This window comes from Pseudomonas sp. JUb52, assembly GCF_004341115.1.
In the GTDB taxonomy this organism is placed as follows: Bacteria; Pseudomonadota; Gammaproteobacteria; order Pseudomonadales; family Pseudomonadaceae; genus Chryseomonas; species Chryseomonas oryzihabitans.
Genome location: NZ_SLYS01000013.1, coordinates 1 through 55,193, shown reverse-complemented (window position 1 = coordinate 55,193; position 55,193 = coordinate 1). Strand labels below are relative to the sequence as shown.

The window sequence follows — 55,193 nt, the reverse complement described above, 5'->3', positions numbered from 1 at the left end:
CTGCAGGCGCGCCTGGCGGAAGGCGACCAGCCGACCTGCCAGCCGCTCTCCCTGCATTGCGGCTGGGGCCGGCTGCTCATCGGCCATACCTATCCCGACCCCGCCAGCCTGGCCAAGGAACTGCTCACCGAAACGCCTGGCGAGCGCGACATCGCCCTCTATGTGGCCGCGCCCCACCAGGTGCTGGCCCAGGCGCCGCAACAGCTGTTTCTCGACCCCAGCGACACCCTGCGGATCTGGTTCAGCGACTATCGTCCCGCCCGACGGATCTATCGCGGCTTTCGCATCCGCCGGGCCTGCTCCGCCCAGGACTGGAGCGAGATAAACCGTCTTTACCAGCAGCGCCACATGCTGCCCGTCGACACCGAGCGACTGACCCCGCGGCACAAGGGTGGCCCGGTGTACTGGCTGGCGCAGGACGACGACAGCGGCGCCATCATCGGCTCGGTGATGGGGCTCAATCACGTCAAGGCCTTCCAGGACCCGGATGGCGGCTCTTCGCTCTGGTGCCTGGCGGTCTCCCCGGACTGCAGCAGACCCGGCGTCGGCGAGGCGCTGGTGCGCCATCTGATCGAACACTACGCCAGTCGTGGCCTGGCCTTTCTCGACCTGTCGGTGCTGCATGACAACCTGCAGGCCAAGCGACTCTACGACAAGCTGGGTTTTCGGCCGCTGCAGACCTTCGCGATCAAGTGCAAGAACGGCATCAACCAGACGCTGTTCCTCGGTCCGGGGCCGGCAGCCGAGCTCAATCCCTATGCACGCATCATCGTCGACGAAGCCCTGCGGCGCGGCATCGAGGTACAGGTGGATGACGCCGAGGGCGGTCTCTTCACCCTGATCCAGGGCAACCGGCGTATCCGCTGCCGCGAGTCCCTGACCGACCTCACCTCAGCGGTGACCATGACCCTCTGCGCCGACAAGGTGCTGACCAGCCGTACCCTGGCCCGGGCCGGGCTGCGGGTGCCGGAACAGCAACTGGCGGGCAGCGACGACGACAACGCCGCCTTTCTGGAGAAACACGGCGCCCTGGTGGTGAAGCCGGTCAACGGCGAACAGGGCAAGGGCGTGGCGGTGGACATCCGCGACGCCGAGCACCTCGCTGCGGCCATCCAGGCCGCGCGCCGGTATGACGACCGGGTGCTGCTGGAAAGCTTCCACCAGGGTCTCGACCTGCGCGTGGTGGTCATCGGCCACGAGGTGGTGGCCGCCGCCATTCGCCGTCCGGCGGAGATCGTCGGTGACGGCCAGCACAGCGTCAGGGACCTGATCGAAGCTCAGAGTCGTCGGCGCCAGGCCGCCACCGGCGGCGAGTCGCGCATCCCGGTGGACGAGGAAACCGAACGCGCCATCCGCAGCGCCGGCTACGAGTGGGACAGCGTCCTGCCGACCGGCACCCACCTGGCCGTGCGCAAGACCGCCAATCTGCACACGGGCGGCATCCTCGAGGACGTCACCGACAGTCTCCATCCAGTGCTGGCCGACGCCGCCGTCCAGGCGGCCCGGGCGCTGGACATTCCGGTCACCGGCATGGACCTGCTGGTGCCCGCCGCCGATGCGCCCGACTACGTCATCATCGAAGCCAACGAGCGGCCGGGCCTGGCCAATCACGAACCGCGTCCCACCGCCGAACGCTTCATCGACCTGCTGTTCCCGCTGTCCCGGGAGGTTCCGCTATGAATCGCTTGCCCGAGCCCGATCTGGATTACCTGCGCAAGGTCCTGCTGGACATGCTGGCGATCCCCAGTCCCACGGGTTTCACCGACACCATCGTCATGTACGTCGCCGAACGGCTCAACGAACTGGACATCCCCTTCGAGCTGACCCGTCGCGGCACCATCCGCGCCACCATCAAGGGCCACAAGGAGAGTCCGGACCGGGCCGTCTCCGCGCACCTGGACACCATTGGCGCTATCGTCCGCGAGATCAAGGACAACGGTCGCCTGGGCCTGGCGGCCGTGGGTCACTGGTCGAGTCGCTTCGCCGAAGGCAGTCGCGTCAGCCTGTTCACCGATGACGGCACCCTGAGGGGCAGCGTGCTGCCCCTGCTCGCCTCCGGCCATGCCTTCAACACCGAGATCGACAAGATGCCGGTGACCTGGGACCACATAGAGCTGCGCCTGGACGCCGTGACCAAGAGTCGCCACGAGACCGAGCAGCTGGGCGTGCAGATCGGCGACTTCGTCGCCTTCGATCCGCTGCCGGAATTCACCGACAGCGGCTACATCAGCTCGCGCCATCTGGACGACAAGGCCGGCGTCGCCGCCCTGCTCACCGCCCTGAAGATGCTCAAGGAAAGCGGGCAGACCCCACCGATCGACTGCCACCCGCTGTTCACCATCACCGAAGAGGTGGGCTCGGGCGCCGCCGGTGCCCTGCCCTGGGACGTCAGCGAATTCGTCGGTATCGACATCGCCCCCGTGGCGCCCGGCCAGCGCTCCGACGAGCACCGCGTCAGCGTGGCCATGCAGGATTCCTCCGGGCCTTACGACTATCACCTGTCGCGACATTTGCTGCGCCTGGCGCAACGCAACGACATCCCGGTGCGTCGTGACCTGTTCCGCTACTACTACAGCGACGCCCACTCGGCGATCAGTTCCGGCCAGGATGTGCGGGTGGCCCTGTTGGCCTTTGGCTGCGACGCCACCCACGGCTACGAGCGCACCCATATCGTCAGCCTGGCGGCGCTCAGCCAGTTGCTGACCGGCTACATGCTCAGCCCGCCGGTGTTCGACAGCGATGCCCAGCCGGCCGACAGCTCGCTCGACCGCTTCGGCCACCAGTTGCTGCCGGAAGACACCCAGATGGACAACCAGACGCATCTGCCGCCGCTGGAGGAGGTCGTCGGCGACGGCAGCAAATAGCGTTCGATCAACGCGCCTGGGGTATCCTGGGCGCCTTTTTCCAGGCACCTCTCGATGATCATCCCCCACGACCAGCTCGCTGCCGCCACCCTCGACAACCTGCTGGAAGACTTCGTCACCCGCGACGGTACCGACAACGGTGACGAAACGCCCCTGGCGACCCGGACCCAGCGTGCGCGCCGCGCCCTGGAAACCGGCGAAGCCGTGATCCTCTTCGATCCGGACAGCGCCCTCTGCCAGCTGGTGCTGCGCCGCGACGTGCCGCCCGAACTGCTGGACGACTAGCGCCTCTCGCGCCTGTCAGGCGCTGCCACGCGGCGCCAGCAGGATCACCAGGGCCCCAGCCACGCAGAGCAGACCACCAGCCAGATCCGTCCAGGTCGGCCGGGTGCGCTCGACCAGCGCCAGCCAGCCCAGCGAAGCCACCACATAGATGCCGCCATAGGCCGCATAGGCGCGTCCGGCATAGGCTGCCTCGATACGGGTCAGCAACAGGGCGAAGAGCACCAGGCTGGCAAGTCCGGGGGCTATCCACCAGGGACTGCGATCCAGCCTTAGCCAGAGCCAGAAGGCATAGCAGCCGGCGATCTCGAACAGCGCGGCCAGCAGGAACCAGAGATAGTTCAGCATGGCGCCGCGCCGTCCTCCTGGCGATAGGGCAAGGCCTCGGCGGCCCGCCGCGCATAGGCCTGGACGCCGTCGCGCTCCTGCTCGAGAAACTCCGCCACCGCCGCTCTCAGGCCCGGATGCACCAGGTAGTGCCAGGAACGCGTCAGGGTCGGCTCGAAGCCACGAATCAGCTTGTGTTCGCCCTGGGCGCCGGCATCGAAGCGCTGCAGCCCTTCGGCGATGGCGTATTCGATCCCCTGGTAGAAACAGGTCTCGAAATGCAGCTGATCGAATTCCTGCAGGCAGCCCCAGTAGCGGCCATAGAGGGTATCGCCGTCCTTGAGATAGAAGGCCATGGCCACCGGCCGGCTGCCCTGGCGGACCAGCACCACCCGGATCGCCGCGGGCAGCCGCTCGGCCAGCAGACTGAAGAAGGCACGGGTCAGATAGGGATCCTGGCCGCGCACCTCGTAGGTGTTGGCGTAGCAGGCATAGACGAAATCCCACTCCGCTTCGCTCAACTCTCCGCCCTGGCGCCATTCGAAGCTCACCCCCAGGCCGGCGACCTGGTCGCGCTCCTTGCGCAGCTGCTTGCGCTTGCGCGAGGTCAGGGCGGCGAGGAAGTCGCCGTAGTCGCCATAGCCGCGGTTGTGCCAGTGGAACTGGCAGCCAAGCCGCGCCAGCCAGCCCTCGCGATCCTCGAGCAGCGCATCGGCCTTGGGATCGGTGAAGTTGACGTGCAGGCTGGAGAGCTCCAGGCCGGCCAGGCTGCCGGTGGTAGCATCCAGCAGGGTCGCGCAGGCGGTGGGATCGCCCAGCAGGCGCGCGCCCTGTACCGGCGAGAAGGGCACGGCGGCCAGCAGCTTGGGATAATAGTCGATCCCGGCGCGGCGGCAGGCATCGGCCCAGGCCCAGTCGAAGACGTATTCGCCATAGGAATGCATCTTGAGATAGGCCGGCATCGCGGCCCGCAGCTGCCCCTGTTCATCCTTGAGGATCTGGTGCGCCGGTTGCCAGCCGGTCCCCTGCCCCAGGCTGCCACTGTCTTCCAAGGTGGCGAGGAATTCATGGCGCAGAAAGGGCTGGTCGTCCGCCAGCAGCGCGTTCCACTGGGCGGCAGGCACCTGGGCCAGGCTGTAGAGATACTCGACGATCATCCCACTCCCCTTGCTTGGACTCGGCCTACAGGTCTACCACAGATGAGTAGCCGGACGGCTCCTGTGAAAGACTCTGGCGGCTGGCTTTCGTGCGGACGAAAAAAAACCGCCGTGAGGCGGTTTCTTTCGAGTGTGGCGTCCCCTAGGGGACTCGAACCCCTGTTACCGCCGTGAAAGGGCGGTGTCCTAGGCCACTAGACGAAGGGGACGTTACCCTGGTGCGACCCTTGCGGACCGCGAATTTGGTGGAGCTAGACGGGATCGAACCGTCGACCTCTTGCATGCCATGCAAGCGCTCTCCCAGCTGAGCTATAGCCCCAAGTACAGCATCTTGCCACGTCTGGGATACGTGACCGATATGGCGTCCCCTAGGGGACTCGAACCCCTGTTACCGCCGTGAAAGGGCGGTGTCCTAGGCCACTAGACGAAGGGGACGTTACCCTGGTGCAGTCCTTGCGGACCGCGAATTTGGTGGAGCTAGACGGGATCGAACCGTCGACCTCTTGCATGCCATGCAAGCGCTCTCCCAGCTGAGCTATAGCCCCGCGTACAACGTTCGCCACGTCTGGGATACGTGGCTGATATGGCGTCCCCTAGGGGACTCGAACCCCTGTTACCGCCGTGAAAGGGCGGTGTCCTAGGCCACTAGACGAAGGGGACGAAACCTTCTATCGATTCCCCCCGAAGGCGAAACCGAAATTTGGTGGAGCTAGACGGGATCGAACCGTCGACCTCTTGCATGCCATGCAAGCGCTCTCCCAGCTGAGCTATAGCCCCGTCGGTCAGGACGGGGCGCATGTTAAGAGGCCCGGCCTCCCCTGTCAACACCAATAAGAAAAAAACCTGCTAGTAACAGACACTTAAGCCGGAAACCGACTAGATCGCCCGGGACAGGGCCGCACGCTGGGCGCGGGCGGCCACCAGGTAGGTGAACTTGCCATCGCTGGAGGAGAGCTTGCGCAAGACCTTCTTGTCCAAGGCGCGATAGGCCCCCATATCCAGCGCCGTACGGCCCGAGCTGCCGATCAGCATGCCCGGGTTGGCCACCATCAGCCTGGCGGCCTGCTCCACCGCCTTGGCGTAGCTCTTGCGATCGTCGAGATCGTAGTCCCGCAGCGGCAGCAGCATGCGCAGCCACTCGGCCCAGTAGAACTCGAGGAATTCCGACGGCAATACCCGGCCATCCGGGGTCCGCGGCTTGTCGTAGCCGATCTGGCGGGTGAAATAGACCAGCGCGCGGTAGGGGTCGTCGGCCATGGCGGAGAGGCCCAGGGTCGGCGGCAGCTGCTCGGGCAGGATCGGCCGGCCCTGGGGATCCTTGAGCCAGGCCTTGCGCTCGTCGAGCAGGCGGATCCAGAAGTCGGCCATGCTCGCGGCGTCGCTGAAATCGTCGGTGACCCTGACCCACACCGGGGTCTCGGGGCCGCCACCGGGGTGCTCCCAGAAGGCGGAAAAGGTGTGGTGGCCGTCGGTGAGATAGAGCTGCCGCCCCGGACCTATGACGACGGTCTTCATTTCATCCGGACAGCTACCCGGCGGCCGTACCCCGAGGGCGTCGCCGGCCGAGCGCAGACTGGTGCTCGGCTGGAAGCCACCACTCAGGTGCTGGCCGTTGGCTTCGCAGTAGTCGTCGAACAGCTTGCGCCGGTCGCAGGCGTACTTGCCGAGCTTGTACAGCACCTGGTCGTGGCCGATCGCGGGCTGGGTGGGGCGCAGCTGATGCAGTTGCACCTGGAGCAGGCTTCCTGGCGGCACGGGGTCTTCCTATTTCAAGAGGTCTTCCCAGGTCCGACAACGGTCATCCCGGGAAGACTCCTGCCGTCGATCAGACCTTGCGCAACACCACGCTGCCGATGGAATAGCCCGCGCCAAAGGAGCTGAGCACGCCCAGGCTGCCGCTGGCCAGATCCTCGTGGTGCAGGTGCAGCGCGATGACCGAACCGGCCGAGCTGGTGTTGCCGTAGGTGTCGAGAATAACCGGCGCCTCGTTGGGCTCGGGTTCGCGACCCAGCAGGCGTTTGACGATGAGCTGATTCATCGCCAGGTTGGCCTGGTGCAGCCAGAAGCGCGAGACCCGCTCGACGGGGATGTCCAGTTCGGCCAGGTGATTGCCGATCAGCTCGGCCACCAGGGGGCAGACCTCCTTGAACACCTTGCGCCCTTCCTGGACGAACAGCTTGTCCGGGTGGGTCATGCCCTCCTCCGCCGCGCGGTTGAGAAAGCCGAAGTTGTTGCGGATGTTGTTGGAGAACTGGGTGAACAACCGGGTGCCGAGGATCTCGAAGCGGTGCGCCGAGGTCGCCTGGTCGGCACGCTCCACCACCAAGGCGGTGGCCGCATCGCCAAAGATGAAATGGCTGTCGCGGTCGCGGAAATTCAGGTGGCCGGTGCAGATCTCCGGATCGATCACCAATACCGCCCGCGCCTGGCCCAGCTGCACGGCGTTGGCCGCGGTCTGCAGGCCGAAGGTCGCCGAGGAGCAGGCGACGTTCATGTCGAAGCCGTAGCCCTGGATACCCAGCGCGGCCTGGACCTCGATGGCCACCGCCGGATAGGGCCGCTGCAGGTTGGAACAGGCGACGATGACGCCGTCGATGTCGGCGGCCGTCCTTCCGGCCCGTTCCAGGGCCTCGCGTGCCGCGGCAACGCCCATCTCGCAGAGGATCGAGGGCTCGTCGTTGGAACGCTCGGGGATACGCGGCACCATGCGCGCCGGATCGAGGATGCCGGCCTTGTCGACCACATGGCGGCTGCGGATGCCGGAGGCCTTCTCGATGAAGGCGGCGCTGGATTCCGGCTGGGGCGCCAGGCTGCCCTGGGCGATGGCGTCGGCATGCTCGGCATTCCATTGGCCTGCCCACTGGTTGAAGGACGCAACCAGCTCGTCGTTGGAAATGCTTTCGGGCGGCGTATAGAGCCCACTACCGCTGATGACCGCGTGCTGCACGGCTATTCCTCTTGTTGTCGAAATGACGCCGTGCCAGTTTGCCGCAAATCCGGGGTGGACGCCCGTGCAATCTCAGCGCCGATTGGCGGCCTCGGCGGCACGCAGGACGTCGCTGCCCACTTCGCTTTCGTACCCCTTGATCAGGGGCGCCACCGCCGCGCGCCAGGCCTCGCGCTCGGCAGCCGTCGGCACCAGAATCTTGCTGGTATTGGCCGCCACCACCCGCTCGCGTGCCTTGGCGTTGATGGCTTCGGCATCGCGATTCACCGACTGGGACACCTCGTCGAGGATGGCCTCCAGCTCGCTGCGGATTTCGAAGGGCAGCCCGTTCCAGAAGGTGGTGTTGGTGATGAGCATGTAGGTGAGGAAGCTGTGGTTGTCCTCGACGATGTAGGGCTGCACGGTATTGATCTTCTGCCCCAGCAGGTTCGACCAGGGATTTTCCGCGCCCTGGACCTTGCCGGTGCGCAGGGCGTCGTAGACCTGGGCGAAGGGCAGCTTGACCGCCTGGGCGCCGAGCTGCTGGTAGTAGGCCGCCAGCACATCGGAGGACTCGACGCGGAAGCTCAGGCCCTTGAGGTCGGCGGGAACGTGGATTTCCCGGGTGGCCGAGAGTTGCCGGCCACCGTTGTTCCAATAGGCCAGCCCGGTGATGCCGTGGGTGACGAGACTGCCCAGCAGTTCGCGACTCTTGTCGCGGCGCTGGAAGCGCTTGACCGCCTCGATATTGTCGAACAGGAACGGCAGATCGTAGACCTTGAGCGGCTTGGCCAGGGCATTGAGCTTGGAGACCGAGGGTGCCAGCAGCTGGACCCTGTTGCTGCGCAGCGCCTCCAGTTCGTCGGCATCGCCTACCAGGCTGGAGTTGGGATACACCTCGATCTTGACCTTACCCGCCAGGCGTTCCTGCACCAGCTTCTGCAACTGCAGGGCACCGCGCCCCTTGGGCGTGTCGTCCGTCACCACATGGGCGAACTTGATGACGATGGGTTCGGCCACGGCGAAGGGCATGGCCAAAGCGATAAGCGAGCCGGCCAGGGTGGCGAAAAAGGTCTTGATCATGGGATTCCCTGCGTTGAACGATCCATCGGATCGCCTGCGCGACCCCGGTCGCGATGCGTGCGCGACGCGATTACCTTAGCAGCCGCGGCGGGAAAGGCTGGTCAGCGGAGGAAAACGGCACGACGAAAGTGCAGGAAAGCCGGATCAGGGGTAGGAACAGCGCCGTCGAAACGGCGCCAAGAATCCATCAGGGCGAGATGGGATCGCTCGCGGGAAAGGTTTCCTCGACGGATTCGTCGAGTTGCTCTTCGCTGACCTCGTCCTCGTCATCGGCGACGGGCGGATCGTTGGGCTGCTGCTGGGCATGGACGGCGTTCATGGCAAATCTCCGGACACGAGAGGTGTGGCAGGGCTGGAGACCTCCAGCCCTACAGCATTAGTCATGACTATGCAGACGGACGTTCAGCTCGTCGACGATCGGCGCCCAGTCGGCGTCGCCCATGATTTCGTCCTTGAGAAAGGCCTTTTGCGCCGGCGACCAGAAGTCGGCCTCGGACACCTTGACCTCATCGGGCAGTGGCGAATGACTGGCGATGAAGTCGTCGATGGCAGCCGGATCGGAGTCCAGGCCCAGTTGTTCGAAGAGGGTCGTCAGATCGTGAACGGGAAGTTCCATGGGGGTCTCCAGGCGGTTATCGGTCGTTACGCTGGGCATCTAGAAAGACGCCAGCCTGGAGGGGTTCCCCGGCCTTAATAAATCCTTCAGCGTCGACCCTTAAGGTACGCCCACGTTCCGCCAACCAGGGCCTCCGCCATGTCGCTTCCCGTCTCTTCCATCCAATTCACCGCCGCGCCGCGCCGTATCCTCGTCACCGGCGCCACCGGCTTTCTCGGCGGCGCCGTCACCCTGCGCCTGCTGGAGCTGGGCCATGTCGAAGGGCTGAGATTCCTGGTCCGGGCCGCGACTCCCGCAGAAGGCCTGGAGCGCCTGCTGCAGAATCTGCGCGTGCATGACGTCGACGAGCGCCTGGCCGCCCTGCTCAGGCCCGAACAGATCCTCTGTGGCGACCTGCTGGACACCCACTGGATCGACGCCGCCAAGCCGCTCCTGCAGACGCTGGACGAGGTCATCAACTGCGCGGCGGTCGCCTCCTTCTCGCGCAATCCGAAGATCTGGCCGGTCAACGTCGAAGGCACCTTCGCCCTGGCCGAGGCCTGCGCCCAGTCGCGGCGGCTGAAGCGCTTCCTGCACGTCAGCACCGCCATGGCCTGCGGTCCGCAGCGCCAGTCACCGGTCGCCGAGACCTGGGACTTCCCCGAGCCGGAGCAGCAACTGGTGGACTACACCGCCTCCAAGGCGGCCATCGAACTCAAGCTGCGCAACGAGTTGCTGCTGCTGCCGCTGGTGGTGGCACGCCCCTCCATCGTGGTGGGTCACCGTCGTTCCGGCTGCAAGGCGTCAGGCAGCATCTTCTGGGTGTTCCGCATGGGTTTCGCCCTGGAGCGCTTCACCTGTGGCCTCGACGAGCAGATCGATGTCATTCCGGTGGACTACTGCGCCGAAGCCCTGGTGGAACTGGCCCTCAAGCCGAAGCTGAACTACAGCCTGTATCACATCTCGGCGGGCAATGCCGGCGCCTGCACCTTTGGTGAAATCGACGAGGCCTATGCCGGCGCCATGGGCGATGCCCCGGTGGGCGAGCGCTATCGCCAGGTGGACAGCGCCGATCTCAAGGAACTGGCGGCCGACTTCAACGAACGCATCGGCCCGGCGAATCCGCGGCTGGTGCTGCGGGCGCTCAAGCTGTACGGCGGCTTCGCAGATCTGAACTACCTGTTCGACAATCAGCGTCTGCTGGACGAAGGCATCGCCGCCCCGCCGCGCTTCACCGACTACCTGGATGTCTGCGTGCATTCCTCGCGCGACATCAGCATCCCGGCGCAGATGCAGTGGGACTTCAAGTAAGGCCCATGCCCGGTGCTGGCGATGGCCAGCCACCGGGCGCCGCTCAGACGGAATCCTTCTCCGGCGAACTCAACCGCGAATCCCGCACGATGTCGCTGACCGAGGCGTAACCCCCGCGGGCATCGCGCAGCATGGTGCGCAGGTTGCCCTCGATGGTGTTGCAGATGGTGCCCATGGTGATCTGGTGCCGACTGCGCTGGAAGGGACTCTGCAGATCGGTCCCGACCTTTTCCAGCGCCAGGAACATGAAGCCCACCACGGTGGAGGCCAGGGGCGTGTACCACTCCAGGCTTTCCACCAGGCCGATGGGCATCAGCACGCAGAACAGGAAGACGAAAAGCCGCGGGAAGTTGACATAGGGATAGGGCAAAGGCGTGTTGGCGATGCGCTCCATGCCGCCCTGCCAGTTGGACATGTCGACGAAGGTGGCTTCCAGGCGCTCCAGGCGGATGCTGTCCAGGCGACCGGCGCGGTACTCCAGGGCGATCAGACTGGAAGAGCCGCTGAGGATGGCGTTGGCGAAGTTGTTGGTCTCCTTGCGCATCGCCCACTCCTCTTTGCCCAGGTAGGTGCGGACTTCCTTGGGCAGCGGGTCGCCGCTGAGCTGGCAGGCCAGGCAGCGGACGTAGGCGAGATGGCGCTCGATGAGTACCGTCTTGATGGCGTTGAAATGCTCGTCGCCATCGTCGATGAGCGTCAGCGCCTGACGGGCGAAGCTGCGCGAGCTGTTGACCATGCCGCCCCAGAGGGTGCGCGCCTCCCACCAGCGCTGATAGGCACTGGTGTTGCGAAAGCTGGTCAGCACGATCAGTGCCGAGCCGATCAGGGTCAGGGGGATGCTGGGCAGCTGCGCCCGTTGGTCGACGAAGATCATGTAGTCGACGGTGACGGCGATGTCCCACAGCAGCAGCCAGAAAACCGACCAGCCGACGTAGCTGAAGGTTTGCCGAAGGAATGTCAGTTTGCGTTCGAAAAAACCCAAGGTGATAGTCCTTAGCGCGTGAAAGAAAGGATGCAGCCATAGGAACCTGGGGTCGGGGACAGGTTCAAGGCAAGCGTCTAGAGCGCGGATCGCCACCCATTTCACGCTATTGGCCGGTGGCCATTCCGTTTCCGGATATGAAGAGGACGTCGGCTGCTGGCTGCCAACCTCCGGCTCGCAACCCGTACTTGGAGGCCCTATCGGCCGTGGATATCGGCACGTTCACCGAACATCCGCTCTCGGGTGCGGTCCGACAGACACCATGCCCTTCCGGAGCACTGCCATGACCGCCACCCCGCGCGTTCGTCTGGATGTCTGGAGCGATTACGTCTGCCCCTTCTGCTACCTGGAGCTGCCCCAGCTGGCGCGTCTGCAGGAGGAATTCGGCGACCAGCTGGCCATCGAGTGGCATGCCTTCGAATTGCGTCCCGAGCCCACGCCCACCCTCGACCCTGCCGGTGACTACCTGCGCCGGACCTGGGATCGCGCCGTCTATCCCATGGCGGCGGAATACGGCATGGTGTTGCGGCTGCCGCCCGTGCAACCCCGCAGTCGCCTGGCGCTGGAGGCGGCGGAATTCGCCCGCGAGCAGGATCGCTTCGACGCCTTCCACCTGGCGGTCTTCCAGGCCTTTTTCGAAGAGGGTCGGGATATCGGCGAGCTGGACGTGCTGCTCGACCTGGCGCGTCACAGCGGTCTGGACAGCGAGGCGTTGAGAGCCAGCCTGGCCCGGGGCGACCATACCGATGTCGTGCTGCACGCCGAGGATCGCGCGGAAGCCCTGGGCATCACCGCGGTGCCGACGCTGCTGCTGCGCTCCGCCGGGGCACCTGTCGAAGAGGCTCGGGCCCTGGATGGCGCGGTGCCCTTCGCCCAGTTGGCGGCGGCCGTCAGGGCGCAGCTGGAGGCCACCGGCGCCTAGCGCTGGGCGGCCGCGGTCAACTCGGGAAACAGTACCTCGGTGAAGCCGAAGCGGGCGAAATCCTGGATGCGCGAGGGATAGAGCCGCCCGATCAGGTGATCGTATTCGTGCAGCACCACCCGTGCATGGAAGCCTTCGGCCTCCTGGTCCACCGGACGACCGTCGCCATCCACCCCTTGATAGCGGATCCGCCGCGGCCGTGGCACCTCGCCGCGCAACCCCGGAATCGACAGGCAGCCTTCCCAGCCCAGCTCCTCGCTGGCGTCCAGCACCTCGATCCGCGGATTGATCAGCACCTGCAGGGGCACCGGCGCCGCCTCGGGATAGCGCACATTGCGCTCGAAGCCGAAGACCATCAGTTGCAGGTCTTCGCCGATCTGCGGCGCCGCGAGGCCCACGCCACCGGCGGCGGCCATGGTGTCGAACATGTCCTGGATCAGCCCTCGCAGCTCGGCCGAACCGAAGCGCTCGGCCGCCACCGCCGGTGCCACCCGCAGCAGGCGGGGATCGCCCATCTTCAAAATGTCACGAATCATGCGAGGATTCCTCCTTTGGCCGGTCCAGCCGCCGGCGATTCGCCAGGAGCTTAAACCAGATGTCTTCCCTACTGCTCGCCAGCGCACTCGGCCTCGGCCTGAGTACCCCCCTTGCCCAGGCCGAGGACGCGGCTCTCGCCGCCCGCCTCGATCCGATCCTGGAGCAGGCCATCGCCCAGCAGCGCATCGTCGGCACCGTGGTCATGGTCGCCCACCAGGGCCGCGTGGTGTATCGGCGCGCCGCCGGTTTCGCCGATCGCGAAGCCCGGCAGCCGATGCAGGAAGACCAGCTGTTTCGCTTCGCCTCCCTGACCAAGCCGCTGGTGGCCGTGACCGCCTTGCGGCTGGCGGACCAGGGTCGCCTGGATCTGCAGGCGCCGGTTAGTCGCTACCTGCCCTACTTCACCCCGAGGCTAGCCGATGGCACCCCGGCCACGCCGACCCTGGCGCAGATGCTCAGCCACACCGCCGGCCTGCACTATGGCTTCGGCGAAGACCAGGACGGTCCCTATCACCGCGCCGGGGTATCCGACGGCCTGGATGATGCCTCCTTGACCCTGGAAGAAAACCTCCGACGCCTGGCGGGGGTGCCGCTGGACTTCCAGCCGGGCACCCAGTGGCGCTACTCCCTTGGGCTGGACGTGATGGGGGGCGTGCTGGCGGCCGCCACCGGGCAGCCCCTGCCCGAGGTCGTCCAGCGGGAGGTGGCCGCACCGCTGGGTCTGCACGACCTGAGCTTCCACGTCAGCGACGCCGGGCGCCTGGCCACGGCCTATCGCGACGGCTATCCGCGCCCCGAACCCATGAGCGAGCCCTATCTGCTACCCATGCCCAAGGGCGGCATTCTCTATTCACCGGCGCGCGCCCTTTCCGCGCAGGCCTTCGCCTCGGGCGGCGGTGGCATGCAGGGCAGCGCGGGCGACTATCTCGCCTTTCTGGAGGCGCTCCGCCAGGGGCGGCTGCTCCAGCCGGCCAGCCAGCGCCTGTTCACGGAAGACCAGATCCCTGAGCTGCAGCGCGACGACGCCCCGGGCTGGGGCTTTAGCCTGGGCGCGGCGGTGCTGCGCGATGCCCGGGCGGCGAAGACCCCGCAGACGCCTGGCACCCTGCAATGGGGTGGCGTCTACGGCAATGCCTGGTTCGTCGACCCGGCGCGCGAGCTGAGCGTGGTCATCCTCACCAACACGGCGATCGCCGGCATGAGCGGCCCCTTCCCCGACGCCATCCGTGATGCCCTTTACAGGGACTGACTGGCGATGAACGCCTCTTCCACCGCCCTGCGACAGGTGCGTCTTTCCGTAGCGGGCAGGTAGCGAGCATCGACGCAGATCCCGTACCGGAGGGCATTGCCTGGCATCAATCCTGGCGCCCTGGCACCGGCTTGCCCTCGGAGAGCGAGACGCCTTCCCCGATAGCGGGTAGAGGCAGCTCCAGTACCGTGCAACAGACGCGCAGCAGTTCAAGCTCGGCCGTTCGGACGGTGCGGTCCGCTTCGATCAGGCAGACCAAGCCCTCCAGAACCTGCAATCGGGCCTCCAGGCGGAGTTGCCTCAGTTGCACCAGAGCGTCCTCCAGCGCCGGACGCCAGGGTCGTGGTGGCAGATAGGCGCAGTGCTGGCCGGGAAAGGTGTTGGCGACAGCCAGCAGAAAGGCTTGCCGAGCGGCCTGGCCGTCCGCGTGGCTGTGTTCGGCGGTTACTGCATAGAGGGTGAGTACCGCGGCCTGGGCCTGGGCAAGCTTTCCCCGCCCCGGAGGCCGCTGACGCCCGGGCGCCATACTGCCGATCAACTGCCGCTGGATGATGTGCGCCAGGCAATAGCGGAAGAGATCCAGTTCTGACGCAGCGGCGAAGCCTGCCTTGAGGTCGATGAGCACTTGGCGCAGCGCCGGCCGCGGCAGTTGGCGGATGGCCGGAAAGGTCAGTTGCGCCAGGGGCAGGCGCAGAGACGGATGCAGGCGGTCGACCCAGCGCTGCCCTGCCCCGCTGCCCGCCGCTGACGCACTGCCGGCCAGCGCCAGCAACAGTTCCGCCGCCTGTTCGGGCTGCCGCAGGAAGGCCTGCAGGGCCGGCGGCAGTTCCCGCAAGGACGTAGTCGCAGCCTCTGAAGCTGGCGGGAGCGCAGCGGCGGCCGTGGCCACCGCGCTGGACGAAGGGCTGCCTGCCACATAGGCGACGCCCATGGGCAGCAAGGCTTCCGCCCGGAGGCGCTCCAGCTGCCATTCGTCGAAGTCCGGTTCCAGATGCTGGATGCGCTCCAGCACCGGGGGATGGGTGGCGAACCAGGAGGCGCCCGAGTCGCCCAGCACCATGTGCGCGACGCTGCGCGCCCGACGGTGATAGAGCCGCCCCTGCAGCGGATGGGCGGCGATCTTCTTCAGGGCATTGGCCAGACCCTGGGGCTGGCGGGTGAACTGCACGGCGGAGGCATCCGCCAGACGCTCGCGTGAGCGCGCCGCGGCAGCCTGGATCAGGTTGGCGAAGAACAGTCCGCAGCCGCCGACCGCCAGCAGCACGGTGCCCAGCAACCAGCCCAGCAGGCGGTTGCCATCGACCCGGGTGATGGTCGACGTGCGATCCGAGAAGAGCTCCTGTCCGAGGTCGGCGATCAGGCTGATGCCATGCAGCCAGCCCAGCAGGCGCAGATTCAGGCGCATGTCGCCGTTGAGCAGATGACTGAATTCATGGGCGACGACACCCTGCAATTCGTCCCTGTTCAAGAGCTGGAGCGCGCCGCGGGTCAGGCACAGGCTGGCATCTGCCGGTCCGTAACCGCTGATGAAGGCATTGATGGCCGGCTCGTCCGGCAGCAGGTACAGCCGCGGCACCGGTACGCCGGCGGCCAGGGCCATCTCTGCCACCACGTTGTGCAGCTGACGGGTGCGGGGGTCTGCCTCATCATCCAGTGGCACGGCGCCCAGCCGCCTGACCACGGCCTCGCCACCCTGGCGCGCCAGTTGCCGCACCTTCCAGAAGGAAGCGCCGGCGATGATGCCGGTGAATGCCAGGCCGGTCTTGACCAGCGTCGCCCCACGCCCACCGAGGTAGTCGATCACATCCCGCGGCAGGAACACCAGGGCCAGGCCGGCGCTGGCCAGCGCCATGAGCAGCACCACCAGGGCCAGCAAGGCAAGACACAGCCGGGTGCGCCGGCGCGCCGCGGCCTGGTCGTCGAGAAAGCGCACGCGCTCAGCTCAGGCTGATGCGCGGGGTCTGGCGGGCGGCCCCGTCCGGCAAGGTCAGCGGCTGCGCCAGGCGAAAGCCGAAGCGACGGGCGAGCAGCGATCCGGGAAAGGTCTCGCAGCGATTGTTGTAGTCCATCACCGCATCGTTATGGGCCTGACGGGCGTAGGCCAGGCGATTTTCCGTGGAGCTCAGCTCTTCCATCAGCTGCAGGACCGTGTCGTTGGCCTTGAGCTCCGGATAGGCCTCGCTCACGGCGAACAGCCGCCCGAGGGCGATGCCGAGTCCCTGCTCGCCCTGCTCCAGGGCGTGCAGGGCGACGGGATCCTCCGGCCGGGTCTTGGCCTGGTGCAGGCCGGACTGCGCCTGCTGGCGCGCCGTCATCACCGCCTGCAGCGTTTCGCGCTCGTGTTGCAGATAGCCCTTCACCGCTTCCACCAGATTGGGGATGAGATCGTGCCGGCGGGTGAGTTGGACATCGATCTGGGCGAAGGCGTTGCGGTAGGCGTTACGCGCCGTGACCAGAGCGTTGTAGAGGCTGATCGCGAACAGGCCGAGAGCGACCAGGGCAGCCAGCAGGAGCAGCAGTTTCATCGAATCGTCCTTGAAGGTGCTGAGAATTTCCAGTCTAGGGCGCGCGCCGCTGCGCCCGCTGCACAGCGCGACGGATGCGGCGGTTGAGGGGATGGCTGGTGAATCCGGGGGGCATACCGCGGTTCAAGACGGGGATGGCGTGCCCGGGTCGGTGGGCTGGCGTGGCGCTGCGTCCGCCTTGCGGCCGGGCTGGAGCTGCAGCAGCAGGGCATCGCGCTCCTGACGCATCTGGGCGAGGCTGGTCTGGGTCCGGGTCAGTTCCTCCTGCAGTCGCTGGGCCTGGGCCTCGGAGGCGCGCAATTCGCGATTCTGCGCGCGCAGGCCGGTCACCACCTTGTGCGCCCGCGTCAGCCGCATGACCATGTTGTCGACCTTGAGCTCCAGGGCTTCGCGGTGCGACAGCAACTCCTCGACATAGGGGTCGTCGCTTTTCTTCCACTCGGGATAGTTGGCGTCGTACACCTCTTCCGGACCCTCGTCGAAGAGGTCGACGTTGCGGTTCGCCGCCGGGGCGGGACTGGCGGGAAGTGGCGACGGCGGAGCGTCGGCAGGCGCGCTGTCGACCACCTCGGGAGCGGCCGGCGCCTGCTCCTCGTTAACGCCCTCGGCCTTGGAAGCCGCGTCGCTGGCGACGTACCGCTGCCACAGCAGAAACACCACCAGGGCGATCAGCAGGATATTGCACAGGGTTATCAGGACGAATCCCCAATCCATCAGCTGTGCATGACTCATCTGCCGCTCCGTGCTTTTCCGGTGACTGGATCCAAGGCCTGTCGAGACCTCTCGCCTACCCTGTCGGCGGCGGCGCCTCGTTCTGCAGCCGATTTGAATACAGCTGGCAGCCTAAAGCATTTCTATCAGCCAAGCGGCGCCAGGGCGGAGACGAATTGTCAGGCACGGGAATGTGCGCGGTTTTTTCCGTAGGCAGCAGAGGCGCTATAGGCTAGGGCCGCGCGGGAAAATCCGGGCGAAAAAAAGCCCGACGCTGGACGTCAGGCTTTGCAACGGTGGGCGGATGTTGGGCTTCGCTGCGCTCAACCCAACCTACGGGACGAAATAGGTTGGATTGAGACGGCTCTGTCGTCGAAGCCCAACAAGCAGCCCAGTCGGATCTCCTACGCCAGGCTCTTGCTCACCACCTCGTAGACGTCGCTGGACAACTCGCCGCTGGCCAGGATGCGCTCCAGCTCGGCGCGCATCAGCGCCTGACGCGCCGGGCCGTACTTCTTCCAGCGGGTCAGGGGCGTGAGCAGGCGCGAGGCGATCTGCGGATTGAGCCGATTGAGGGTGATGATCTGGTCGGCCAGGAAGCGATAGCCGCTGCCGTCCTCGGCGTGGAAATTGACCAGGTTGCTGTTGGCGAAGGCCCCGATCAGCGCCCGCACCTTGTTGGGGTTCTTCAGGGTGAAGACCGGATTTTCCATCAGCGCCTGGACGCGCGCCAGACCACCCGGCAGGGGGCTGGACGCCTGGACGCTGAGCCAGGTGTCCATGACCAGCGGATCGCTCTTGAACTCCTCGAAGAAGCGCGCCAGGACGTCGGCCTTTTCCTGCTCGAAACCGGAATTGACCAGGGCACTCAGCGCGGCCAGGCGCTCGGTCATGTTGTCGGCGTTGTCGAACTGCTCCAGGGCGGCGTCGCGCGCCTCCGGCTCTTCCAGCAGCATCAGATAGCCGAGCGCGGCGTTCTGCAGACTGCGGCGGGCGATGTGGTCGGCGCTGGCCTGGTAGGGCGTGGCGCGCGAGGCCTCGCGGGCGCTGCGATAGCGCTGCCAGAGTACGTCGCGCAGGGCTTCGGCGATGGCCCGACGCGCCTGGCGACGGGCGCCGTGGATGGCCCCGGGATCGGCCTGCTCGGACAACTCCACCAGATAGGCTTCGGACGGCAGCGAAAGCATCTCGGCCACCATGGCCGGGTCGAGGGACTCGTCCGCCGCCACGGTGCGCAGGGCTTCCACCAGCCGGGTGTCCAGCGGCTCACCGGCGATCATGCCCTGCAGCACCTGCACGGCCAGCTGCTGGCCGGCGTCCCAGCGATTGAAGCCGTCGCTGTCGTGCTGCATGAGGAAGGTCAGCTGTTCACGGCTGTAGGGGAAGCTGAGCTTGACCGGCGCGGAGAAGCCACGCAGCAGCGACGGCAGCGGGCGCTCGGGCATGTCGACGAAGGTGAAGGTCTGCTCGGCCTGGGTGATCGACAGCACCCGGTCGGTGCCCTGGGCAGCGCCCTCGCCTTCCAGGCGCAGCGGCAGGTCGCGCCCCTGGCCATCCAGCAGACCGAGCTGGACCGGGATCACGAAGGGCTCCTTGGTCGGCTGACCCGGGGTGGGCGGGCAGCTCTGGCTGAAGGTCAGCCGATAGGTCTGGGCCGCGGCGTCATAGCTGTCGCTGACCGCCAGGCGCGGGGTGCCGGACTGGCTGTACCAGCGCTTGAACTGGCTGAAGTCGGCGCCATTGGCGTCTTCCAGGGCCTTGATGAAGTCGTCGCAGGTCACCGCCTGACCGTCGTGGCGCTCGAAGTAGAGATCGGTGCCCTTGCGGAAGCCCTCGGCGCCCAGCAGGGTGTGCAGCATCCGCACCACCTCGGCGCCCTTCTCGTACACCGTCAGGGTGTAGAAGTTGGAAATCTCGATGAAGTGATCCGGGCGCACCGGGTGGGCCATGGGACCGGCATCCTCGGCGAACTGGTTGGTGCGCAGGAAGGCCACGTCCTCGATGCGCTTGACCGTGGGCGAATTCATGTCGGAGCTGAAGCCGGCATCGCGGAACACGGTGAAGCCTTCCTTGAGCGACAGCTGGAACCAGTCGCGGCAGGTCACGCGATTGCCCGACCAGTTGTGGAAGTATTCGTGGGCGACGATGGCCTCGACGCGCTGGTGGGCGGCGTCGGTGGCGGTGCGCGGGCTGGCCAGCACGGCGCTGGAGTTGAAGATGTTGAGGCCCTTGTTTTCCATGGCCCCCATGTTGAAGTCGTTCACCGCAACGATCATGAAGATGTCCAGATCGTATTCGCGGCCGTAGACCTCCTCGTCCCAGCGCATGGACTTCTTAAGACTGTCCATGGCGTGCTGCAGCTTGCCGATGTTTTCCGGCTCGACATAGATGCGCAGGGCCACGTCGCGACCGCTGCCGGTGCGGTAGCTGTCTTCGACGCACCAGAGGTCACCGGCGACCAGGGCGAACAGGTAGGCCGGCTTGGGGAAGGGATCTTCCCAGGTGGCCCAGTGACGGCCGCCCTCGGCTTCGCCGCTGGCCACCGGGTTGCCGTTGGAGAGCAGGATCGGGTACTTGGCCTTGTCGGCTTCCACCGTGGTGGTGAAGACGCTCATCACGTCCGGCCGATCCAGGTAGTAGGTGATCTTGCGGAAGCCTTCGGCCTCGCACTGGGTGCAGAACATGGTGCCGGAGACGTACAGGCCTTCCAGGGCGGTGTTGCTTTCCGGATGGATGCGCACCGCGGTCTTGAGCACGAAGGCTTCGCCCTGGGGCTGCAGGGTCAGGCTGCCCGCCTCGACTTGATAGTCGCCGGCGGCCAGGGCCTGGTCGTCCAGGGCCACGGCCAGCAGCTCCAGTTCCTCGCCATGCAGCACCAGCGGCGGCAGGCCCGCGCCACGGGCCGGATTGCGCTGCAGCCGCAATTCGGCGTGTACCAGGGTCTGGTCGTCGTGCAGCTCGAATCTGAGGCGGGTCTCCTCGATGAGGTACTCGGGCGCCTGGTAGTCCTTGAGATAGATGGTCTGGGGCTGGTCGGTGCGCATGGCTTACGTCCTTACATCTCTGCTGCGGAGGCGGACACGGCCAGCTGATAGGCCGTGTACTTGCGAATGTTGATCACGCCGGTATCGAACATCAGGTATTGACCCTTGATGCCCAGCAGCGTGCCTTCCACCACGGGGGTCTTTTCCAGGTCGTGGCTGACCACCTTGGTGGGATAGACCGTCACCGGATAATGGATCTCGATGGGCGCCATGTCGACCACCGGCTGGATCGCCTGCAGACCGAAGCGGCCCTGGAGATCGTCCAGACCCTGGGCGCAGGCGTCCAAGATCCGCTCGCGCACCGCCACCAGGTCTTCCGGTGCGGCCACGCCCTTGAGCATGGCGCGCCAATTGGTGCGATCGCCCACCTGGCTGCGCAGCAGGTCTTCCACCAGGCCGGACTGCTGGCGCGTGGCGACCCTCAGGATCGGCAGCGCCTGGTAGGCGCCCTGGTCGATCCAGCGGGTGGGCAGCTGGGTGGCGCGGGTGATGCCCACCTTGAGCCCCGAGGAGTTGGCCAGGTAGACGACGTGGGGCACCATGCAATGGGCTTCGCCCCACTCCGGCTGGCGACAGGTGCCATGCTCGTAGTGGCACTTTTCGGGGCTGACGATGCAGCTGTCGCACTGGGCCAGGGCGGTGAAGCAGGGATAGCAGTAGCCCTGGCTGAAGCTCTTGCGGGTCTTGCGGCCGCAGTGGGTGCAGTGGATGGTGCCCAGGTATTCCAGGCGCAGGCGACGGCCGATCAGCGGATTGACCGGTACCTCGCGCTCGTCGAGGCGAAAGGCGTAGTTGACGGGGTCGGCCAGGGTCACGGCCATCTTGCGCAGGGCGCCACGGCCCAGTTCAGTCATCACGGTAGGAATTTCTCGATTTCTAAAAGACGCGAGGTGCCTCTTCGTCGCCGAAGGGCACCTCGTCGGGGTAAGGCGCGAGCAGTCAGTGGATGGCGTCGGACTTGAACAGGATGTTCTCGATGGGCACCGACTTGGAGGCGCACTCCTGGGGACCCATGTAGCCGGTCCGCTGGTCTTCGGGCAGGTGCTTGGCCTCGTAGGCGATCACCGCCTGCAGACAGAGCTCGACCTGGTCGCGACTGAGCTTGCGGCCGTCCGGCCACTTGCCGATCTCCACGGCCAGCTTGAGGCCTTCGTAGATATCGGGGGTGATGTTTTCCAGCATCTGGGCGAAGGATGTCGACATGGGTCGCTCCGGACTCTAGTGAACCGCCAGTTTACCGGGCTGCCGACGACGGTGCACCTGGCCTGGTTCAATGGTGGTCATAGGTTGTATTTCGGCTCGCGGCCCGGCGTCGCGATAGGCTGGGTTGAGACGGCTACATGGTCGAAGCCCGACAGGGGCTATGCCGGATTGGGCTGTTGGGCTTCGCTGCGCTCAACCCGACCTACGCGGAAGCGAATCCCGTAGCGTGGAAAACGGCCTGGCCTTTTCCACTGGAGCATTCGGGTCAGAGTCGCCCTCACCCCAACCCTGCCGCAGGGAGCAGGCGTTAGCAGTGCGGCCCTCCCCTCCAACAGGGCTGAACCCTGGCACCTGGCCGCCATCAGAGCAGGAAGCGCTTCCTGGAGACCCCATGCCTGCCTATCACCCTCTAATCCTCGCCGGTGTCGAGCTCTGGCTGCTCGCGGAAAAGGCCATCTATTGGCCGGCGCGCCAGGCGCTGCTGGTGGCGGATATCCATTTCGGCAAGGCGGCCGCCTTCCGGGCGCTGGGCCAGCCGGTGCCCCATGGCACCACGGCCGGCAACATCGCCCGGCTCGATAGCCTACTGGCACGCTACGACTGTCGCGAAATCATCTTTCTCGGCGACTTCCTGCACGCCCCGGAATCCCGCGCCCCCCTGACCCTGGACACCCTCGAGCGCTGGCGGGAACACCAGGCCCATCTGCGGCTACTGCTGATTCGTGGCAACCATGATCGTCGCGCCGGGGATCCACCCGCTGCCCTGGGCATCGACGTGGTGGGCGAGCCGCTGGAGCTGGACGGCCTGTCGCTGCAGCACGAACCCGATCCACACCCGCGCCTGCCGGTGCTGGCCGGCCACATCCATCCGGCGTTTCGCCTGCAGGGTCGTGGGCGCCAGGCGCTGCGCCTGCCCTGCTTCTGCCTGGAAAATGACGAGGTGCTGATCCTGCCGGCCTTTGGCGACTTCACCGGCGGGCACCTACTGGCACCCGATCCGGCGCGGCGGATCTTCGTGGTGGGGGATGGCGGTATCTGGCCCTTGCGCTAGAGCCAGATACCCTGGCGATCAGCCTTCTTCGGTGATCCCGGTGATGGTGATGCCGTGGCGTTCCAGCAGGGCCACCGTGGGTTCGTCGTAATCCCGCGGGACTTCGCTGTCGTCGTATTCTTCCAGGGCGTCGTCACGGACGATCTGGGCGACCCGTTCCATGTCCGGTTTCTGGTCAGCGTCGGTGGTGACCACCGAGGTGTTGCCGTCAACGTTGCTGTAAGCAATTTTCCACTTCGACATCTCAGGACTCCTCAGGGGGAAACAAGGCTATCGAGAGATTAGAGGGCCGGATCCCCAGTAATTCGCCCTAACGCGGACGAAAGACGATATCCAGCAGGCCGGCCAGGGCGCCGTCGGCGCAATCTGCCTGGGCCAGAGCCTCGCGGGCCTGCTTGAGGTGACCGTGCAACTGGCGTTGCGCATGGTCGCGACCGAGCAGGGTGACCAGGGTGGACTTGTCGCCATCCTTGCCGGCGTCCTTGCCCAGGCCCTTGCCGTCGTCCAGATCATCGAGCAACTGGAAGGCCAGGCCAAGCTGGCAGGCGAAGACGTGGAAGGCCTCGCGCTGCACGGCGGTGGTGACCAGGGTGGCACCGGCCATGGCCATGGCCGCGGAGAACAGCGCGCCGGTCTTGAGCTGGTTGGTCAGGGCGATGGCATCGGCCGGGCGTGCCTGGCGGCCGCCGTGCAGGTCATGGTACTGGCCGCAGACCAGCCCAGCGGTGCCGACCGCATCGGCCAGTTGGCAGACCATCTGGGTGCGGGTTTCCGCTGGTACCCCGGCGAGGCCCGCGACCAGGCGCAGGGCGTGGCTGAGCAGGGCCACCGCAGCCAGCATGGCGACGTCTTCACCGAACTCGACGTGCAGGGTCGGCCGCCCGCGGCGCAGGCGGGCGTCGTCCATGCAGGGCATGTCGTCGAGGAACAGCGAGGCGGCGTGCACCATTTCCACGGCGCAGCCCAGATCGAGGACGGCCTCGTCTCCCTGACCCAGGTCCTCGGCGGCCAGCACCATCAGCAGCGGACGCAGCCGCTTGCCGGGTGCCAGCACACCACTGCGAATCGCTGCGGCGACCGGATCGCTGCCGGCCGGTAACAGCTCTGCCAGACGCTCATCGATACGGGTACGCTGCCATTGCAGCGCAGCGGCAAAATTGTCTGTCGCGTTCGGCACTAATACGGTCGCCATGAGTCGAGATACTCCATATGTGGAACCGACGAACGGTCGCACCTCGGTGGATTAGGTCTTCGCAAAGCGAACCCGTCGTCCCCTACCAGACCACAACGACCGACGAAAGGTCATTCAGGGCGGACTCTAGAAGACATGGTGGATTGGGAACTGGCAAGCCGCAAGAACGATCATCTGGACATCGTGCTGGATCCCCACAAGGCCCGCAGCGCCGTCACCACGGGCTTCGACGCCTACCGCTTCACGCACTGCGCCCTGCCCGAACTGAACCTCGACGAGATCGACCTCGGCACCCGCCTGTTCGGGCGTCCCCTGGCCGCGCCGCTGCTGATCAGCTCCATGACTGGCGGCCCAGAGCGAGCCGCGCTGATCAATCGCCATCTCGCCGAAGCGGCCCAGACCCTGGGCATCGCCCTGGCGGTCGGGTCCCAACGCATCGCCCTGCAGCAGGGTGGCGACCAGGGCCTCACCGGTGAATTGCGCCGTCTGGCGCCGGACGTGCCACTGCTGGCCAACTTCGGCGCCGCGCAGCTGGTGGCCGGCTACGGCCTAGACGAAGCTCGCCGCGCGGTGGAGATGATCGAGGCGGACGCCCTGATCGTGCATCTCAATCCCCTGCAGGAAGCCGTGCAGGCCGGTGGCGATCGCCGCTGGCACGGCATTCTTCTCGCTCTGGAAAATCTGGTTACACAACTGGACGTGCCGGTCGTCGTCAAGGAGGTCGGTGCCGGCCTGTCGGGCCGGGTGGCCAGCCAACTGCTGGAGGCAGGTGTGGCGGTGCTGGACGTCGCCGGTGCCGGAGGCACCAGCTGGGCGGCAGTGGAAGCCGAACGGGCCCGTGACGACCAGCAGCGCGCCGTTGCCCGCGCCTTTGCCGACTGGGGTATCCCCACCGCAGAGAGTTTGCGCCAGGTGCGCACCGCCTGCCCCCGGGCGACGGTGATCGCCTCGGGTGGCATCCGCGATGGCATCGACGTGGCTAAGGCCATTCGCCTCGGCGCGGACCTGGCCGGCCAGGCCGCCGCCGCCCTGCCCGGCGCCACCGAATCCACCGAGGCGGTGATCGCGCATTTCCAGGTGGTGATCGAACAGTTGCGCATCGCCTGCTTCTGCACTGGCTCGGCCGATCTGGCCGGCTTGCGCCAGGCCGAGCTGCTGGACGCCGCATCGCTGCGGTGCCCATAGTGGCCGACACCCGACCGGACGCCGCCATGCATGTCGCCCTGATCTCGCCGCCGCTGCCGAGCCACCTGTCCACCCATCTGGTGCTAGGTGAGGCGCTGGTCGCGCTCGGCCACCGGGTCACCCTGCTGCACCAGGTGGAGGTGGGTGATCGGGCGCTGCCGGCGGGTATCGGCTTCCAGGCGATAGGCGCGACCAGTCATCCGCTCGGCAGCCTGGCGCCGCTGCTGGCCCGTACCGCCAGCAGCAAGCCCTGGTCGGTGTTCGGGGTGATCGCCGACATGGCGCGCAATACCGAACTGTTCTGCCGCGAAGGCCCGGCCGCCCTGCGTGACCTTGAGGTCGACTGCCTGATCGCCGACCAGATGGAGCCGGCCGGGGGCCTGCTCGGCGACCACCTGGGCCTGCCCTATGCGTCCCTGGCCTGCGCCGTGCCGATGAATCGCGAGCCCCATCTGCCCCTGCCCACCCTGCCCTTCGCCTACCCCGCCAGCGAGCGGGAGCGGCAGATCGTCCAGGGCGCCACCCAGGTGTTCGACCTGATGATGCGCGGCCAGGGCAAGGTCATCCAACGCCAGGCCCAGGCCTTCGGCCTTGGCGACCGCCGGACCCTCGACGACTGCTTCTCGCCCTATCTGCAGCTGAGCCAGTGCCTGCCGGGCTTCGACTTTCCGCGTCGTGCCCCGCCGCCCCATTTCCACGAAGTCGGGCCGCTGCGTTCGCCGGCGGTGCGCGAGCAACGGCTGGAGCTGGAGATCGATCCGCGCCGGCCCTTCGTCTTCGCCTCCTTCGGCACCCTGCAGGGTGGCCGGCTGCCGCTGTTTCGTCGTATCGCCCAGGCCTGTCGCCAGCTGGGCATCCAGGTGCTGATCGCCCACTGCGGGCGTCTGGATGCCAGCGGCGAACGCCGTCTGCTCGACGACGGCGCCACCTGGGTCACCGACTTCGCGCCCCAGGAAGCGGCCATTGCCCGCGCCGATGCGGTCATCACCCACGGCGGCTTCAATACCGTGCTGGACGCCCTGGCGGCCGGCAAGCCCATGCTCGCCCTGCCCATGGTGTTCGACCAGCCGGGCATCGCCCGGCGCCTGGAGCGGGTCGGTGCCGGCATCTGCCTGGCACCGCGGCTGGCCAGCAAGGCCCGCCTGACCCAGGCCCTGGGCGCCGTGCTGGCCGACCCCAGCTATCGCCAGGCGGCTGAACGCTTCGTGCCCATCGCCAGAGCGGCAGGCGGCGTCGCCACGGCCGCTCGCCTGGTGGATGGCCTGGCCCGGCGAGGACTCGAACGTGCGTCCTGACCTGCTGATCGTCGGCGGCGGCCTGGCCGGCGGCCTGCTCGCCCTGCGCCTGGCCGAAACGCGCCCGGAGCTGGACTGGCGCCTGGTGGAAGCCGGTCCGCGCCTGGGCGGCAACCACACCTGGTCCTTCCACGAGCCGGACCTCACCGCGCCGCAGCATGCCTGGATCGATCCGCTGGTCGCCCATCGCTGGCCGGGCTACGAGGTGCGCTTCCCCCAGCGCCAGCGGCAACTCGGTAGCGGCTACGCCAGCATCAGCGCCGAACGCTTCCATGAGGTATTGAGCGCGCGCCTGCCCGCCGAGCGCCTGCTGCTGGGACGCGAGGTGCTGCGCCTGCAAGACGATGGCGTGGTCTTCGCCGATGGCTACACCCTGGCCGCCGGCGCGGTGATCGACGCCCGCGGACCGCGACCCGATCCGGCGCTCTGGCTCGGCTATCAGAAATTTCTCGGCCAGGAGGTACGCCTCACGCGGCCCCATGGCCTGGCCGAACCCATCGTGATGGATGCCACCGTCGATCAGCTGGACGGCTATCGCTTCGTCTACAGCCTGCCACTGGCCCCCGACCGGCTGCTGATCGAAGACACCTACTATGCCGATGGCGAGAGCCTGCCGGTCGAGCGCCTGCGCCAGCACCTGGCCGACTATGCCGGGCAGCAGGGCTGGGAGATCGCCGAGGTGCTGCGCGAGGAACAGGGCGTGCTGCCCATCACCCTGGGCGGCGATCTGGACCGCTACTGGGACAACGTCACCGCCGGCGCCCCCATCGGCCTGGCCGCCGGGCTGTTCCATCCCACCACCGGCTATTCGCTGCCCGAAGCGGTACGCCTGGCGGAGCACCTGGCCGCCCAGCCCTTCACCTCCAGCGCCGTGCTGCGCGACGGCCTGCGCCAGTACGCCCAGGGCCGCTGGCAGGGCCAGGGCTTCTTCCGCCTGCTCAATCGCATGCTCTTTCTCGCCGGCCGCCCCGAGCACCGGGTGCGCGTCATGCAAAGGTTCTACGGCCTCGGAGAACCGCTGATCCAGCGCTTCTACGCCGGCCGCCTCACCGCCTTCGATCGGCTGCGCATCCTTTCCGGCAAACCGCCGGTGCCGCTGAAACCGGCCCTGGATGCCGCGCTGGCTCGTCCTCCTCAGTTCAAGGAAGCACCATGACCCAAGGTAACGCGCCCAAGCGGGCCATCGTCATCGGCGCCGGCTTTGGCGGTATCGCCCTGGCGATCCGTCTGCAGTCGGCCGGCATCGCCACCACCCTCATCGAGGGCCGCGACAAGCCCGGCGGTCGTGCCTACGTCTACGAGGACGCGGGCTTCACCTTCGACGCCGGTCCGACCGTCATCACCGATCCCTCGGCCCTGGAGGAGCTGTTCACCCTCAGCGGTCGACAGATGCGCGACTATGTGGAGCTGCTGCCGGTCAGCCCCTTCTACCAGCTGTGCTGGGAAGACGGCACCCGCTTCGACTACGTCAACGACCAGGCCCGGCTGGACGAGCAGATCCGCGCACTGGAACCGGACGACGTGGCCGGCTACCAGCGCTTCCTGGCCTATTCCCAGGCGGTGTTCGAAGAAGGCTACATCCGCCTCGGCGCCAAACCCTTCCTCAAGGTCGGCGACATGCTCGCCGCCGGTCCCAAGCTGGCCCAGCTCAGCGCCTGGCGCAGCGTCTACACCCAGGTGTCGCGCTTCGTGAAGAGCGAGAAGCTGCGCCAGACGCTGTCCTTCCATACCCTGCTGGTGGGCGGCAACCCCTTCGCCACCTCCTCGATCTATGCGCTGATCCATGCGCTGGAACGCAAGTGGGGCGTCTGGTTCGCCAAGGGCGGTACCCACCAGCTGGTGCTCGGCCTGCTGAAGCTCTTTACCGACCTCGGCGGCGAAGTGCGGCTTAACGCGCCGGTGGAACGCATCCTCACCGAAGGCAATCGCGCCACCGGTGTCTGCCTGGCCGATGGCAGCCAGCTCGCGGCCGATCTGGTGGCTTCCAACGCCGACGTGGTGCACACCTATCGCAAGCTGCTTGGCCACCACACCCATGGCGTGGTCGAGGGCAATCGCCTCAAGCGCAAGAGACACAGCATGTCGCTGTTCGTCATCCATTTCGGCCTGAGCCAGCCGCCGGTGGGTCTCGAACACCACATGGTCTGCTTCGGCCAGCGCTATCGCGGCCTGATCGACGAACTGTTCAAGGGCCCGGGCGTACCGGACGACTTCTCGCTCTACCTGCATTCGCCCTGCGTCACCGATCCGTCGCTGGCACCGCCCGGGCACAGCTCCCACTACGTGCTGGCGCCGGTCCCGCACCTGGGCAATGCCGACGTCGACTGGAGCGTGGAGGGCCCGCTCCTGAGAGACAAGATCTTCGCCTACCTGGAAGAGCGCTACATGCCCGGCCTGAGGGCCAACCTGGTCACCTCGCGCATCTTCACCCCGGCCGATTTCCGCCAGGAGCTCAATGCCCATGTCGGCTCGGCCTTCTCCCTGGAGCCCATCCTCACCCAGAGCGCCTGGTTCCGGCCGCACAATCGCGATAGTGTCATTCCCAACCTCTACCTGGTCGGCGCGGGCACCCATCCCGGGGCCGGCGTTCCGGGCGTGGTCGGCTCGGCCAAGGCCACCGCCAGCGTCATCCTCGAGGAGCACGGTTAGCCATGCCAGCCACCCCTGACGTCGTCGACCACGCCGAGCAGAGCATCGCCGTCGGTTCCAAGAGCTTTGCCGCGGCCGCCAAGCTGTTCGCCCCCGAAACCCGCGAGAGCGCGGTGCTGCTCTATGCCTGGTGTCGCCACTGCGACGACGTCATCGATGGCCAGGAACTGGGCCATGGTCAGGTCGAGGGCGATCGTCGCGCCGGACAGGAACGCCTGGCCGAGCTGGAACGCCTGACCCGCGCCGCCTACGGCGACGAGCCGCTGCAGGATCCGGCCTTCGCCGCCTTCCAGCGGGTGGTCAGGCGCCACGGCATTCCCCTGGCCCTGCCGCTGGATCACCTGGCCGGCTTTCGCATGGACGTCGAGGAGCGCGTCTATGTGGAACTGGAAGACACCCTGGAGTACTGCTACCACGTCGCCGGGGTGGTCGGGGTGATGATGGCGCGCATCATGGGCGCCGAAGACGAGGAAACCCTGGATCGTGCCTGCGACCTGGGCATGGCCTTCCAGCTCACCAACATCGCCCGCGACATCGTCGAGGACGCCCGTATCGGCCGCGTCTATCTGCCGCGGCTATGGCTCGACGAACTCGGGGTGCCGGCGGACGAACTGGCCGCGCCGCGCCATCGCGAAGCCGTCGCCCAGCTGGCCGAGCGTCTGGTGCGCCTGGCCGAGCCCTACTACGACTCGGCACGCCAGGGCCTGGCCGCCCTGCCCCTGCGTTCGGCCTGGGCCATCGCCACCGCCCGCGGCGTCTATCGCGAGATCGGCGTGCAGGTGCTGCACCTGGGCGCCCAGGCCTGGGATCAACGCGTCAGCACCAGCACCGCCGACAAGCTGCGCCTGGTCTGCCGCGGCGCCGCCCGCGCCATGCTCTCCCGCCACCAGCGCGACGAGCCACGCTCGACCGAGCTCTGGACCCGGCCGCGACGCTGACGCCCGCGATCGCGCTTCGGTCACATTTGTGCGCATCTTGGGGCTGCCCACCCGCAAACTTTTATGCGATAAACGGGTCGGATTAAAGCGACCCCTGGTGGGCCGCGGATGGATGGATGCCTGAGCCAGAGCGCTGCATCCGGTAGTCAGCCTACGAGTATGGGATTTGCACATGCACAAGACGGAAACGGCTGTTTCACACGATCGCTTCGCTGCCTCCTCGTCACTACTTGCCCTTGGCCTTTCCGCTAACGCGCAGTCCGGCTACAAGCCCGAATTCTTCAACGCCACCCAGTGGCGCACCCTGGTCGCCCTCTGCGCTCACCTGCAGGCCGACAGCGAGCAGGCCGATGCACGGCTGCCCGAGTTCATCGATCGCCACATGCTGACCCCCTACGCCCACGGCGATCGCTCCAATATCGTCGATCCCTTCGACGAGCAGGCCCAGGTCCAGCAGGGTGCCAACCTGCGTGATCTGCTGCGTGACGGTCTGGCCGTGGTGGACAGCTATTGCACCGAGCGTCTAGGTGCCGGTTTCGCCGAATTGGCGGCCGGAGAACAGGCCCAGGTGGTCACCGCCGCCGAAGCGGGTACCCTGAATCCGCCGGCCAAGGAATTCATCGATCTGCTGCGCAACGAAAGCGAACGCAGTCAGTACGCCCACTCCCTGTTCGCCGCCTACGACGACACTCCCGCCGTCGCCTGACCCTGCTTAGCGCCTCCCTGGAGGCGCTCCCCTCTCCTGCCTAGTCCGCACCTTCCTGCACCTGATCCCGCGCCTTGCGCTCGCGCGAAGAATCCAGGGCGCCGCCGTGTATCTCGCGCAGCTGCTGCTTGAGTTGCTGGGTGGTGGGCGCCAGCAGGAAACCGAAGGACACGCAGCCGTCCTTGCCGTCCACCGCATGATGCATGCGATGCGCCTGATAGAGCCGCTTCAGATAGCCGCTGCGCGGGATGTAGCGAAACGGCCAGCGCTGATGCACCAGGCCGTCGTGGGCGATGAAGTACAGCAGGCCATAGAGGGTCATGCCGGCGCCGATCCACTGCAGGTGCCAGTAGCCGGCGTTACCCAGGGCGATCAGGAGGATCGCGAGGCCAGCGAAGACCACCGCATAGAGATCGTTCTTCTCGAACCAGCCGGTACGCGGGCGGTGGTGGGATTCATGCCAGCCCCACCCCCAGCCATGCATGATGTACTTGTGCGACCACCAGGCGAAGGCTTCCATGCCGGCCACGGTAGCCAGCACGATTCCCGCATTGATCAGTAGCTCCAACGTTACCTCCGCAGGCGCCTGCTCAGGACGTCGCCGCCGGCTCGGCCAGGGTGCCGGCGGTCTCGCCCAGCAGGGGCGAATCCACCGGTAGACAGACCTGCAGGATACCCGGACGCACCTCGAATCTCACCCGGTCTCGCTTGACCGGTTCGCCATCGAGGTTCATGTCCAGGCCTTCGGCGGCTTCCAGCTCCACCCAGGGCAGTCGCGCGCGGATGAACATCTCCTCGGTGCTGAAGCCCTTGCTGAGGAATTCGCCCAGGGTGCCGAGCACGTCTTGGGACGCCGGCAGGATACCCACGTCGAGCAGACCATCGTTGACCACGGCGGTGGGACAGAGCACATGACCGCCGCCAGCCTGGCGACCGTTGCCGATGCCCAGGGCGAGGAATTCGCCTTCCCATTCGAAACCGGGACCGCGGAAGCGGCCATGGGCCGAATGCACCTCGGCGAAGCGGGTCAGGCCGGTGAGGAAGTAGGCCGCGCCACCCAGCAGACGCTTGAGTTCACCCGGGGTGTTGGCGGTGACCTGGGAGCCGAAGCCGCCGGTGGCCATGTTGAGGAACAGCTGACCCTCCGCCTCTACCAGGTCGATGGCGCTGGTCGGGCCATCCAGTAGCGCCAGCGCTGCAGCAGGCTCCACCGGCACACCGGCCGCGCGGGCGAAGTCGTTGGCGGTCCCCAGGGGCAGCAGGCCGAGACGGGCCTGACTGTGGTTCTGCGCCATGGCCTCGGCCACCGCCCGCAGGGTGCCGTCGCCGCCGGCCGCGACCAGGGTGCCGTAGCCTTCGCGGGTCGCCTGCTCGACGAAGCGCGCGGCATCGTCTTCTTCCCAGGTCACCCGCACATCGATGCGATGACCGGCGGCACGCCGTTCGAGAATGGCCTCCCGAACGTCCTCGTTACCGGTTTCCTTGCCATTGAGAATGACCAGGGCTGCGTCAGCCAGGGTGCCTGTCGTCGTCATGTCTGTCGTCCAAGGTTGGCGCTGCGCGGCGAGATGCCGCGTCAGGTACCGGGCAGCGCCCGGCGAGCGAATCTGGAGACTAGGACTGTGGCCCAACGGCCACGTTCAGTCCTGACCGCCGGTTGGCTAGGCCTTGAGCAATTCTGCCAGCGGGATGAAGCGCACCGGGTCACCCACGGCGAAGGTGCGGTCCTCGCGGATCTCCACCAGGCCATGGGCCCAGGCCGCCGTCTGCAGCACATTGGAGCCCTGGTTGCGGTGGGGTACCGCCCGGCCATTCTCCAGGCGCGCCCGCTGGTATTCGCGGCGCGCACCGGCACGCGGCCAGTCGAAACCGGCCGGCACCTCGACGCTCAGGGGGGCCACGTCGATCTTGCCGGCCCGCCGCAGCAGATAGGGCCGCGCCAGCAGACCGAAGGTCACCAGCGTCGAGGCGGGATTGCCCGGCAGACCGATCAGCGGGATCCCGCGGAAGCGCCCACAGGTCAGCGGCTTGCCCGGCTTGAGCGCCAGCTTCCACAGGGTCAGCTCGCCCTCCTCGCGCAGGGCCTGGCCCAGGTAGTCGGCTTCGCCCACCGAGACGCCGCCGGTGGAAAGGATCAGATCGGCCTGCAGCGCGCCCAGCCGCCGGCGCGTCTCGGCGAGATCGTCAGGCAGGATGCCCTGGTCCGACACCTCGCAGCCCAGCCGCCGCAACCAGCTGATCAGCAGAGCACGATTGCTGTTGTAGATCTGCCCCGGGCCGAGCGGCTGGCCGGGCGCGACCAGTTCATCGCCGGTGGACAGCACCGCGACCCTGAGGCGGCGAAAGACAGTCAGTTGGGCCCGGCCGAGGGAGGCGGCGACGCCCAGTTCCGCAGGACCCAGGGCGGTGCCGGCCGACAGGACCTCGTCACCCACCTTGACCTCGTTGCCGCGGCGCCGGATGTTGCGGCCCGACCGCAGTTGCTCGACGAAGCGCACCTGACCATCGTCCAGCACCTCGGTGTTTTCCTGCATTTCCACGCAGTCGGCACCCGCCGGCACTGGCGCGCCGGTAAAGATACGGGCGCAGGTTCCCGGCTCCAGCGGGGCCGGTGCCTGGCCGGCGAAGATGCGCTGGGAGACCCGCAGCGGTTCGCCCTGCCAGTCGTCCAAACGCAGGGCGTAGCCGTCCATGGCGCTGTTGTCCCAGGGCGGCAGATCCAGGTCGGCTACCAGGGGCGCGGCCAGGATGCGCCCGTCGGCGTCTTCCAGGGCGACCTGCTCGAGGGGCAAGGGACCGTCTTCGGCCGCCAAGGCCAGCAGTCGCGCCAGGGCCTCTTCCAGCGACAGCAGGCTCATCCGCGTGGCCCGCAGGGTTCGGCCTGCTTGAGATGCGGCACGAAGTTGCAGGGGCGATGACGGTTGTCCAGCTGCTCGGCGAGGATGCCGTCCCAGGCGGTGCGGCAGGCATTGGTCGAACCCGGCAGGCAGCAGACCAGGGTGCCGTTGGCCAGGCCGGCCAGGGCGCGGGACTGCACGGTGGAGGTGCCGATGTCGGCCACGGAGATCTGGCGGAACAGTTCACCAAAGCCATCCACCTGCTTGTCCAGCAGGCAGGCCACGGCTTCCGGGGTGCTGTCGCGACCGGTGAAGCCGGTGCCGCCGGTGATCAGCACCACCTGCACCTGGTCTTCGGCGATCCAGTGGGCGACCTGGGCGCGGATCCGGTAGAGGTCATCCTTGAGCAGCACGCGGTCGGCGAGGAAATGGCCGGCGGCCTCCAGGCGGTCGACGAACAGCTGACCCGAGGTGTCGGTCTCGAAGGTGCGGGTATCGCTGACCGTCAGGACGGCGATGTTCAGCGGTACGAAAACCGCCTCGGCTTTGTGGCTCATCTGCTTGGGTTTCCGAAGTGTGCGAAAGAAAGGGTGCAGCGGAAGACCGCCGGACGGGCCTCGGGTTTCCCGGAGGGGGTGAGCGCCGGACTGGCAGCGACCGGGAGGTGGCCGCGTCGACAGTCAGGGTCACTGTGGGCCACGATCGCGGGGAAGGTCCGAGAAGGCTGCATCGTCACAGCCTAGAGGAAAAGCCGGCGCCCCTTCAACCGAGAGGGCGCCTGGCCACGCCTAGCGCTGGCGTTGTTCGCCTTCGGCATGGGTCTCCCATTTGATGGGGCGCGGATCGGCCATGTCGTTGGCATCCTGGCTGAAGCGCCCGTACTGGGGCGCGATGTTCGGGTCCTCCTCCCAGGTCGCCTGCTGGGTGAAGGTCCCGGCCTTGCGATCGAACTTGAGGAAATGCCGGGCCGTCTTGCCGCCCCAGTCCGCGGACGGCAGGGAGATGAAATCCACCTGGTACTGGTCGTCGGTCAGCTTGCCGTGCACCACATAGACGCCGTAGTGCTCCTCGCCGGGCGAGATGATCTTGTAGACGCCGTTGCTGTAGTAATAGAGGGTGGCGTCGGGATAGGGCTTCTTCTCGTAGAGCTTTTCGTAGAACAGCTTCTGACGGATGGTCGGCTGTCCAAAGGTGACCTTGACCGAGGGAGGTTCACCGCCGCCCGCGCCAAAGGCGGGCAAGGCGGCCAGGGCCAACGCAGGGAGCAGCATCGTCTTCATCGTTTCCAAACTCCTTCTGGGCGGGGACTCCCCGCCACCGCACGGCAGGGATCAAAGGTGTCTAGCACGCCCCTTTGCACGGGGCGCGCCCGAGTCTAGCCCAGCCGTTGCGCCTCGACAAACCCCGCTCCCGCCGACCGCCAGCGATGAAACCGGGCTAGGATGAACGCCCGCTCCCCACGTCCGAAAGCCCGAGGTCAGCTGCATGTCCCTTCTGCCCGCTTCCATCCTGATCCTCGCCGGCGGTCGCGGCCAGCGCATGGGCGGACGCGACAAGGGACTGGTGGAATGGCGCGGCCAACCCCTGGTGGCCCAGGTGCAGGCCGCGGTAAGGCCACTGACCGATGACCTGGTGATCTCCTGCAACCGCAATGCGCCGCGCTATGCCCAGTGGGCCGACCAGCTGGTGGCCGATGACCAACCGGACTTTCCTGGCCCGCTGGCCGGCATCCTCGCCGGCCTCGCCGTGGCGCGGCATGACTGGGTGCTGCTGCTGCCCTGCGATGCGCCGCGCATCGATGCCGCCCTCGCCCTGCAACTGCTCGCGGCGGCTCAGGCGAGCGTGGGGCCAGTAATGGCGCGCCAGGGTGGCTACTGGCAACCGCTGTTCAGCGCCCTGCCCCGGCGCCTGTTGCCGGCCTTGCGCCAGGCCTGGGCGGATGGCGAGCGCAGTCCGCGTGGCGCCCTGCTGCCCCTTGGCCTGACCGCCGTGGACTTCACTGAAGACGATATTCGCCTGGCCAACTTCAACGACCCCGCGGCCCTGGAAAGCGCGGTCTGAACGCGGCGATCCACCCGGCCAGAGGGCGTGACCCATCGGTTCCCGGACGAACTCGGCCCTGCACCCGCGGTCCTAAGCCCGCTTGGTTGCCAAGAAAGGAGACCGTCACATGAACAAGCACCTGCTCCCCGCCGCCCTGCTGGTCGCTGCCAGCGCCCTGCTCGCCGGCTGCTCCACGCCCAGCGTCATCACCCTCAACGATGGCCGCGAGATCCAGGCCACCGACACGCCGAAGTACGATGACGACTCGGGCTTCTATACCTTCAAGCAGCTCGACGGCAAGCCGACCCGCATCAACAAGGACCAGGTTCGCACCATCAAGGAGCTCTGATTCCTGCCCGGCGCGATTTTTTTACCTAACCCCTTGTGCTTGCATGAGTTTTAGGTAGAATGCGCGCCATCCATCACGGAGCGTAGCGCAGTTTGGTAGCGCGTCTCGTTCGGGACGAGAAGGTCGCTGGTTCGAATCCAGTCGCTCCGACCAATTTGATCCGCAAGGATCACCCCAAGGCCCGCCTAGTGCGGGCTTTGTCGTTTCTGGGGTTTGGCTTTAGCGCCCCAAGGAGCGCCGCCCTCCCCCCTCTATCGCCGACTCAACGCCAGCTTGGCGGCGAACAGCAGAAAGACCACGCCCGTCATCCGATCCAGCCAGCGGATCACCGCGGCCTTGCGCAGGGTCTCGCCCAGGGTGCGGGTGGCGCCGATCAGGGTCAGGGACCAGAGCAGGCCCAGCGCCACATGGATGGCGACCAGGCCGAAGGTCCAGGCGATCAGGGGTTGGCCCTGGGGGATGAACTGGGGCAGGAAGGACACATAGAAGATGCCGACCTTGGGATTGAGCACGTTGCCCAGCATCCCCTTGAGAAACCAGTTGGAGCCTGAGCCGCCCTCGCTTGCCGCAGGGGCGATGCCGTTACGGGGGCGCAGCAGCAGGTTGAGGCCGAGCCAGCAGAGGTAGGCGGCGCCGCAGTACTTGAGCAGCGTATAGGCCAGTTCCGAGACCGCCAGCAGCGCACCCAGGCCGAAGGCCACGGCGGCGCCCCAGAGCAGGCAGCCGGCATTGATCCCCAGGGCCGCGCGCCAGGCCTGGGCGCGGCCTTCTACCGCGGCGGTGCGCAGGATCAGCGCGGTATCGAGACCCGGAGTGACGGTGAGCAGGGACGCGGCCAGGGTGAAGGCCAGCAGGTTGTCGGCGAGGGACATGGCGGGGCTCGTTTCGGCGGGAGAGGCTCGAAACGGTAGCACGGGGTCAGTACGACGATCGGCCTGCCCTCGTACCGCGATGGCCGCCCGCAGGCGGCCATGGCAAGGCTCAACCGGCGGCGCGGAAGGCGGGTTCCTGGTCAGCGATGTAGCGGGCGGCGGCGCGGCGGGCTTCCAGTTCGAAGGCCTGGGGATTGCCATCGACGATGCGCTCCAGGGTGCCGCGAGGGATGCCGTCGGCTTCGAAGTCGGTGCGGCACTGCAGGGCGCCGGCGTGGCAGACGTTGCGCTCGACCGCTTCGATCAGACCACCGGCGCGCAGGGTCTTGACGATGTTGTGGGGCAGACGGCGGCTGCGACGCAGAGCGGCGGTGGCCATGGCCAGGACGTCGAGGATCTCGTTTTCCACCGGGGTGAAGGGGCCGTTGCCGAGCTTGCCCTTCTGCATCAGGTAACGGCGCGAGAGCTGATTGCCCTGGCGTTCGAGGGCTTCTCGCGCGGCCAGGTCGAGGCGACCGCGGCTTTCCAGGCTGCGCTCCAGCGCAATGAGAAATTCCCAATCGGTGATCTGAGAAATCTGGGTGATGACTGCGTCCATGAAGCGCTCCTTGCCAGTCGGGAATAGATGGCACATTGATAGCGTTCAGCGCATTTGGTTCCCTGCAAAACGGGCATGCCGACGGACGTCATATCATTTGGCCAGTGCCGACCGGTCGAGGCCGACGAGCGTGTCTATTCGGGGGACGAAAGGAGCGATGACAAGAGCTGGGTAGGTAGGTCGCACCAACCGTCCTATCCCAGGAAACAGGACACTAGCGACGCGGCAGCAGGCTCTCGACCAACTGGCTGAGGTCGGCCACGCTCCAGGGTTTGGGCAGGAAGGCAGCGCGCCGCGGAAGGACGGCGAGATCCTGGTCGATGTAGCCGGAAATGATGATGAAGGGCACCGTGGGCCAGCTCACCGCCGCGAGCTGGGCGAAGGCCAGACCGTCCAGCATGCCCGGCACGTTGACGTCGGCGATGACCATCTTGGTATCGCTGCCGCGGGTGTCCATATGAGCCATCGCTTCATCGCTGGAGGCGACTGCCACGACGTTCAGCCCCTGCTCGGTGAGGATTTCGGTCAGCAGCTCGCGCTGCCCCGGATCGTCTTCCAGAACAAGAATTTGTCTTTGTATTTCAAGGCTTCTCGGCTTCATGGCAGCTCAGACAGCGAAGGCGGGAGAGGTTCTCCCCAAACCTACCTAACGGTCACCTAAGGCAGGTGAGCGGTAGGCTGGCCAATTGCCTTCAAACCCGCGCCACGCCTGGCTTTCAGCCCTTAAAAGAACCATGCCAGACGGCCTCGTGAGGGGCGCGGATGAAGTTTTTTCGCCGCTTGGCTGTCTGAGGGCCAAGACGCCCATTTTTCGCCTGCGCAAGGACCCCGCCTCCGTGAGCCGACAGCCCCCCTCCCGCAAGGCGCGGGTCGACAATTCCGCTACCAGCGATGTTTCGCACGAGGGCAAGAACATCTTCTTTGCCGCGGTGGAAACCACGCGGATGCCGATGCTGGTGACCGATCCCAAGCAGCCGGACAACCCGATCATCTTCGCCAACAACGCCTTCACCGACATGACCGGCTACCAGGTGGACGAGTTGCTGGGGCGCAACTGCCGCTTCCTGCAGGGACCGGAGACGGATCGTTCGGTGGTCGGCCAGATTCGCGAGGCGGTGGAGCAGGAGCGCGAGATCTCGGTGGAGATCATCAACTACCGCAAGGACGGCTCGACCTTCTGGAATGCGCTGTTCGTCTCGCCGGTGTACAACGACGCGGGCGAGCTGACCTACTACTTCGCGTCCCAGCTGGATGTCAGCCGGCGGCGCGACGCCGAGGACGCCCTGCGCCAGGCGCAGAAGATGGAGGCGCTAGGCCAGCTCACCGGCGGCATCGCCCACGACTTCAACAATCTGCTGCAGGTGATGATGGGCTATATCGACATCATCCAGCGCACTGCGGAAAAGCCCAGCTTCGACCAGGAACGCATCGTGCGCAGCGCCACCCACGCCAAGTCGGCGGCGGAGCGCGCCAGTACCCTCACCCAGCAGCTGCTGGCCTTTTCCCGCAAGCAGAAGCTCGAAGGCCGGGTACTCAACCTCAACAACCTGATCCGCACCTCCCATGAACTGGCGGAGCGAACCCTGGGCGACGTGGAAATCCGCACTCAGTTGGACCCCGAGCTGTGGAATTGCCGCATCGATCCCACCCAGGCCGAGGTGGCGCTGCTCAATATCCTGATCAACGCCCGCGACGCCCTGGCGGATTGCCCGCAGCCCAGCGTGGGCATCGAGACGCGCAACGTCGAGGTGCGCGAGCTGGCGAACATGTCCTACGACGGCCTCATGCCCGGGCGCTATGTCAGCCTGGCGATCACCGACAACGGCCACGGCATGCCGGCCAGCATCCGCGATCGGGTGATGGATCCCTTCTTCACCACCAAGGAAGAAGGCAAGGGCTCGGGGCTCGGCCTGTCGATGGTCTATGGCTTCGCCAAGCAATCCGGCGGCACGGTGCGCATCTATTCGGAAGAAGACGTCGGCACCACCCTGCGCCTTTACTTTCCGGTGGATGACAGCCATGTCACCCAGCAACAGGCCGAGCAGCGCTCGGAGCGCCGCAGCGGTACCGAGCGCATCCTGGTGGTGGAAGACCGTCCGGACGTTGCGGAACTGGCCAAGCTGGTGCTGGAAGACTACGGCTACACCGCGCAGATCGCCTTCAATGCCAGCGAAGCCCTACGCCTGCTGCGCGAAGACGAGCAGCCGTTCGACCTGGTGTTCACCGACCTGATCATGCCGGGCGGCATGAATGGGGTGATGCTGGCGCGCGAGGTGAAACGCCTGCACCCGGCGATGAAGATACTGCTCACCACCGGCTACGCCGAGAATTCGCTGGAGCGCACCGACATCGGCGGTTCGGAATTCGATGTGATCTCCAAGCCCTACATCCCCAACGACTTGGCGCGCAAGATTCGCCGGGTGCTGGACGGACCCAACGGGATCGCCTGAGGGTGCGAGCGCTCTTACCCGCGCCGGGGCCGGGCCGTGTCGATGGGTCGGAGTGGCCTTGGACCAGCGACACGATTAGACTGACGATTAACGGGGCGCGGATCGCGCCCTCCGTTTTTTCCGCTGCATGGTTCCAACGCAGCTCCATCGCTCCCTTACCTCAGCGTAACGCACGGCGCCTCTGCTCCAGCAGCCGTCTGCGCCGCATGTTTTCCGTGCTCTTCGTTTCCGACGCCGCGAGGTTTGGCCATCCATGAATTCTTCTAGCGCGTCCATTATCGCGACAGGCAATGCCGGCCTGGATCAGGTCCTGCGCGGCGGTCTACCCAAGGATCGGCTCTACCTGCTGGAGGGCACCCCAGGTTCGGGCAAGACGACCCTGGGCTTGCAGTTTCTCTTCGAAGGGGTCCGCCAGGGCGAGTCGGTGCTCTATATCACCCTGTCGGAGACCAGCGAAGAGCTGCGGTGCGTGGCCGAGTCCCACGGCTGGAGCCTGGACGGCGTGCACCTGTTCGAGCTGTCCGCCGCCGATGCCGTGCTCGGCGGTGCGCAGGAGCAGACCATCCTGCATCCCTGGGAGTCCGAACTGGGTGACACCATCGAGCTGATCCAGGCCCGCGTCGACGAACTCCAGCCGCGCCGCCTGGTGTTCGACAGCCTGTCGGAGATGCGCCTGCTGGCCCAGGATCCCTTGCGCTATCGCCGCCAGGTGCTCGCGCTCAAGCAATTCTTCGCCGGACGCGGCCTGACCGTGTTGCTGGTGGACGATCTGACCGCCAGTGGGGGCGAGCGCGACAATCATCTGCACAGCCTCTGCCACGGGGTGCTGACCCTGGAGCGCCTGACCCTGGACTTCGGCGCCGCCCGCCGGCGCCTGCAGATCCAGAAGTTGCGTGGCGTGGACTTCATCGCCGGCTATCACGACTTCGTCCTGCGCCGCGGCGGCCTGGAGATCTATCCGCGCATGATCGCCGCAGGGCGCTACCAGGATTTCGTGGGCCAGCCCGTGCCCAGCAACATCGCGGACATGGATGCGCTGCTGCATGGCGGCCCCCTGCGCGGCACCAGCACCCTGATCACCGGCCCGGCCGGTACCGGCAAGACCACCCTGGCCCTGCAATATGTCACCGCGGCCTGCGCGCGCGGCGAAAGGTGCGCCGTCTATGAATTCGACGAGCGTATCGGCACCCTGCTCAAGCGCGCGGAAAGCATGGGTATGCCGCTCCATCGCTATATCGACGAGGGTCTGCTGGTGGTCCACCAGATCGATCCGGCCGAACTGTCTCCCGGCGAATTCGCCTGGCGCGTACGGCGGGATGTGGATGAGAACGACTGCCGACTGCTGGTCATGGACAGCCTCAACGGCTACCTCGCCGCCATGCCCCAGGAGCAACACCTGATCCTGCAGATGCACGAGTTGCTTTCCTACCTGAGTCAGTCCGGGGTGGTGACCTTTCTCATCAATCCCCAGCACGGTCTGGTCGGGACGATGACCTCCAGCCTCGACATCTCCTACATCGCCGATACCGTGGTGCTGATCCGTTTCTTCGAGGCCCAGGGCCGACTGCGCAAGGCCATTTCCATCCTCAAGCACCGCGGTGGCGGCCACGAGGACGCGATTCGGGAATTGCGCATCGATACCCGGGGCATCCGGGTGGGTCAGCCCCTGGTGGACTTCCGCGGCGTGCTGACCGGCACCCCGGAGTACTTCGGTGCCAAGCAACCCCTGATGGAAGAGCGCGATTGACCGAGACCAAGACGCCTTCCTGCGAGCTGATCATCTGTGCCCCGCTCCGGGGCGATGCCGCCAGCCTGCAGCGACTCTTCACCCAGGGCTATCACACGCGCTACCTGTCCACGCTCAACGAGGTTGCAGCCGCGCTGGGCGACGAGACGGGCATCATCGTGTTTACCGAGGAGGCTCTGCGCCAGGAGCTGAACGCTCTGGCGCAGGCCTTGGAGCGCCAGCCGACCTGGTCGGACATCCCGCTGGTGCTGCTGGCTTCCGACTCCAAACGCTCGGGCCGCGGCAACGATCTCCTGCGTCGTCAGCTGCCCGCGGCCGCCACCAATCTGGTCATCCTGGAGCGGCCCCTGAGTGGGGCCTCCCTGCTGAGCAGCGTGGCCGCCGCCTGGCGGTCGCGACTGCGCCAGTTCGAGATGCGCGACCGTCTCGCCGAACTCGCCCAGGAGCGCGAACGCCTGCAGACGCTGCTGGAGAACCTGCCGGTGGGGGTGTGCTTCATGGATGCCCAGGGCCGCACCCTGGTCAGCAATCCCTTCTATGAGCAGTACGTGCCGGGTCAGCGCATTCCGTCCCAGCAACCGCAGGAAGTGGCGCGCTGGACCGCGCTCGACAGCAATGGCCGGCTGCTGCCGCCCGAACGTTTCCCGGGCGCTCGGGCGCTGGGTGGCGAGCGGGTCAAGGGGCAGGACTTCTATCACACCAGTGCCACCGGCGAGGAATCCTGGCTGCGGGTGAGCGCGGTGCCGCTTCACGACGCCGGCCAGCAGATCATCGGTGCGACTACGGTGATCGCCGATATCAGCGAGGAGAAACGCGCGGAACTGGCCTTGCGCCGCTTCAACGAAGAACTGGAAGTCCAGGTCGAGGAGCGCACCCGTACCCTGGCGCTTACCCTTAGCGAATTGCAGCGGGAAACCGCCGAACGCAGTCGCGCCGAAGAGCAGCTGCGTCAGTCACTGAAGATGGAAGCGGTCGGCCAGCTCACCGGCGGCATCGCCCATGACTTCAACAACATGCTCACCGGGGTGCTGGGCGCCCTGGACCTGATGAAGATCAAGAACAAGGGGCAACTGGCCGGCCTGGAGCGCTACATGGAGGCGGCGCAGCACTCGGCGCATCGGGCGGCGGCTCTCACCCAGCGGTTGCTGGCCTTCTCACGCCGGCAATCGCTGGAATCGCGCCCGATGTCGGCCAACGACCTGATCCTGGCGCTGCAGGATCTGCTGCAGGGCACCGTGAGCGAGCAGATCTCGGTGACGCTGGAACTGGACCCGGCGGCGCCCTGGATCCTGGCCGACGCCAACCAGCTGGAGAATGCCCTCCTCAACCTGGTGATCAATGCCCGCGATGCCATGCCGGATGGCGGCGTCGTCACCCTGGCGACCTATCCGGTGATGGTCACCGAGCCGGCGGCCGAAGACGAGGCGCTGCCTCCTGGAGACTATGTCTGCATCGAGGTGCGGGACAGCGGAACCGGCATTCCGGAGCGCCTGCTGGACAAGGTGCTCGAGCCCTTCTTCACCACCAAGCCCCAGGGCCAGGGCACCGGTCTGGGGCTGTCGATGGTCTATGGCTTCGCCCGGCAGAGCAATGGCCGCCTGACCCTCGCCAGTGACGCCAGCGGAACCCGGGTGTGCGTCTATCTGCCCACGGCGGAACAGCGCCGCGAGCCGCAGCGCGCCGAGCCGGCGGAGCTCGTCCAGGGCGCCGGCCAGACCATCCTCCTGGTGGAAGACGACGATGCGGTACGGCTGGTCAATCAGGAGGCACTGCAAGCCCTGGGCTATCGGGTCTGGAGCGCGGCCGAGGGCAAGGCCGCGCTGCGTCTGCTGGATCAGATCCCGCAGCTGGACCTGCTGGTGACCGACGTCGGTCTGCCGGGCCTCAATGGTCGCCAGCTGGCGGAGGTCATCCAGCAGCTCAGGCCGCGGCTGCCGGTGCTGTTCCTCACCGGCTACGCCGAGGGCGCACTCAGTAGGACTTCCTTCCTGGGTGGTAACATGGAGCTGATGACCAAGCCCTTTACCCTGGACCAGTTGGCTGCGCAGGTCGCCGCCATGCTGTCCGGGTCCGCCAATCGGGCCGTGGCGCCCTCCTGAGGTCGCCGCCGCCCCGCGACCTAGCCAAGGACCCCATGACCGCCCAGATCCGCCCCGCCCGCCGCGAAGACGCCACCCGCATTCACGAACTGATCGTCGAACTGGCCGACTATGAAAAGGCCGTCCACGAGGTGCTGGCCAGCCCGGCCCAGATCGAGGCGACGCTGTTCGCCGCCGACACCCCGACCCGGGCGCTGGTCGCCGAGCACGACGGCGTGGTGGTGGGCTATGCCGTGTATTTCTACAGCTATTCCACCTGGCTGGGCCGCAACGGCATCTACCTGGAGGACCTCTATGTGAGCCCCAGCGCCCGCGGCACCGGCCTGGGCAAGGGCCTGTTGCGCGAACTGGCCCAGGAAGCGGTGGCCAACGACTGCGGCCGCCTGGAATGGAGCGTGCTGGACTGGAACACCCCGGCCATCGACTTCTACGAAAGCCTGGGCGCCGAGGCCCAGAGCGAATGGGTGCGCTATCGCCTGGACGGCGCGGCGCTGCGGGATTTCGCCGAGAGTGGGCGGTAGGATTCAAAGGTTGGGTTGAGCGCCAGCGAAGCCCGACGCGATGGGACGCGACATGGGTAATGTTGGTTGCGGTTATGGCGATCCGCTGTTGCCGGGGGACGCCGATCGCGGCCATGGGCCGCTCCTACGGATTCCGATTCCCCTGCAGGAGCGCCCCATGGCCGCGATCAACGCCGTAGCGTGGAAAACGGCACTGCCTTTTCCACCGGGGACGTCGGCATGGGGCGCGCCCTCACCCCAACCCTCTCCCAAAGGGAGAGGGGGATTTTCGACCAAGGATCAGCGTCGTAGCGTGGAAAACGGCGCAGCCTTTTCCACCGGGGACTGCGGCATGAGGCGCGCCCTCACCCCAGCCCTCTCCCAGAGGGAGAGGGGGCTTTGTCCGAGTGATAATCAGATCTTTGCCAGCCCTGAAAATCGCAGCACCGTAGCGTGGAAAATGGCGCAGCCTTTTCCACAGGGGACTGCGGCATGGGGCGCGCCCTCACCCCAGCCCTCTCCCAGAGGGAGAGGGGGCTCTGTCCGAGTGAAAATCAGATCTTTGCTAGCCCTGAAAATCGCAGGCGACCGGCACAAGCCTGTCCGCATCGGCTGACCGCCACCCGTTACCGCTCCGCCAGTTCCACCTGTGCCGGTCGGCGCTGCATCAGCACCTTGCCGTTACGGATGGAGTACAGCGGCAGGCCCTGACTGCGGACCATCTCGTAGTCGCTGTCGGCGGAGAGCACCAGCAGGTTGGCCGGTCGCCCCTCCTCCAGGCCGTAGCGATCGCCCAGGCACAGGGCCTTGGCGCTGTTGACCGTGACCAGATCCAGCGCCGATTGCAGGTTGCGATAGCCGAGCATGTGGCAGATGTGCAGTCCCGCTTCCAGCACCCGCAGGATGTTGCCGTTGCCCAGCGGATACCAGGGATCGACGATGGAATCCTGGGCGAAGCAGACGTTGAGGCCGGCCTCCAGCAACTCGTTGACCCGGGTCACGCCGCGACGCTTGGGAAAGGTGTCGAAGCGGCCCTGCAGGTGGATGCTCTCGGTCGGGCAGGAGATGAAGTTGATGCCGGCGTGGGTCAGCAGGCGGAACAGCTTGGCGCAGTAGGCGTTGTCGTAGGAGCCCATGGCGGTGGTGTGGCTGGCGGTGACCCGCGAACCCATGCCGCGGCTGCGTGCCTCTTCGGCCAGCACCTCGAGAAAGCGCGAGTGGGGATCGTCGGTCTCGTCGCAATGGACGTCCACCAGGCAGCCGGTGCGCTCGGCCAGGTCCATGAGGAATTTCACCGAGCTCACGCCCTGGTCGCGGGTGTATTCGAAGTGCGGGATGCCGCCGACCACATCCGCGCCCAGGCGAATGGATTCCTCCATCAACTCGCGCCCATTCTTGAAGGACTCGATGCCCTCCTGGGGAAAGGCGACGATCTGCAGGTCGATCAGGTGGGCGGTCTCCTCGCGTACCTCGAGCATGGCCTTGAGTGCGGCCAGCGACGGATCGGTGACGTCGACGTGGGTGCGCACGTGCTGGATGCCATGGGCGGCCAGGGCGCGGATGGTGCGTGTGGCGCGGGTCTTGGTGTCTTCCTGGGTGATGGTGGCCTTGCGCTCGCCCCAGCACTCGATGCCCTCGAACAGGGTGCCGCTCATGTTCCAGCGCGGCTCACCGGCGGTCAGGGTGGCGTCGAGGTGGATGTGCGGCTCGACGAAGGGCGGCACCACCAGGTTGCCAGCGGCGTCGATGTCGTCCGGCCCTACCGCAGGCGGCATGAGCTGCTCGGCGATGGCGGCGATGAGTCCGCCTTCGAGGCGGATGTCATACAGGCCTTCGCGGTCACGCAGGCGGGCGTTGAGGATGCGCATGGTCGATCTCCTAGAGCGAAGCGGGGGCGGCGGCACGACGACCGCGACTCAGGCCATTGAACACGCCATAGCCGAGCGCCGCCACCCCGATGCCCACCAGGGGCGCCACCCAGGGCGAACCGAAGGCGGCGATGGTGCCCAGGCCGTAGGCGGCCAGGCCCGGCCAGTTGTAGTGCGGCAGGCGGGCCTCGGCGAGCAGCGGATAGCGCCCGCGATGGCGCAGCCAGAAGTCGGCGACGATCACCCCGCCGATGGGTGGGATCACCGTGCCGAGCAGTACCAGATAGGGCACCAGCAGGTCGTACATGCCCAGCACGGCCAGGGCGGTACCGATCAGGGCGCCGGCCAGGGTCACCGTCTTGCGGCGGCTGGTACGCACCAGATTGCAGCCGGCCACGGCGAAGTTGTAGATGGTGTTGTCCTGGGTGCTCCAGATGTTGAGCAACAGCATGGCCAGGGCGGCGGTGGCGAAGCCCTGCAGCATCAGCACCTCCACCACGTCCGGCTGCTGGTAGACGATGGCGCCATAGGCGCCGATCAGCACCATCAGGCCGTTGCCGATGAAGAAGCCGATCAGGCTGGTCAGCACCGCCACCCGGGTGGAACGGGCGAAGCGGGTCCAGTTGGTGGCCTGGGTGGCGCCGCTGACGAAGGTGCCGAACACCAGGGTGATGGCGGTGGACAGGTCCAGGCTGGCGCTGGGCTGGATCGCCAGCAGGCCGGCCAGACCGCCGGCCTTGGCGGTGGTCACGCTCATGGACAGGATCAGCAGCAGCGCCATGGCCGGCACGGCGATCCAGGAGAGGATCTCCAGGCCGCGGTAGCCGATGTAGGCGGTGGCGCAGAAGCCCAGGCCGAACACCGCCATCAGCGCCAGCACCGCGCCCTGCTCCAGGCCGAAGTACCTGCCCAGCACCACGGCAGCGGTGGCCGTCCCCCAGGCATACCAGCCGATCTGGGTGAAGCCGAGGATGAGGTCGCACAGCTTGCTGCCGCGTTCGCCAAAGGCGAAGCGCCCCATCAGCACCGAGTTGAGGCCGCTGCGACAGGCGATATGGCCGAGGGCGGCGGCATAGAGACCCAGCAGCAGATTGCCGAGGGCGATCACCCACAGCAGGTCGGTGAAACCGAAGGCCACCCCCAGCTTGCCGCCGGCGAACATGGTGGCGGTGAAGAAGGTGAAGCCCAGCAGCACCATGGCCAGGGAGGCCAGCCCCTTGCGGGCGTGGGGCGGGACTTCGCTCAGGGGATAGTCGTTGCCGGCGTTGCTCATAAGGCATTCCTCGGGATGGGCGTACCTGACCCTTAGCAGTGGCCGTGCCAGGCCCCGCCAAGCGGCATGGCAGAGGCCAGGGCGCCCTTGCCGGCCGATCCCTGGAGCCCGTCTTTGGTGCAAGGCGCTGTCCCGTGCCTTGGCCGGGGGCGGTCAAGTGTGAGACGGTTGCCGCGGCCGTCTCACAAGGAAAAGATCATGACCACGCCACGCCTCGCCGTCCTGGGTTCCGGTCTCATGGGCATCGGCATCGCCGTACACCTGGCGCGCCACGGCCATGCCGTGCAGCTGCAGGACGTCGACCCCGCCCGCCTCGCCGAGGTGGCCGCCACCGCGCGCACCCTGCTCGCCGAGCTGGAAGAAGCCGACATCGCGGTGGACACCGAGGCGGTCATCGCTCGCCTCAGCACCACCACCGAGCTGGCCGATCTCGCCGACTGCGACCTGCTGTTCGAAGCCGTGCCCGAGCGCCTGGAGCTCAAGCACCGCCTCTATGCCCAGCTCGAAGCCGTGCTGCGCCCGGACGCCCTGATCGCCAGCAACACCAGCGGCCTGCCACCGGACGAACTGGCCGCGCACCTGCGCCATCCCGAGCGCCTGCTGATCGCCCACTTCTGGAATCCACCGCACTTCATTCCCCTGGTGGAGCTGGTGCCCGGCACGGCCACCCTGCCCGCCCATCTGGAATCCGTGCGCCTACTGCTGGAAGCCGCGGAGCTGGAAGCCGTGGTCCTGCAGCGCGCCATTCCCGGCTTTGTCGGCAATCGCCTGCAATTCGCCCTGCTGCGCGAGGCCCTGCACATCGTGCAGAGCGGCGCGGCGGACGCCGAGACGGTGGACCGGGTGATGCGCGCCTCCCTGGGTCGGCGCTATGCCATGGTCGGGCCGCTGGAAGCGGCGGACATGGGTGGCCTGGATACCTTTCGCGACATCGCCCGGCATCTCTGGCCGACCCTGGCGCGGGACGAGGCGCCGCTACAGCTGCTGGAAGACCAGGTGGCGGCCGGCCGTACCGGCCTGCGCAGCGGCCACGGCTTCCATGAGTGGGACGCGGCGCGGCGCGAGCGCATCGTCCAGCGGCGCCTGCACCAGCTGCGCCATGCGCTGAAGCCATGAGCCGCCCCCCGCCGGGTCTGCCCGGGCTGGAAGACTATGCCGACATCCGCCAGCGGGCGATCCGCTCGCTGTTCGAGATCATCGAGCAGACCAGCAACGGCACGGTGATCGTCGACCGCGAGGCGCGCATCGTCTGGATCAACCAGAGATACGCCCAGCACTTCGGCCTGCCGGATGCCGCCGCCGCCATCGGTCAGCCGGTGGAACAGATCATTCCCCACAGCCTGCTGCGCGAGGTGGCGCGCAATGGCCAGCCGATCCTGCTGGACATGCTGGAGACCCGCAACGGACCGCTGGTGGTGATGCGCCTGCCGATCCATACCGACGAGGGCGAGCTGATCGGTGCCATCGGTTTCGCCCTGTTCGACCAGTTGCAGCAACTGGCGCCGCTGGTGACCCGCTACCTGCGCATCCAGGAAGAGCTGGCCACCACCCGGCGCTCGCTGCAGCATGCGCGCACCGCCAAGTACGGTTTCGGCCACTTCGTCGGCAGCGGCCCGGTCAGCCTGGAGGTCAAGCGCCGCGCCCGGCGCGCCGCCGCCAGCGAGGCTGCGGTGCTGCTGCTGGGCGAGACCGGCACCGGCAAGGAGTTGCTGGCTCACGCCATTCACGGCGCCTCGCCACGGGCCGGGCGGCCCTTCGTCAGCATCAATGCCGCAGCCATCCCGGAAAGCCTGCTGGAAGCGGAATTCTTCGGCACCGCGCCTGGCGCCTTCACCGGTGCCGAACGGCGCGCCCGCCCGGGCAAGCTGCAGATCGCCCAGGGCGGCACCCTGTTTCTCGACGAGATCGGCGACATGCCCCTGGCCTTGCAGGCCAAGCTGCTGCGGGTGCTGCAGGAAAAGGAGTACGAACCCCTGGGCTCCAACGAGGTGCTGGCCTGCGACGTGCGCATGATCGCCGCCACCTCCCGCGACCTGGAGACCGCCGTGGCCGAGGGACGCTTTCGCGCCGATCTCTATTACCGCCTCAACGTGCTGCCGATCCGCATCCCGCCGCTGCGTGAACGCCTGGACGACCTGGCGGTGCTGACCGAGGCCATCCTCGACGGGCTGCCGCAGGTGGGCGGACAGTCGACGCCCGAACTCACCGCCGACGGCCTGGCCCTGCTGCAGCGCCAACCCTGGCCCGGCAATGTGCGGGAGTTGCGCAACGTGCTGGAGCGCGCGGTGCTGCTGGGCGACGACAGCCAGCTGGACGCCGCGGCGCTGGCGGAGGCCTTGGGCGTTTCCGCCGAACTGCCAGCCAAGCCCGTGGCGAGCGCTACCGGCGAAACCTACGCCGAAGCCCGCCAGCGCTTCGACCGGGAACTGTTCCAGGCGACCCTGGCCGCCTGCGGCGGCAAGGTGGATGAAGCCGCCCGGCGCCTGGGGTTGGGGCGTTCTACGCTATACAAGAAGCTGGTGGCGCTGGGGCTGATGTCTCGAATATGAGACATATCCATAAATTGAGAAATATCCTGTAGGAGCGGCCCATGGCCGCGATTGACGATCTATCGCGGCCATGGGCCGCTCCTACAGGATCCTTGCAGTAGGTTGGATTGAGATGGCTCTATCGTCGAAGCCCAACATGGCCGGCGTCGGGCCGTTGTTGGGCTTCGCTGCGCTCAGCCCAACCTCCGGTGTCCAGCTTTTGAGAAAAAATGGCGGTAATTGGCAGCGATCAAAATAAAAATTCATACAAAACAATAATTTATAGATCTGGCACGGTTCTGGCTCCTGCATTCGGGCGATCTCTGCATCGCCCTATAACAACAAAAACCGCTTCGCCCCAGGCGGAGCTCTAGGAGAAGCCATGAGTGTCCTGATCGCACTCGCCGCCCTGGCGCTGCTGATGTTCGCCGCCTACCGGGGTTTCAGTGTCATCCTCTTCGCCCCCCTCGCCGCCCTCGGCGCCGTGCTGCTCACCGACCCGTCCGCCGTGGCGCCCGCCTTCACTGGGATGTTCATGGACAAGATGGTGGGCTTTCTCAAACTCTATTTCCCGGTGTTCATGCTGGGCGCCCTGTTCGGCAAGCTAATCGAGCTGTCGGGCTTTTCCCGTGCCATCGTCGCCGCGGCCATTCGCCTGCTCGGTCGCGAGCGGGCCATCCCGGTGATCGTCGCGGTCTGCGCCCTGCTCACCTATGGCGGCGTCTCGCTGTTCGTGGTGGTCTTCGCCGTCTATCCCTTCGCCGCGGAGATGTTTCGCCAGAGCGACATTCCCAAGCGGCTGATCCCGGCGACCATCGCCCTGGGCGCCTTCTCCTTCACCATGGACGCCCTGCCCGGCACGCCGCAGATTCAGAACATCATCCCCACCAGCTTCTTCCAGACCACCGCCTGGGCCGCGCCCTGGCTGGGCCTGGCCGGATCGCTGTTCGTCATCGCCGTGGGCCTGGCCTACCTCGGCAGCGCTCGCCGCAAGGCGCGCAACAGTGGCGAAGGCTATGCCAGCGTGCCGCTGCGCAACGAACCCGAGACCGCTGCCGACCTGCCGCTGCCCAATCCCTGGCTGGCCCTCGCACCGCTGGTGCTGGTGGGCGTGCTCAACCTGCTGCTGACCCGCTGGATTCCCGACTGGTACGGCGCCACCCATAACCTGGCCCTGCCCGGCATGGCCAAACCGGTGACCCAGGAAGTCGCCAAGCTGACCGGCATCTGGGCGGTGGAAGGCGCGTTGCTGGCGGGCATCCTGCTGGTGCTGGCGACCGGCTTCGGCGCCATCCGCGGACGCCTGGCCGAAGGCAGCAAGACGGCCGTCTCCGGTGCCCTGCTGGCCGGGATGAACACGGCATCGGAATACGGCTTCGGCGCGGTGATCGCCGCCCTGCCCGGCTTCGTGCTGTTCGCCCAGGGCCTCAAGGCCATCCCCGATCCGCTGATCAACGAAGCCGTCAGCGTGACCCTGCTGGCCGGCATCACCGGCTCGGCGTCCGGTGGCATGAGCATCGCTCTGGCCGCCATGAGCGACACCTTCATCGCCGCCGCCAACGCGGCCGGCATCCCCCTGGAGGTGCTGCACCGGGTGGCGGCCATGGCCAGCGGCGGCATGGACACCCTGCCGCACAACGGCGCGGTCATCACCCTGCTGGCGGTGACCGGCCTGACCCACCGCGAAGCCTATGGCGGCGTGTTCAAGATCACCCTGATCAAGACCGTGGCGGTGTTCTTCGTCATCGCCCTCTACTACCTGACCGGCCTCGTCTAAGGAGACAGCCATGGACCTCACCGGCAAGACCGCCCTGGTCACCGGCTCCACCAGCGGCATCGGCCTGGGCATCGCCCAGCGCCTGGCCGCCGCTGGTGCCACCCTCATCCTCAACGGCTTCGGCGATCCCGCTGCGGCCCAGGCCAGCCTGCCCGGCCGCAGTGGCTTCCACGGCGCCGACCTGTCCAGGCCAGAGGAGATCGAAGAGCTCTTCGCCTACGCCCAGCGCGACTTCGGCGGCGTGGACATCCTGGTCAACAACGCCGGCATCCAGCACGTGGCGCCGGTGGAAGACTTTCCGATGGAGCGCTGGGACGCGGTGATCGCGCTCAATCTCTCGGCGGTGTTCCACACCACCCGCCTGGCGCTGCCAGGCATGCGCGCACGCGACTGGGGTCGCATCATCAACATCTCTTCAGTGCATGGCCTGGTGGCCTCCACCGGCAAGGCCGCCTATGTGGCCGCCAAGCATGGCGTGGTGGGCCTGACCAAGGTCACTGCCCTGGAGACCGCCCGCACCGGCATCACCTGTAACGCCCTCTGCCCGGGTTTCGTGCTCACCCCGCTGATCCAGCAGCAGCTGGACAGCCGTGGCAGTGATCCGGACCAGGCGCGGCGCGACCTGCTCAGCGACAAGCAGCCGTCGCAGGAATTCGTCACCACCGACCAGTTGGGCGAACTGGCGCTGTTCCTGTGCAGCCAGGCCGCTGCTCAGGTACGGGGCGCCGCCTGGACCATGGACGGCGGCTGGACCGCCCAATAACGACAAGAGGATCTCCATCATGAACAAGCTCTATCCCAACGCCGCGGCTGCCCTCGATGGGCTGGTCAGCGACGGCATCACCCTGGCCGTGGGCGGCTTCGGTCTCTGCGGCATCCCCGAGGCGCTGATCGCCGCCCTGAGAGACACCGGCGCCCGTGAACTGACCGCCATCAGCAACAACGCCGGGGTGGACGGCTTCGGCCTCGGCCAGCTGCTGGAGACCCGGCAGATCCGCAAGATGATTTCCTCCTACGTCGGCGAGAACAAGGAATTCGAGCGCCAGTACCTGGCCGGCGAACTGGAGCTGGAATTCACCCCCCAGGGCACCCTGGCCGAGAAGCTGCGCGCCGGTGGCGCGGGCATTCCGGCGTTCTATACCCGCACCGGCTACGGCACCCTGGTGGCCGAGGGCAAGGAGGTCCGCGACTTCAACGGCCAGCCCCATGTCATGGAACTGGCGCTGACCGCCGACGTGGCCCTGGTCAAGGCGCAACGCGCCGACAAGGCCGGCAATCTGGTCTTCAACAAGACCGCGCGCAACTTCAATCCGCTGTGCGCCATGGCCGGTCGCGTCTGCGTGGCCGAGGTGGAAGAGCTGGTGGAGGTCGGCGAGCTGGATCCCGACCAGATCCACCTGCCCGGCATCTTCGTGCAGCGCCTGGTGGTCAACGCCAGCCCCGAGAAACGTATCGAGAAACGCACCCTGAGCGAGGAGAAGTAAGATGGCCTGGACCCGCGAACAGATGGCGCAACGCGCCGCCCGGGAGCTGCAGGACGGCTTCTACGTCAACCTCGGCATCGGCTTGCCGACCCTCGTCGCCAACTATATCCCCGCCGGCATGGACGTCTGGCTGCAGTCGGAAAACGGCCTGCTCGGCATCGGCCCCTTTCCCACCGCCGAGACGGTGGATCCGGACCTGATCAACGCCGGCAAGCAGACCGTCACCGCCCTGCCCGGCAGCAGCTATTTCGACAGCGCCGCGAGCTTCGGCATGATCCGCGGCGGCCATGTGAATCTGGCCATCCTCGGCGCCATGCAGGTGTCGGAACAAGGCGATCTGGCCAACTGGATGATCCCCGGCAAGATGGTCAAGGGCATGGGCGGCGCCATGGACCTGGTAGCCGGCGTACAGCGCGTGGTGGTGCTGATGGAGCACACCGCCAAGGGCGCCCACAAGATCCTGCCGGCCTGCGACCTGCCGCTGACCGGAGTCGGCGTGGTCGACCTGATCATCACCGACCTGGCCGTGCTGGAGGTGACCGAAGGCGGTCTGAAGCTGGTGGAACTGGCCGAAGGCGTGAGCCTCGATGAACTGCGCGCCGCCACCGGCGCCCCCATCCAGGCCTGAGGAGACCCCAGCCATGCAAGATGTCGTCATCGTCGCCGCCACCCGCACCGCGGTCGGCAGTTTCCAGGGCTCCCTGGCCAACGTACCCGCGGTCGAACTCGGCGCCACCGTCATCCGCGCCCTGCTGGCACAGACCGGCGTGGTGCCAGCCGAGGTGGATGAAGTCATCCTCGGCCAGGTACTCACCGCCGGCGCCGGCCAGAATCCCGCCCGCCAGGCGGCGGTCAAGGCCGGCCTACCCCACGAGGTGCCGGCCCTGACCCTGAACAAGGTCTGCGGCTCCGGCCTCAAGGCGGTGCAACTGGCCGTCCAAGCGATCCGTTGCGGCGACGCCGAGATCGTCATCGCCGGTGGCATGGAAAACATGAGCCTTGCGCCCTATGTGCTGCCCAAGGTGCGCAGCGGCCTGCGCCTGGGGCATGCCGAGCTGGTCGATTCCATGATCAGCGATGGGCTGTGGGATGCCTTCAACGACTACCACATGGGCCAAACCGCGGAGAATCTGGTGCAGCAGTACCAGATCAGCCGCGAGGCCCAGGATGCCTTCGCCGCCCGCTCCCAGCAGCGCGCCGCGGCGGCGGTGGAATCCGGGCGTTTCCGCGAGGAGATCACCCCGGTGGCCATCCCCCAGCGCAAGGGCGAGCCGCTGCTGTTCGACACCGACGAAGGCATCCGCGCCGATACCACCGCCGAGGGCCTGGCCCGCCTGCGGCCGGCCTTCGCCAAGGACGGCAGCGTCACCGCCGGCAACGCCTCCAGCCTCAACGACGGCGCTGCCGCGGTGCTGGTAATGAGCGCGACCAGGGCTGCCGCCCTTGGCCTGATGCCGCTGGCCCATATCGCCGCCTATGCCAGCGCCGGAGTGGACCCGGCGATCATGGGCATCGGCCCGGTCTCGGCCACCCGCAAAACCCTAGAAAAGGCCGGCTGGCAGCTGAGCGATCTAGACCTGATCGAGGCCAACGAAGCCTTCGCCGCCCAGGCCCTGGCCGTGGGCCAGGAGCTGGGTTGGGATGACGAGAAGGTCAACGTCAACGGCGGCGCCATCGCCCTGGGCCACCCCATCGGCGCCTCGGGCTGTAGGGTACTGGTGACCTTGCTCCACGAATTGCGGCGGCGCGAGGGTCGGCGTGGCCTGGCGACCCTGTGTATCGGCGGTGGCCAGGGCGTGGCCCTGGCAGTGGAGCGGCGGTAGTCGAGTGATGATGTTATCGCGGCCATGGGCCGCTCCTACAGGATAATTCGCACCTGTAGGAGCGGCCGCATCGGCGGACCGCCATGGCCGCGATATGACCCCAACGGGTGGAAAAGGCTGCGCGGTTTTCCACCCTTGTATCTCGACTGAGGCCTCTTTGCGAGGTCATAGTCCCCGACTGATCATCGGGGGAGGATGGCAAGCCGTTTCC

At 66.9% G+C, this 55,193-nt stretch carries 53 protein-coding genes and 7 tRNA genes (1 of these 60 running past the window's edge); 27 read left to right on the top strand and 33 right to left on the bottom strand.

Annotation, left to right across the window (positions count from 1 at the left end; translation table 11 throughout):
* The 3 genes in view from ngg to EC839_RS19485 are tightly spaced (at most 54 nt apart) and all read left to right on the top strand, a layout consistent with a single transcriptional unit that may run on beyond the window.
* A protein-coding gene (gene ngg, locus EC839_RS19495; protein WP_007162737.1) for an N-acetylglutaminylglutamine synthetase crosses the window boundary here: on the top strand, nt 1-1,680 show its 3' portion. It extends 60 nt beyond the left edge of the window; only the last 1,680 of its 1,740 coding nucleotides appear in the window; its start codon lies beyond the left edge, outside the window; its stop codon occupies nt 1,678-1,680.
* Nucleotides 1,677-2,864 (top strand): osmoprotectant NAGGN system M42 family peptidase, encoded by a 1,188-nt coding sequence (locus tag EC839_RS19490; protein ID WP_007162736.1) that lies wholly within the window; start codon nt 1,677-1,679, stop codon nt 2,862-2,864. Before ngg ends, EC839_RS19490 begins: the two co-directional genes overlap by 4 nt.
* Nucleotides 2,865-2,918: 54 nt before the next feature.
* A complete protein-coding gene (locus tag EC839_RS19485; RefSeq protein ID WP_007162735.1) occupies nt 2,919-3,149 on the top strand; it encodes a YheU family protein in 231 nt (76 codons plus the stop codon).
* 15 nt (nt 3,150-3,164) lie between these two features.
* Here the strand turns inward: EC839_RS19485 and EC839_RS19480 are convergent, their stop codons facing one another.
* The 13 genes from EC839_RS19480 to EC839_RS19425 form a co-directional block, all read right to left on the bottom strand.
* The gene (locus tag EC839_RS19480; RefSeq protein WP_007162734.1) at nt 3,165-3,494 is read right to left on the bottom strand and encodes a YnfA family protein; all 330 of its coding nucleotides are present in this window, start codon (nt 3,492-3,494) and stop codon (nt 3,165-3,167) included.
* Nucleotides 3,488-4,630 (bottom strand): GNAT family N-acetyltransferase, encoded by a 1,143-nt coding sequence (locus EC839_RS19475; protein ID WP_007162733.1) that lies wholly within the window; start codon nt 4,628-4,630, stop codon nt 3,488-3,490. Before EC839_RS19475 ends, EC839_RS19480 begins: the two co-directional genes overlap by 7 nt.
* 133 nt (nt 4,631-4,763) lie before the next feature.
* A tRNA-Glu gene (locus EC839_RS19470) sits at nt 4,764-4,839 on the bottom strand.
* A gap of 34 nt (nt 4,840-4,873) precedes the next feature.
* Nucleotides 4,874-4,949: transfer RNA gene (locus tag EC839_RS19465), tRNA-Ala, on the bottom strand.
* Between the two features lie 40 nt (nt 4,950-4,989).
* Nucleotides 4,990-5,065, bottom strand: a tRNA-Glu gene (locus EC839_RS19460).
* A 34-nt stretch (nt 5,066-5,099) separates the two neighbouring features.
* Nucleotides 5,100-5,175 (bottom strand) — tRNA-Ala (locus EC839_RS19455).
* A 39-nt stretch (nt 5,176-5,214) separates the two neighbouring features.
* Nucleotides 5,215-5,290: transfer RNA gene (locus tag EC839_RS19450), tRNA-Glu, on the bottom strand.
* Between the two features lie 41 nt (nt 5,291-5,331).
* A tRNA-Ala gene (locus EC839_RS19445) sits at nt 5,332-5,407 on the bottom strand.
* 99 nt (nt 5,408-5,506) lie between these two features.
* Nucleotides 5,507-6,385: a ParB/Srx family N-terminal domain-containing protein gene (locus EC839_RS19440; RefSeq protein ID WP_007162896.1), complete on the bottom strand. Its 879-nt coding sequence runs from the start codon at nt 6,383-6,385 to the stop codon at nt 5,507-5,509.
* 70 nt (nt 6,386-6,455) lie between these two features.
* A complete protein-coding gene (locus EC839_RS19435) occupies nt 6,456-7,577 on the bottom strand; it encodes a beta-ketoacyl-ACP synthase III (RefSeq protein WP_007162895.1) in 1,122 nt (373 codons plus the stop codon).
* A 72-nt stretch (nt 7,578-7,649) separates the two neighbouring features.
* Complete coding sequence (locus tag EC839_RS19430; RefSeq protein WP_007162894.1) at nt 7,650-8,639, bottom strand: DctP family TRAP transporter solute-binding subunit; 990 nt, start codon at nt 8,637-8,639, stop codon at nt 7,650-7,652.
* A gap of 187 nt (nt 8,640-8,826) precedes the next feature.
* The gene (locus EC839_RS24645; RefSeq protein WP_007162893.1) at nt 8,827-8,958 is read right to left on the bottom strand and encodes a hypothetical protein; all 132 of its coding nucleotides are present in this window, start codon (nt 8,956-8,958) and stop codon (nt 8,827-8,829) included.
* 57 nt (nt 8,959-9,015) lie between these two features.
* The gene (locus EC839_RS19425) at nt 9,016-9,255 is read right to left on the bottom strand and encodes a DUF2789 domain-containing protein (protein WP_007162892.1); all 240 of its coding nucleotides are present in this window, start codon (nt 9,253-9,255) and stop codon (nt 9,016-9,018) included.
* A gap of 138 nt (nt 9,256-9,393) precedes the next feature.
* Here EC839_RS19425 and cprA point away from each other — a divergent pair, with 138 nt between their 5' ends.
* Nucleotides 9,394-10,545: a cationic peptide resistance protein CprA gene (gene cprA, locus EC839_RS19420; protein ID WP_007162891.1), complete on the top strand. Its 1,152-nt coding sequence runs from the start codon at nt 9,394-9,396 to the stop codon at nt 10,543-10,545.
* A 43-nt stretch (nt 10,546-10,588) separates the two neighbouring features.
* On the opposite strand, the gene EC839_RS19415 is transcribed toward cprA, so the two are convergent.
* A complete protein-coding gene (locus EC839_RS19415) occupies nt 10,589-11,527 on the bottom strand; it encodes a bestrophin family protein (RefSeq protein ID WP_007162890.1) in 939 nt (312 codons plus the stop codon).
* Nucleotides 11,528-11,810: 283 nt separating this feature from the next.
* Here EC839_RS19415 and EC839_RS19410 point away from each other — a divergent pair, with 283 nt between their 5' ends.
* Nucleotides 11,811-12,449, top strand: a complete 639-nt coding sequence (locus tag EC839_RS19410) for a DsbA family protein (protein ID WP_007162889.1) — start codon at nt 11,811-11,813, stop codon at nt 12,447-12,449.
* Here EC839_RS19410 and def read toward each other — a convergent pair.
* Nucleotides 12,446-12,985 (bottom strand): peptide deformylase, encoded by a 540-nt coding sequence (gene def / locus EC839_RS19405; RefSeq protein ID WP_007162888.1) that lies wholly within the window; start codon nt 12,983-12,985, stop codon nt 12,446-12,448. The genes EC839_RS19410 and def overlap by 4 nt on opposite strands.
* Before the next feature lie 59 nt (nt 12,986-13,044).
* On the opposite strand from def, the gene EC839_RS19400 reads away from it, so the two are divergent.
* Nucleotides 13,045-14,235, top strand: coding sequence for a serine hydrolase (locus tag EC839_RS19400; protein ID WP_007162887.1), 1,191 nt, complete (start codon nt 13,045-13,047; stop codon nt 14,233-14,235).
* Nucleotides 14,236-14,341: 106 nt separating this feature from the next.
* Here the strand turns inward: EC839_RS19400 and EC839_RS19395 are convergent, their stop codons facing one another.
* The 6 genes from EC839_RS19395 to EC839_RS19370 form a co-directional block, all read right to left on the bottom strand.
* Complete coding sequence (locus EC839_RS19395) at nt 14,342-16,168, bottom strand: M48 family metallopeptidase (RefSeq protein ID WP_132833026.1); 1,827 nt, start codon at nt 16,166-16,168, stop codon at nt 14,342-14,344.
* 4 nt (nt 16,169-16,172) lie between these two features.
* Nucleotides 16,173-16,760: a LemA family protein gene (locus EC839_RS19390; RefSeq protein WP_007162885.1), complete on the bottom strand. Its 588-nt coding sequence runs from the start codon at nt 16,758-16,760 to the stop codon at nt 16,173-16,175.
* A 123-nt stretch (nt 16,761-16,883) separates the two neighbouring features.
* Nucleotides 16,884-17,492 carry a hypothetical protein gene (locus EC839_RS19385; protein WP_007162884.1) on the bottom strand — a complete coding sequence of 203 codons (609 nt, stop codon included), beginning with the start codon at nt 17,490-17,492 and terminating at the stop codon, nt 16,884-16,886.
* Nucleotides 17,493-17,875: 383 nt separating this feature from the next.
* The gene (pepN, locus tag EC839_RS19380) at nt 17,876-20,515 is read right to left on the bottom strand and encodes an aminopeptidase N (RefSeq protein WP_007162883.1); all 2,640 of its coding nucleotides are present in this window, start codon (nt 20,513-20,515) and stop codon (nt 17,876-17,878) included.
* 11 nt (nt 20,516-20,526) lie between these two features.
* Nucleotides 20,527-21,369 (bottom strand): DUF2797 domain-containing protein, encoded by an 843-nt coding sequence (locus tag EC839_RS19375; RefSeq protein WP_007162882.1) that lies wholly within the window; start codon nt 21,367-21,369, stop codon nt 20,527-20,529.
* An 85-nt stretch (nt 21,370-21,454) separates the two neighbouring features.
* Nucleotides 21,455-21,718: a YeaC family protein gene (locus tag EC839_RS19370; protein ID WP_007162881.1), complete on the bottom strand. Its 264-nt coding sequence runs from the start codon at nt 21,716-21,718 to the stop codon at nt 21,455-21,457.
* 391 nt (nt 21,719-22,109) lie between these two features.
* Between EC839_RS19370 and pdeM the strand changes: the two genes are divergently transcribed.
* Nucleotides 22,110-22,769 (top strand): ligase-associated DNA damage response endonuclease PdeM, encoded by a 660-nt coding sequence (gene pdeM, locus EC839_RS19365; protein WP_007162880.1) that lies wholly within the window; start codon nt 22,110-22,112, stop codon nt 22,767-22,769.
* A gap of 18 nt (nt 22,770-22,787) precedes the next feature.
* On the opposite strand, the gene EC839_RS19360 is transcribed toward pdeM, so the two are convergent.
* Complete coding sequence (locus tag EC839_RS19360; protein ID WP_027602825.1) at nt 22,788-23,012, bottom strand: hypothetical protein; 225 nt, start codon at nt 23,010-23,012, stop codon at nt 22,788-22,790.
* A 67-nt stretch (nt 23,013-23,079) separates the two neighbouring features.
* Entirely contained in the window at nt 23,080-23,961 is an 882-nt protein-coding gene (locus EC839_RS19355; protein ID WP_007162878.1) for a polyprenyl synthetase family protein, read from the bottom strand.
* 135 nt (nt 23,962-24,096) lie between these two features.
* Between EC839_RS19355 and fni the strand changes: the two genes are divergently transcribed.
* The 6 genes from fni to EC839_RS19325 all read left to right on the top strand — a co-directional run bounded on the left by fni (nt 24,097) and on the right by EC839_RS19325 (nt 30,734).
* Nucleotides 24,097-25,146 carry a type 2 isopentenyl-diphosphate Delta-isomerase gene (gene fni, locus EC839_RS19350; protein ID WP_007162877.1) on the top strand — a complete coding sequence of 350 codons (1,050 nt, stop codon included), beginning with the start codon at nt 24,097-24,099 and terminating at the stop codon, nt 25,144-25,146.
* The gene (locus tag EC839_RS19345) at nt 25,146-26,441 is read left to right on the top strand and encodes a glycosyltransferase (RefSeq protein ID WP_007162876.1); all 1,296 of its coding nucleotides are present in this window, start codon (nt 25,146-25,148) and stop codon (nt 26,439-26,441) included. Before fni ends, EC839_RS19345 begins: the two co-directional genes overlap by 1 nt.
* Nucleotides 26,404-27,597, top strand: coding sequence for a lycopene beta-cyclase CrtY (crtY, locus tag EC839_RS19340; RefSeq protein ID WP_085982658.1), 1,194 nt, complete (start codon nt 26,404-26,406; stop codon nt 27,595-27,597). The genes EC839_RS19345 and crtY overlap by 38 nt, the downstream gene beginning before the upstream one ends.
* Nucleotides 27,594-29,090, top strand: a complete 1,497-nt coding sequence (locus tag EC839_RS19335; protein WP_007162874.1) for a phytoene desaturase — start codon at nt 27,594-27,596, stop codon at nt 29,088-29,090. The genes crtY and EC839_RS19335 overlap by 4 nt, the downstream gene beginning before the upstream one ends.
* 2 nt (nt 29,091-29,092) lie before the next feature.
* Nucleotides 29,093-30,028 carry a phytoene/squalene synthase family protein gene (locus EC839_RS19330; protein ID WP_132833025.1) on the top strand — a complete coding sequence of 312 codons (936 nt, stop codon included), beginning with the start codon at nt 29,093-29,095 and terminating at the stop codon, nt 30,026-30,028.
* A 172-nt stretch (nt 30,029-30,200) separates the two neighbouring features.
* Complete coding sequence (locus EC839_RS19325) at nt 30,201-30,734, top strand: gluconate 2-dehydrogenase subunit 3 family protein (RefSeq protein ID WP_007162872.1); 534 nt, start codon at nt 30,201-30,203, stop codon at nt 30,732-30,734.
* Nucleotides 30,735-30,774: 40 nt separating this feature from the next.
* Here EC839_RS19325 and EC839_RS19320 read toward each other — a convergent pair whose 3' ends face one another.
* The 5 genes from EC839_RS19320 to EC839_RS19300 all read right to left on the bottom strand — a co-directional run bounded on the left by EC839_RS19320 (nt 30,775) and on the right by EC839_RS19300 (nt 34,851).
* On the bottom strand, nt 30,775-31,302 hold the full coding sequence (locus tag EC839_RS19320; RefSeq protein WP_007162871.1) for a sterol desaturase family protein: 528 nt from the start codon (nt 31,300-31,302) through the stop codon (nt 30,775-30,777).
* A 22-nt stretch (nt 31,303-31,324) separates the two neighbouring features.
* Nucleotides 31,325-32,269 (bottom strand): lipid kinase YegS, encoded by a 945-nt coding sequence (gene yegS / locus EC839_RS19315; RefSeq protein ID WP_007162870.1) that lies wholly within the window; start codon nt 32,267-32,269, stop codon nt 31,325-31,327.
* Nucleotides 32,270-32,395: 126 nt separating this feature from the next.
* The gene (gene glp / locus EC839_RS19310; protein ID WP_007162869.1) at nt 32,396-33,592 is read right to left on the bottom strand and encodes a gephyrin-like molybdotransferase Glp; all 1,197 of its coding nucleotides are present in this window, start codon (nt 33,590-33,592) and stop codon (nt 32,396-32,398) included.
* Nucleotides 33,589-34,128 carry a molybdenum cofactor biosynthesis protein B gene (moaB, locus tag EC839_RS19305; protein WP_007162868.1) on the bottom strand — a complete coding sequence of 180 codons (540 nt, stop codon included), beginning with the start codon at nt 34,126-34,128 and terminating at the stop codon, nt 33,589-33,591. The genes glp and moaB overlap by 4 nt, the downstream gene beginning before the upstream one ends.
* A 231-nt stretch (nt 34,129-34,359) precedes the next feature.
* The gene (locus EC839_RS19300) at nt 34,360-34,851 is read right to left on the bottom strand and encodes a hypothetical protein (RefSeq protein ID WP_007162867.1); all 492 of its coding nucleotides are present in this window, start codon (nt 34,849-34,851) and stop codon (nt 34,360-34,362) included.
* 205 nt (nt 34,852-35,056) lie between these two features.
* On the opposite strand from EC839_RS19300, the gene mobA reads away from it, so the two are divergent.
* From mobA to EC839_RS19285, 3 genes are all read left to right on the top strand, one after another.
* On the top strand, nt 35,057-35,632 hold the full coding sequence (mobA, locus tag EC839_RS19295) for a molybdenum cofactor guanylyltransferase MobA (RefSeq protein ID WP_007162866.1): 576 nt from the start codon (nt 35,057-35,059) through the stop codon (nt 35,630-35,632).
* Between the two features lie 109 nt (nt 35,633-35,741).
* Nucleotides 35,742-35,963: a YgdI/YgdR family lipoprotein gene (locus tag EC839_RS19290; protein ID WP_007162865.1), complete on the top strand. Its 222-nt coding sequence runs from the start codon at nt 35,742-35,744 to the stop codon at nt 35,961-35,963.
* A 76-nt stretch (nt 35,964-36,039) separates the two neighbouring features.
* A tRNA-Pro gene (locus EC839_RS19285) sits at nt 36,040-36,116 on the top strand.
* Nucleotides 36,117-36,214: 98 nt separating this feature from the next.
* Here EC839_RS19285 and EC839_RS19280 read toward each other — a convergent pair.
* The 3 genes from EC839_RS19280 to EC839_RS19270 all read right to left on the bottom strand — a co-directional run bounded on the left by EC839_RS19280 (nt 36,215) and on the right by EC839_RS19270 (nt 38,034).
* A complete protein-coding gene (locus EC839_RS19280; protein ID WP_007162864.1) occupies nt 36,215-36,835 on the bottom strand; it encodes a LysE family translocator in 621 nt (206 codons plus the stop codon).
* Nucleotides 36,836-36,944: 109 nt separating this feature from the next.
* Nucleotides 36,945-37,433 carry a hypothetical protein gene (locus EC839_RS19275; RefSeq protein WP_007162863.1) on the bottom strand — a complete coding sequence of 163 codons (489 nt, stop codon included), beginning with the start codon at nt 37,431-37,433 and terminating at the stop codon, nt 36,945-36,947.
* 214 nt (nt 37,434-37,647) lie between these two features.
* Entirely contained in the window at nt 37,648-38,034 is a 387-nt protein-coding gene (locus tag EC839_RS19270; RefSeq protein WP_052504098.1) for a response regulator, read from the bottom strand.
* Nucleotides 38,035-38,269: 235 nt separating this feature from the next.
* Between EC839_RS19270 and EC839_RS19265 the strand changes: the two genes are divergently transcribed.
* The 4 genes from EC839_RS19265 (at nt 38,270) to EC839_RS19250 (ending at nt 44,250) form a co-directional block, all read left to right on the top strand.
* Nucleotides 38,270-39,883: a histidine kinase famiy protein gene (locus EC839_RS19265; protein ID WP_007162860.1), complete on the top strand. Its 1,614-nt coding sequence runs from the start codon at nt 38,270-38,272 to the stop codon at nt 39,881-39,883.
* A gap of 253 nt (nt 39,884-40,136) precedes the next feature.
* On the top strand, nt 40,137-41,630 hold the full coding sequence (locus EC839_RS19260; RefSeq protein ID WP_027602800.1) for an ATPase domain-containing protein: 1,494 nt from the start codon (nt 40,137-40,139) through the stop codon (nt 41,628-41,630).
* On the top strand, nt 41,627-43,729 hold the full coding sequence (locus EC839_RS19255) for an ATP-binding protein (protein WP_007162858.1): 2,103 nt from the start codon (nt 41,627-41,629) through the stop codon (nt 43,727-43,729). The genes EC839_RS19260 and EC839_RS19255 overlap by 4 nt, the downstream gene beginning before the upstream one ends.
* 35 nt (nt 43,730-43,764) lie before the next feature.
* Nucleotides 43,765-44,250 (top strand): GNAT family N-acetyltransferase, encoded by a 486-nt coding sequence (locus tag EC839_RS19250; protein ID WP_007162857.1) that lies wholly within the window; start codon nt 43,765-43,767, stop codon nt 44,248-44,250.
* Nucleotides 44,251-44,855: 605 nt separating this feature from the next.
* Here the strand turns inward: EC839_RS19250 and codA are convergent.
* Together codA and codB are read right to left on the bottom strand one after the other, a co-directional pair.
* The gene (gene codA, locus EC839_RS19245) at nt 44,856-46,097 is read right to left on the bottom strand and encodes a cytosine deaminase (protein WP_007162856.1); all 1,242 of its coding nucleotides are present in this window, start codon (nt 46,095-46,097) and stop codon (nt 44,856-44,858) included.
* A gap of 10 nt (nt 46,098-46,107) precedes the next feature.
* Nucleotides 46,108-47,370, bottom strand: coding sequence for a cytosine permease (codB, locus tag EC839_RS19240; protein ID WP_007162855.1), 1,263 nt, complete (start codon nt 47,368-47,370; stop codon nt 46,108-46,110).
* 198 nt (nt 47,371-47,568) lie between these two features.
* On the opposite strand from codB, the gene EC839_RS19235 reads away from it, so the two are divergent.
* The 7 genes from EC839_RS19235 to EC839_RS19205 all read left to right on the top strand — a co-directional run bounded on the left by EC839_RS19235 (nt 47,569) and on the right by EC839_RS19205 (nt 54,982).
* Complete coding sequence (locus tag EC839_RS19235) at nt 47,569-48,486, top strand: 3-hydroxyacyl-CoA dehydrogenase family protein (RefSeq protein ID WP_007162854.1); 918 nt, start codon at nt 47,569-47,571, stop codon at nt 48,484-48,486.
* Complete coding sequence (locus EC839_RS19230; protein ID WP_007162853.1) at nt 48,483-49,919, top strand: sigma-54-dependent Fis family transcriptional regulator; 1,437 nt, start codon at nt 48,483-48,485, stop codon at nt 49,917-49,919. The genes EC839_RS19235 and EC839_RS19230 overlap by 4 nt, the downstream gene beginning before the upstream one ends.
* 361 nt (nt 49,920-50,280) lie before the next feature.
* Nucleotides 50,281-51,675 (top strand): GntP family permease, encoded by a 1,395-nt coding sequence (locus tag EC839_RS19225; RefSeq protein WP_007162852.1) that lies wholly within the window; start codon nt 50,281-50,283, stop codon nt 51,673-51,675.
* Between the two features lie 10 nt (nt 51,676-51,685).
* Nucleotides 51,686-52,438 carry a 3-hydroxybutyrate dehydrogenase gene (locus tag EC839_RS19220; protein WP_007162851.1) on the top strand — a complete coding sequence of 251 codons (753 nt, stop codon included), beginning with the start codon at nt 51,686-51,688 and terminating at the stop codon, nt 52,436-52,438.
* A 19-nt stretch (nt 52,439-52,457) separates the two neighbouring features.
* The gene (locus EC839_RS19215) at nt 52,458-53,159 is read left to right on the top strand and encodes a CoA transferase subunit A (RefSeq protein WP_007162850.1); all 702 of its coding nucleotides are present in this window, start codon (nt 52,458-52,460) and stop codon (nt 53,157-53,159) included.
* A 1-nt stretch (nt 53,160) separates the two neighbouring features.
* Complete coding sequence (locus EC839_RS19210; protein WP_007162849.1) at nt 53,161-53,787, top strand: CoA transferase subunit B; 627 nt, start codon at nt 53,161-53,163, stop codon at nt 53,785-53,787.
* 13 nt (nt 53,788-53,800) lie between these two features.
* A complete protein-coding gene (locus EC839_RS19205) occupies nt 53,801-54,982 on the top strand; it encodes an acetyl-CoA C-acetyltransferase (RefSeq protein ID WP_007162848.1) in 1,182 nt (393 codons plus the stop codon).
* Nucleotides 54,983-55,193 lie beyond the last annotated feature (211 nt).

What these genes read in the sequence shown, in the direction of transcription:
- EC839_RS19490 (WP_007162736.1), top strand. Translation starts at nt 1,677, where the DNA reads ATGAATCGCTTGCCCGAGCCCGATCTGGATTACCTGCGCAAGGTCCTG.
- EC839_RS19485 (WP_007162735.1), top strand. Translation starts at nt 2,919, where the DNA reads ATGATCATCCCCCACGACCAGCTCGCTGCCGCCACCCTCGACAACCTG.
- EC839_RS19480 (WP_007162734.1), bottom strand. Translation starts at nt 3,494, where the DNA reads ATGCTGAACTATCTCTGGTTCCTGCTGGCCGCGCTGTTCGAGATCGCC.
- EC839_RS19475 (WP_007162733.1), bottom strand. Translation starts at nt 4,630, where the DNA reads ATGATCGTCGAGTATCTCTACAGCCTGGCCCAGGTGCCTGCCGCCCAG.
- EC839_RS19430 (WP_007162894.1), bottom strand. Translation starts at nt 8,639, where the DNA reads ATGATCAAGACCTTTTTCGCCACCCTGGCCGGCTCGCTTATCGCTTTG.
- EC839_RS24645 (WP_007162893.1), bottom strand. Translation starts at nt 8,958, where the DNA reads ATGAACGCCGTCCATGCCCAGCAGCAGCCCAACGATCCGCCCGTCGCC.
- EC839_RS19425 (WP_007162892.1), bottom strand. Translation starts at nt 9,255, where the DNA reads ATGGAACTTCCCGTTCACGATCTGACGACCCTCTTCGAACAACTGGGC.
- cprA (WP_007162891.1), top strand. Translation starts at nt 9,394, where the DNA reads ATGTCGCTTCCCGTCTCTTCCATCCAATTCACCGCCGCGCCGCGCCGT.
- EC839_RS19410 (WP_007162889.1), top strand. Translation starts at nt 11,811, where the DNA reads ATGACCGCCACCCCGCGCGTTCGTCTGGATGTCTGGAGCGATTACGTC.
- def (WP_007162888.1), bottom strand. Translation starts at nt 12,985, where the DNA reads ATGATTCGTGACATTTTGAAGATGGGCGATCCCCGCCTGCTGCGGGTG.
- EC839_RS19400 (WP_007162887.1), top strand. Translation starts at nt 13,045, where the DNA reads ATGTCTTCCCTACTGCTCGCCAGCGCACTCGGCCTCGGCCTGAGTACC.
- EC839_RS19390 (WP_007162885.1), bottom strand. Translation starts at nt 16,760, where the DNA reads ATGAAACTGCTGCTCCTGCTGGCTGCCCTGGTCGCTCTCGGCCTGTTC.
- EC839_RS19385 (WP_007162884.1), bottom strand. Translation starts at nt 17,492, where the DNA reads ATGAGTCATGCACAGCTGATGGATTGGGGATTCGTCCTGATAACCCTG.
- pepN (WP_007162883.1), bottom strand. Translation starts at nt 20,515, where the DNA reads ATGCGCACCGACCAGCCCCAGACCATCTATCTCAAGGACTACCAGGCG.
- EC839_RS19375 (WP_007162882.1), bottom strand. Translation starts at nt 21,369, where the DNA reads ATGACTGAACTGGGCCGTGGCGCCCTGCGCAAGATGGCCGTGACCCTG.
- EC839_RS19370 (WP_007162881.1), bottom strand. Translation starts at nt 21,718, where the DNA reads ATGTCGACATCCTTCGCCCAGATGCTGGAAAACATCACCCCCGATATC.
- pdeM (WP_007162880.1), top strand. Translation starts at nt 22,110, where the DNA reads ATGCCTGCCTATCACCCTCTAATCCTCGCCGGTGTCGAGCTCTGGCTG.
- EC839_RS19360 (WP_027602825.1), bottom strand. Translation starts at nt 23,012, where the DNA reads ATGTCGAAGTGGAAAATTGCTTACAGCAACGTTGACGGCAACACCTCG.
- EC839_RS19355 (WP_007162878.1), bottom strand. Translation starts at nt 23,961, where the DNA reads ATGGCGACCGTATTAGTGCCGAACGCGACAGACAATTTTGCCGCTGCG.
- fni (WP_007162877.1), top strand. Translation starts at nt 24,097, where the DNA reads ATGGTGGATTGGGAACTGGCAAGCCGCAAGAACGATCATCTGGACATC.
- crtY (WP_085982658.1), top strand. Translation starts at nt 26,404, where the DNA reads ATGGCCTGGCCCGGCGAGGACTCGAACGTGCGTCCTGACCTGCTGATC.
- EC839_RS19335 (WP_007162874.1), top strand. Translation starts at nt 27,594, where the DNA reads ATGACCCAAGGTAACGCGCCCAAGCGGGCCATCGTCATCGGCGCCGGC.
- EC839_RS19330 (WP_132833025.1), top strand. Translation starts at nt 29,093, where the DNA reads ATGCCAGCCACCCCTGACGTCGTCGACCACGCCGAGCAGAGCATCGCC.
- EC839_RS19325 (WP_007162872.1), top strand. Translation starts at nt 30,201, where the DNA reads ATGCACAAGACGGAAACGGCTGTTTCACACGATCGCTTCGCTGCCTCC.
- yegS (WP_007162870.1), bottom strand. Translation starts at nt 32,269, where the DNA reads ATGACGACGACAGGCACCCTGGCTGACGCAGCCCTGGTCATTCTCAAT.
- glp (WP_007162869.1), bottom strand. Translation starts at nt 33,592, where the DNA reads ATGAGCCTGCTGTCGCTGGAAGAGGCCCTGGCGCGACTGCTGGCCTTG.
- moaB (WP_007162868.1), bottom strand. Translation starts at nt 34,128, where the DNA reads ATGAGCCACAAAGCCGAGGCGGTTTTCGTACCGCTGAACATCGCCGTC.
- EC839_RS19300 (WP_007162867.1), bottom strand. Translation starts at nt 34,851, where the DNA reads ATGAAGACGATGCTGCTCCCTGCGTTGGCCCTGGCCGCCTTGCCCGCC.
- mobA (WP_007162866.1), top strand. Translation starts at nt 35,057, where the DNA reads ATGTCCCTTCTGCCCGCTTCCATCCTGATCCTCGCCGGCGGTCGCGGC.
- EC839_RS19290 (WP_007162865.1), top strand. Translation starts at nt 35,742, where the DNA reads ATGAACAAGCACCTGCTCCCCGCCGCCCTGCTGGTCGCTGCCAGCGCC.
- EC839_RS19280 (WP_007162864.1), bottom strand. Translation starts at nt 36,835, where the DNA reads ATGTCCCTCGCCGACAACCTGCTGGCCTTCACCCTGGCCGCGTCCCTG.
- EC839_RS19275 (WP_007162863.1), bottom strand. Translation starts at nt 37,433, where the DNA reads ATGGACGCAGTCATCACCCAGATTTCTCAGATCACCGATTGGGAATTT.
- EC839_RS19270 (WP_052504098.1), bottom strand. Translation starts at nt 38,034, where the DNA reads ATGAAGCCGAGAAGCCTTGAAATACAAAGACAAATTCTTGTTCTGGAA.
- EC839_RS19260 (WP_027602800.1), top strand. Translation starts at nt 40,137, where the DNA reads ATGAATTCTTCTAGCGCGTCCATTATCGCGACAGGCAATGCCGGCCTG.
- EC839_RS19250 (WP_007162857.1), top strand. Translation starts at nt 43,765, where the DNA reads ATGACCGCCCAGATCCGCCCCGCCCGCCGCGAAGACGCCACCCGCATT.
- codA (WP_007162856.1), bottom strand. Translation starts at nt 46,097, where the DNA reads ATGCGCATCCTCAACGCCCGCCTGCGTGACCGCGAAGGCCTGTATGAC.
- codB (WP_007162855.1), bottom strand. Translation starts at nt 47,370, where the DNA reads ATGAGCAACGCCGGCAACGACTATCCCCTGAGCGAAGTCCCGCCCCAC.
- EC839_RS19235 (WP_007162854.1), top strand. Translation starts at nt 47,569, where the DNA reads ATGACCACGCCACGCCTCGCCGTCCTGGGTTCCGGTCTCATGGGCATC.
- EC839_RS19230 (WP_007162853.1), top strand. Translation starts at nt 48,483, where the DNA reads ATGAGCCGCCCCCCGCCGGGTCTGCCCGGGCTGGAAGACTATGCCGAC.
- EC839_RS19225 (WP_007162852.1), top strand. Translation starts at nt 50,281, where the DNA reads ATGAGTGTCCTGATCGCACTCGCCGCCCTGGCGCTGCTGATGTTCGCC.
- EC839_RS19220 (WP_007162851.1), top strand. Translation starts at nt 51,686, where the DNA reads ATGGACCTCACCGGCAAGACCGCCCTGGTCACCGGCTCCACCAGCGGC.
- EC839_RS19215 (WP_007162850.1), top strand. Translation starts at nt 52,458, where the DNA reads ATGAACAAGCTCTATCCCAACGCCGCGGCTGCCCTCGATGGGCTGGTC.
- EC839_RS19210 (WP_007162849.1), top strand. Translation starts at nt 53,161, where the DNA reads ATGGCCTGGACCCGCGAACAGATGGCGCAACGCGCCGCCCGGGAGCTG.
- EC839_RS19205 (WP_007162848.1), top strand. Translation starts at nt 53,801, where the DNA reads ATGCAAGATGTCGTCATCGTCGCCGCCACCCGCACCGCGGTCGGCAGT.